This window comes from uncultured Rhodococcus sp. (assembly GCF_963525155.1).
GTDB lineage: Bacteria > Actinomycetota > Actinomycetes > Mycobacteriales > Mycobacteriaceae > Rhodococcus_F > Rhodococcus_F qingshengii.
This window is the reverse complement of record NZ_CAURKP010000008.1, coordinates 1-56,827: the sequence shown is the minus strand read 5'-3', so window position 1 is coordinate 56,827 and position 56,827 is coordinate 1. Positions and strand designations below refer to the sequence as shown.

Below are 56,827 nucleotides of genomic sequence, written 5' to 3'. Positions count from 1 at the left end.
ATGTCCTACTGGATCACCGGCGTCGGACCGCTCGGCGGCCTCACCGTTCTGGACGACCTCGATCGCATTCTCGGAGCGTCGAATTAGCAGTGCGCGAAGGAGCGGTGCGGGAGAGAGTCGCTAAGTTGGAGCCTATGACAACTCCAGTACAGAACATCGCGATCAACACCCTCGGTGGCGTGCCCACTTCTTTGGGTGAATACGACGGCCGCGCCGTCCTCGTGGTCAACGTCGCGTCCAAGTGTGGACTGACCCCGCAGTACTCGGCGCTCGAGAAGCTGGCCAGCGAGTACGCCGATCGCGGTCTGACCGTGATCGGTATCCCGTGCAACCAGTTCATGGGGCAGGAACCGGGTACCGCCGAAGAGATCGAGACGTTCTGCTCCACTACCTACGGCGTCACGTTCCCGCTTCTCGAGAAGATCGAGGTGAACGGCGAAAACCAGCATCCGCTGTACGCCGAGCTCACCAAGGCGGCCGACGCCGAAGGCGCTGCGGGAGACATTCAGTGGAACTTCGAGAAGTTCCTGATCGGACCGGACGGCACCGTCGTCAACCGCTTCCGTCCGCGGACCGAGCCTGACGCACCCGAGGTTGTCGCCGCGATCGAAGCTGCGCTTCCCAAGAACTAGAGGTTTCCAAGAACCAGTAGGTGCGCTGAAAACTGCCGCCGGATGATCATCCGGCGGCAGTGTGCTGTTCACCCACAGCTGCCACTATCGGAGTATGTCCGCAGAACTGATCGTGTCGGTATCCGGAATCAGAGACGAGACATGTTATCTCGCTGCCGGATTCGCAGACGAGATGGACACTCGAGGTGTCCGCTTGTCGCTCCTGGTGGCGCCGCGACTGAAGGACAAATACCGACTGGCCGACGACGCGGTGACGACGGCTTGGCTGCGTGAGCGTCGCGAGCACGGCGATGCCATCGTTCTGCACGGCTACGACCAGGCCGCGACCAAGCGTCGCCGAGCCGAGTTCGCCACTCTGTCGAAGCACGAAGCGAAACTGCGACTACTCGCTGCGGACCGCGTTCTCGAGCATGCAGGCCTTCGGACCCGGGTGTTCGCACCGCCGCGCTGGGTGGCATCGCCCGGTGCCATGTCGGTGTTGCCGGAGACGGGCTTTCGCACGATGGCAGGCCTCGGGGCAGTACATGATCTGACCCGCGGAACCTTGCAACGGGGAAGGGTTTTCGGGATCGGCGAAGGCTTCAAGGCCGAGCCGTGGTGGTGTCGCGCATTGGTTCTCGGAGCCGGGCGTGCCGCCAAACGTGGGGGACTGGTCAGATTGTCGATCACGGCCAAGCAGTTGGGAAACGAGGGCCCACGTCAGGCCGTCCTCGACGCCGTCGACCTTGCCCTCTTCCACGAAGCCGACTCGCAGGTGTATCGGTGGAACTCCCCGTCTCAGGAGCTCGGCGCTGCCTGAATTCGGCAGTTGGCAACTATTTGATAGCTACGAGACTATGTCATCTGTCCGGGTTGTCCGAGCGGGCAGACTCTTCGCGTTTCTCCACTTCCTTGCTGGTAGTAGTGCAGAGTGGGTCAAAATCGCATAAAACGGACGTTCAATTAGAGCGCTGGGTCAGCCAACTCTCCCACTGCTAGAGTGCGTGCAGTTAATCTGCCGCTAGTAGATGGGATCGGAATCTCGCCATGCGCACGAGAGTGTTCTCCAAGTCGGCCGAGGGTCTTTTCGCCGTGGCTGTGGGCGCAGTAGTCTGTGCTGCGTTCGTTCCGGCGCTCGCGTCTGCCGCTCCGACCGGCGCGGTTCACACGCTGCCGACGGGCAGTGTCGACGGCGGGTCGAGCGGATCGAGCGATGGCGTCCGCACCGCAACCGTCGACGATGAAGGTGAGCAACTCACACTGCGCCTTCACAAGATGAACCTGCGGGGATCCGAGTTCTCGATGGCTGTGCAAGACAGCGACGGAGAGCTGACCGACGCGGTGATCCCGGCGCCCCGTTCGTACATCGGCAGCGTGGAAGGGCGTCCGGACGCAATAGTCTCGGCCATCGTCGACTCCGCCGGAACACTGCGAGGGCAGGTGATTTTCGATCGTGGTGCTTCGCTCGAGTTCGTCGGATCCGACGTGGTCGGTCGCAGCACGGCGCCGATCGACGCAAAACCCAAGTGGCCCACCGCCGCCATTGCGCCGGCCTCGGCCGCAAGGGTCGGCAAGACGGTCAAGCAGTTCGTGGTGGGACTGGACCTCAGTGGCGAGTGGTACTCCGCGCACGGCGCAGGCAGTCCCGCCGTCGCTCTGGATCGGGCCGAGGAATCAATGGCCCGCACCGCTGCCATCTGGATCAGAGACGTCGGGATTCGGCCGGCCCTCGGTCGAGTTGTCCTACGGGCAGATTCCGCCGGTGATCCGTACTCGAGCAGTTGTGAAAATCTCGAGCAGTTGGAAGATCTGTGGTCCGATCAGGTCGGGTCGAGCGTCGATCAGGCGACCGTCGTGTGCGCATCCGGTGGCGGAAATGCCTACTACTCGAAGTTCGAACTCGACCACAGCTACGCGCATGTCGGTGCCGAGTCCGACGGCAACTTCAGCCGCGTTCTCCGCCACGAGTTGGGCCACAACTTCTATGCCGACGACTACCACGGCGGCGGAGCCGAGGGATCGACCATCATGAACGGTAACGACCTCTCGCGCTTCGACGGCACCGAATTCGCTGCCATCGTCGATGCGGCGGAGGTTGCCTCGGCTCGACTCGACGACGTCGGTCGGTACACGGCAAGCCCGATCCCGCCGTACGCCGCACTCGACACCGCGCGGGTCCGCTCAGGCGGCACAGTCACCGTCGACGCCGTCGCGAATGATCATGACAGCAACGGAGATTCGATCAAAGTGACCGGCGTCGGGGCGACGTCACTTCTCGGTGGCACCGTGAAGCTCGAAAACGGCGAAGTGGTGTTCGAAGCCGGAACGAAGGCAGGCACCGACAGGATTCTCTACACACTCACCGACGCAGCCGGTGGCACGAGCACCGGCTGGATCATCGTCGATGTGAGTGCGTGAGAACCGAATCAGGCGACTTCGACGCTCGACTCCTCGCCGAGAACTCGGAACTCGGTGCCGTCGGCAGCCATTTCCGAGTAGCGACCGTAGAAGATGCCTGCGGCCTCGTCGCGGATGATCGCTTGATGAATGGGAACCGCAACGCGCGGCGCCACCGCGCGGAGGTAGTCGATGGCCTCCGAGATCTTGAGCCACGGTGCGGCGGCGGGGAGGGCGAGAACGTCGATCTTTTGTTCGGGGACGTAGAGGGAATCGCCGGGATGCATGAACCGTGCCGGGTTGGTGGCGTCACCGAGGAGGAACGCGGTGTTGTCGATCATCGGTAGGTCCGGATGGATGATTGCGTGCTCTCCGCCCGTTCCGGTCACCTCGACGTCGCCGATGCTGAACCGGTCGCCCGGCCGGACGCCGGTCCAGCGCCCACCGAGCTTTTCAGCCGTCTGCGGATCGCTGTAGAGCACGGCGTCGGGATTCGCTTCGGCCAGTTCGGGCAGCCGCGCAGGGTCGGCGTGATCGGGGTGTTGATGTGTCACGAGGATGGCGTCGAGGCCGGTGATGCCTTCGAATCCGTGCGAGAAGTTGCCGGGATCGAAGAGGATCTTCGAGCCGTTCAACTCCACGAGCACACAGGAATGGCCAAAATGTGTCAGTCGCATGATTTCGAGTATGCGCCGCCCCGAAGGGACTCGCAGGCGGGTTTCACAGGTGGTGGCCGTCACGCCCCGATCACTCGATGCGAACCATCTCGGGTCCGCCCGGTAAACTGGCCATCACCCGAGCGTTTCACTCCGGGTTCGCGCACTAGTACCGAGGAGCAGCACGTGGCCCGTGTCGTCGTCGAAGTCATGCCCAAGGCCGAGATTCTCGACCCCCAGGGACAGGCAATTGTCGGGGCACTGTCTCGCCTGGGCTTTGCAGGAGTATCCGATGTCCGTCAGGGCAAGCGGTTCGAGTTGGAGATCGACGGCAGTGTCGAAGACGCCGAACTCGAGAAGATCGCCGAAGGCCTGCTGGCCAACACGGTGATCGAGGATTGGACCGTCAGGCGAGTCGAGGCATGAGCGCACGTATCGGAGTAATCACTTTCCCCGGCACGCTCGACGACATCGACGCGGCGCGGGCAGTGAACCTGGCCGGCGGTGAAGCTGTCGAACTCTGGCACGGCGATGCAGACCTCAAGGGTGTCGACGCGGTCATCGTTCCCGGCGGATTCTCGTACGGCGATTACCTTCGTTGCGGCGCGATCGCACGTTTTGCTCCCGCGATGGGCAAGGTTGTGGAAGCAGCCAAGGGCGGCATGCCGGTCCTGGGCATCTGCAACGGTTTCCAGATCCTCTGCGAAGCAGGTTTGCTGCCCGGTGCCCTGACCCGTAACCAGGGTCTGCACTTCATCTGCCGCGACGAGTGGTTGACGGTCGAAGCCAACAACACGGCGTGGTCCTCGCGATACGAGGCCGGCGCGCAGATCCTCATCCCCCTCAAGTCGGGTGAAGGTCGCTTCCAGGCGTCCGAGAAGGTTCTCGACGAACTCGAGGGCGAAGGCCGCGTCGTCTTCCGTTACTCGGAGGAGAACCCCAACGGCTCGCAGCGTCGTATCGCCGGCATCTCCTCGGCCAACGGCCGGGTCGTCGGTTTGATGCCGCACCCCGAGCACGCCACCGAGGCTCTCACCGGTCCCAGTGACGACGGATTGGGCTTGTTCTACTCGGCCCTCGACGCGATCGTCACTGCCTGATCGCCTGCTGATTTTCACCACTGAACGCCGACCGGAAATCCGGTCGGCGTTCAGTCGTATGTGGGCCCGGTACCCAGAGCTACTGGTTGTAGGAACTGAGGAAGTTGCCGAGTCGCTCGAGTGCCGTCGAGAGATCGTCGGTGTTGGGGAGAGTCACCAACCGGAAGTGATCGGGTTCGATCCAATTGAACGCGCGACCGTGGCTGACAAGAATCTTCTCCGATTCCAGTAGATCGAGAACGAACCTCTCGTCGTCGACGATGCCGAACTTGTCGACGTCGAGCTTGGGGAACAGGTACAGCGCCCCGTCGGCCTGTTGGCAACTGATCCCGTCGATGCTGTTGAGCGTGGTGTGTGCGAGATCGCGCTGGGCCGTCAGCCGACCTTGTGGAAGCAACAGGTCCTCGATGGACTGGCGTCCGCCGAGTGCAGTCTGGATAGCGTGCTGCGCCGGCACGTTGGCACACATTCGCATGTTGGCCAGCAATTTGATGCCTTCGATGAAGCTCGACGCCCGCTCGAGTGGTCCGGTGATGGCCAGCCATCCGGCTCGGAATCCGCACACGCGGTAGGCCTTGGACAGTCCCGAATACGTCAGACACAGAACGTCTCGCCCGGTCATCGTCGCAAGGTTTGTCATGGATCGGCCGTCGTAGACGATCTTTTCGTAGATCTCGTCGGCGAAGAGCATCAGATCGTGTTTGCGCGCTAGATCCACGAAGCGTTGCAGCACCTCCGTCGAGTAGACGGCGCCCGTCGGATTGTTGGGATTGATGACGACAATCCCTCGGGTGCGCGGCGTGATCCGAGCTTCCAGATCGTCGAAGTCCGGTGCCCAGCCTTGGCTTTCATCGGTGAGGTAGTGGACGGGCGTGCCGCCGGCAAGTGAAACCGAAGCCGTCCACAAGGGATAGTCGGGAGCGGGAATCAGGATCTCGTCCTCTGGATTGCAGAGGGCCTGCATCGTCAGGGTGATCAGTTCGGACACACCGTTTCCGAGATAGATCTCGTCGACGGTGACGTCGGTGATACCCCGCGTCTGGTAGTACTGGACCACCGCAGTGCGCGCCGAATACAGTCCGCGAGAATCGCAATATCCCTGCGCGGTAGGGAGATTGCGGATCATGGCCATCATGATTTCGTCCGGAGCTTCGAACCCGAAGGGGGCCGGATTGCCGACGTTGAGTCGCAGGATCGTGTGTCCCTGATCCTCGAGTTCTTCGGTCTTGTCGAGAATTCGCCCTCTGATGTCGTACCTGACATTCTCGAGCTTGCGGGCCTGATCGATGGGTGTGTTCACGCGGTTACGTACCTCTCCGGTTCGGGTGGGCGAGTTGTGTTTCAAATGAGAAGGGCGCCTCAGGGTTCGGTCTGGAAACGGACATTGATTCGCGATAGCGCTAGCGGCGAAAGAAGAGTAGCGCTACTATGATTCGACATGTCCAATGATAGCAGTTCGAGGATTGTCGCAGCCTTGCGCGAGTGGATCGCGACGGCTCCTCCAGGCGCGAAGCTTCCGTCCACTCGGTCGCTCGTCAGCCTGCACGGGGCGAGTCCGGTCACCGTGCAGAAGGCGCTGCGAACACTGGTATCTCAGGGGGTTGTGGAGGCTCGTCCCGGTGTGGGGACCTTCGTGCGCGCGGCGCGCGTCGTGCGACCCAACGACTACGGGTGGCAGACAGCGGCGCTCGGATCGCCGAACTATCGTCTGCAGTTGCCCATGGCGCTGCAGTCCTCCTCCAACGACGTGATCGCGCTGCATTCCGGCTATCCGGCCCGAGAGCTGTTGCCGGAAGGTCTGGTTCGTGCAGCCTTCACCAGGGCGACGCGAACCGACGCCGTGTTCAATCGGCCCCTCGCTGCCGGGCTTCCGGAACTGCAGTCCTGGTTTGCCTCCGAATTGGGTTCCGCCACTCCTGCCGGGATCACGCCGCCGGGGCCGAACGACGTGGTTGTACTTCCGGGCAGTCAGGGCGGGCTTGCGACGTCCTTCCGCGCATTGGTGGGGGAGGGGCGTCCGTTGCTCATGGAATCGCCGACCTACTGGGGTGCGATCCTGGCCGCCGCGCAGGCAGGAGTCACGGTCATTCCGATCTCCAGCGGCGCCAACGGGCCTGATCCTGAAGAGCTTTCGCGTGCATTCGAACAGACCGGTGCCCGTGCGTTCTACGCACAACCGAGCTTCGCGAGTCCGACGGGAGCGCTGTGGTCGCCGTCGTTGGCTGACAAGGTTCTCGACACCGTCCGTCGGCACGGCGCATTCCTCATCGAGGACAGTTCGGCGCTCGACTTCGGAATCACCGCAGATCCCAGCCCCATCGCTGCACGAGACGACAGCGGTCACGTCGTCTACCTTCGTGCGCTGACCAAGAGCGTGTCCCCATCGGTGCGAGTTGCCGGATTGATCGCTCGGGGTCCGGCGTACGAGCGGATTCTGGCTGATACACAGGCAGATTCGATGTACGTCAGCGGGATGCTGCAAGCGGTAGCGCTCGACGTCGTGACCCAACCGGCCTGGCGAACGCACTTGCGCAGGCTTCGTCACCAACTCGAGGCCAGACGCGACCTCCTCGTCTCGAGTCTGCGCGAGCATGCGCCGGACGCTCACCTCGACGCCGTACCGAAAGGCGGACTCAACCTCTGGCTTCGGCTCCCGGACACCACGAACGTCGAACGCGTGGTGCAGGACTGCCGGTCGGCCGGCGTCATCGTCGGGGCCGGTGACGATTGGTTCCCGGCAGAACCGACTGGAAAGTTCTTGCGGCTCAACTACGCCGGACCGAACCCGGGTGAGTTCCCCGACGCCGCCCGCATTATCGGCAGAGCAATCACGCAACATATGTAGAACTTCACCTCGCTGGTGGTTGACCTCAACTTCCGTTGAGGTTTTATCGTCGTATGCATGAACAAACAAGCGATGCAGCCACCGGCCAACCAGCCGATCGGATTCTGGACCGCGCGAGCCGGTGAAGCGATTCGCACGCGCACGCGCGGAGCACTCGAAGCGATCGGCGTCACCCAGCCGGGGTGGTGGGTCCTGCACCAACTTTCGCTGCACCCTGAAGGGGTGGAGCGCGCTGTCCTCTTGCGGACGATCGGTCCGAACGAATCCACCGACGTGATCGATGACGCCGTCGACTCTGCCCTCGAACTGGGGTGGGCGCGCGAAGACGGGTCTGTCCTTCGCCCGACTGATGCGGGCTCCGAGCAGTTCGATCGCGCCGCGCGGGTACAGCAGATGCTGCAGGAAGAGCGGATGCAGGGAATCACCGAAGAGGAGTTTGTCACCACCATCACTGTGCTGCAGCGAACCATCAAGAACGTGGGTGGCGACGCCTGGCACTGGTAGCAGACATTATCTGGGCCCGCTGCCGGGTAGAGCGGCTTCGATCAATTCGACGGCACGGGACACACCGCCCGCCGCTGCGAGTTCTTCTGCCAACTCCGCGCTGCGTCGGCGGAACTCGTCGGCGCTCACCAGAGTCAGCGCCTCACGAAGCTCTACTGCCGTGACGGTAGCGCTGTCGACGCGTACTGCGACACCGGCGTCGACGAGCGAGTCGGCGTTGCCGAACTGATCGACGGCTTGCGGCACTGCGATCATGGGTGTCCCGGTCACGAGTCCCTCGCTGGATCCGCCCATACCGGCGTGGGTCACGAACGCGTCGGCCTGCTGCAGAATCGCGAACTGCGGTACCCAACGGTGTATTTCGACGTTGTCGGGCAATGGTCCGAGATCTGAGATCTGCACCTGCTTTCCGATCTGGAGGACGACGTGCCAGCCGTCCATCTGGCCGAAAGCCTCGACGCAGGTGCGGTAGAAATCCGGATGATCGGTGAATGCTGAACCCAGCGAGATCAACAAGAGCTTGCGTTCGGGATCCGGGTTCACCCAAGGTTGACTGCTCGGTTCGAGTGCGGGGCCGACGAACGTGTAGACGTCGCGGTTCACGCGATCGGCGTTGGGCTGCATCGATTCTGCGATCAGCACGATTGCACGGGGTGGGCGTCCGGTGAACTCACGTGGATCGACCTCGACGCCTTCGGCGCGGAAGAACCGGGTCTCCCGATCGAGCAGGTCGACGCCTCTCGGATCGGAACGAATTTCGTCGTACATCGGTGCGGCGTCGGCTTCGTAACCGTCCCAGGCAACGTACGTCGGCGACAACTGGATGATGGGAACGCCCCACTGCTGAGCCAGTATTCGTGCCGGAATGCCGGCGATGTCGTAGAGAAAGAGGTCAGGGCGATCGTCTTCGTAGATTCGGCGTAGCTGCGGCAGCATCGACTCGTAATCGTCCTGGAAAATCGTCAACTGATCGATCAGATCCCCGTCCCAACTCTTCTCCGGTTCGGCGCCGTCGGGAGAAGGGACGAGGCTGGGCAGCGTGGAGACGTACGGTGCGAATTCGGCCCCGGTCGCCTCGATGATCTCACGCATCGACTCGTCGTTGGCATAGGTGACGCGGTGACCGGCGGCGACGAGACGCGCGATGATCGCCAGGCTCGGATTGACGTGGCCCGGTGCCGGAATGCTCACCATGGCGATATGTCTGCGGGTCATCGATCACTCCTGCCGTCTGACTGTTCTGGAACAACTCCGGATACCGGACCGAGACTATCCACCAGGATGGGTGACGGCATCTGATTTTTGCCGGGGAAGTACCGTGCGCACTCGAGTAGGACTACGCATCCGAGTGCCGGGATGGGCGAGCAGACTTCGAAGCATGAGCACACCGACAACACCCTCGAAGACCACTGCAGCCTTCTATCTTCAGGCCGGAATAGCCTTTGCCGTCAGTTTTGTCGGCACCCTCCTCGGAATTGCGTATCTTCCGATCGATGCGTGGCAACGCGGATTTCTCGGAATGTCCTTGCTGTTCTTGGTCACCAGTACGTTCACGTTGGCCAAGGTGATTCGTGATCAGCAGGAGGCATCCACTGTCAGGGTTCGAGTGGACGAGGCTCGACTCGAGAAGCTGATCGCCGAGCACGATCCGTTCAAAGCGGCAGCCTGAAACCTGTCGGCAAGGTGAGGATCAGCGTGCTGCCGAGAGGTTGCTCGTTTCGGAGCGCCGACAGATCGCCGCCGTGTGCGAGCGCGAGGCTGCGCGCAATCGTGAGCCCCAAACCGGAACCGTCGGATCGATCACCGCGATGGAAACGGTCGAAGACTGATTCGAGTTGGTCTGCGGGAATTCCGTCACCGGTGTCGGTGACGGACACCGAGAGGTGGTCACCTTCCCGTGCGAGTGTCACCGTCACCGAACCTCCGCTCGGAGTGTGCCGCAACGCGTTTTCGAGCAGATTGGCGAGGATCTGTTCGATTCGTTGGCGATCGACCTCGGCCGTGATCGGTTGCGGAGACAGAGCGGTCGTCAATTCGACTCCACGCTCGGCGAAACGTGGCGCCGCTGCTGCCGTTGCGCTGCAAACGATGTCGTCGATCTTCTCATCTCGGCGATCGAGTTCGAGAGCGTGTTCGTCGGCCGCGGAGACGTCCGCCAGATCGCAAGAGAGCCGACGCAGTCTTTCGAGTTGATCGCGCATGACCGACCATGAAGTGTTGTCCGTGGGGAGGACGCCATCCTCGATGCCGTCCACGTACGCAGCCAAAGTCGATACCGGAGTGCGTAATTCGTGGGCAAGATCGGCAAGCAGGCGTTTGCGGACCCGATCCGAATGATCAAGGCGTGCCGCCATGTCGGCAAAGGCAGTTTCGAGACGCGTGAAATCGGCATCTACGTCGGACCTGCCGATAGTCACGTCGAAGTTCCCGTCTGCGACGCTTTGCGCCGCCTCCGCCAGCGTTGAGATCGGGGCCGTGATGCGTCGGACGATGTAGACCGCGGCGATGCCTGCGCCTACCAGTGCGACAGCGATCCCGCACAACAGTGCAATGGTCATGGTCTGAGCGAATGCCTCTTCGGTGTGGGTACGGACATTCGAGTCTTCGATGCCGGCCATCATGAGGTGGTTGTGAAAGAGCGGGGCAGCGACGGCAATGGCAACGGCGGCGATGGCGAGGCAGGAGACGAACAGGACGACAAGCTGCGCCAGCAGCAGTTTTCCGCGTAGCCCGAGTTTCTTCATGACGACCCCGTTCATGACGACCGCGTTCATGACGACCTCAGGGAGTATCCGACGCCCCTGACGGTTCTGATGAACCGAGGATCGGTCGCGTCGTCGCCGAGTTTGCGGCGTAATGCACGCACATGGACGTCGACGATGTGCTGGTCCCCGTACCAGGACGAGCCCCACACCGAGGCGATGATCTCGGCCCGACTCCAGGCCGCGTCAGGTCGGGTAGCGAGGGCGGAGAGCAACGCGAACTCGGTGGGAGTGAGATCGACAGAGTGGTTGTCGACATGCACGGTGCGGGCGAGGACGTCGATGTCGAGACCGGGAGGCGTCGGCAGCGCTTCCGGCAGCAAACTCGACGCACGTGGCCGTCTGAGCAGTGCTTTCACTCGCGCAACCAACTCGCGGGGGCCGAAGGGTTTGACCACGTAGTCATCTGCGCCAGCTGCCAGTCCGGTCACCTTGTCCGACTCGTCACCGCGGGCGGAGAGCATCAGGACGTACGCGTCGGAAAACGTACGGATCCGCCGGCAGACTTCCAGACCGTCGAAGCCCGGGAGCATCAGGTCGAGCACGATCAGCGCGGGCTCGAATTCGCGCACCGAACGTACTGCGCTCGGCCCGTCGTGGGCGAGGCGCACGGTGAATCCTTCGCGTGTCAGATAGTTGGCGACAACCTTGGCGAGGGCAGTCTCGTCGTCGACGACAAGAACGCGCCCCGGTTCCTCGCCAGGTCGTAGTTCGGCGCTCATCAGACCGAGGTTAGTCGACTGCGTGTCTGCATTGCTGGCGCGTGGTGGTTTCCACTCGACTGTGAAGATTCGATGAAGGAAGCCTGTTCGAGCCGGTTATCGGGCTTCGCGGTGGATTTTCGCCGGTAACGTGGCAACTGTGCATTTGCAGCATTCTTGTCAAATCAATTGTGGTGCAGTGCATATCGAACAGAATCTATTCTCGGGAGTGAAAACATGTCTTTGACGGTCAGGAAGAGCGCCGCGCGGTTCGTTCCGGTTGTGGCAGCGGCAGCACTGTTGATTGCCGGATGCTCGGACAACTCCGGGGAGAGCATCAACCATTCTTCCGAAACAACCAGTGTTGCAGCGCAGTCGGAGATTCCTGCGGGTGTCAATGCCGCCGACATCGAGTTTCTCGAAGGGATGTACCCGCATCACGCGCAGGCATTGGACATGGCCAGGATGGTCGACGGTCGAACCGACAATGCCGAACTTCTCTCTCTTGCAGCGCAGATAGAGGCAGCGCAAGGCCCGGAGATGGCTCAGATGACCGAATTGTTGACGGAGTGGGGACGCCCCGAGCCTTCGTCGAGTTCGATGGAGGGCATGGATGAGTCGGCGCACGCGGGACACGGCGTCGGGATGGCCGAGATGCCGGGAATGATGTCGGCCGACGACATGACCGCCCTCACCGATGCCAGTGGCGCGGAGTTCGACAAGTTGTGGCTGACGATGATGATCGAGCACCACAAGGGTGCCATCACCATGTCCCAGACCGAACTCGACAACGGGCTCGACCCGTCGGCGGAGAAGATGGCAGAAGCGATCATTGCCGGTCAGCAGGCGGAAATCACTCAGATGGAAGCGATGTTGAAGGGGAGTTGAACAGGAGGCCTTGGCCGCGTGACCTTGCTCGGGTGGCTACCTGGGCATACGTTCGAGGCTGATGGCTTGACCGGTGCTGTGCTGCAATCACACGCGAGGGGATGACCGCCACATGGATCACAGTCAGATGGACCATGGCCAGATGGAGCATAGCGAGATGAGCCATGGCCAGATGGAGCATGGGGCACACGGTGGTCACGGGGATCACGTCGCACAGTTCCGGACGTTGTTTGCAGTCATGCTGGTCATCGCGGTTCCGGTCGTTGCGGCAGACGCGATGTTCGCTGATCTGGTCGGGTACACACTGCCGGAAAACTCTCTGGTGGAATGGATCTCACCGGTACTCGGCACGGTGATGTACTTCTGGGGTGGCAAGCCGTTCCTCACCGGCGCTGTTGCCGAAATCCGTTCTCGGCAGCCGGGAATGATGCTGTTGATCGCGCTCGCGATCACCGTGGCCTTCTTCGCGTCATGGGCTGCGAGTCTGCACTGGGTGGATCACACTCTCGATTTCTGGTGGGAGCTCGCGCTTCTGATCGTGATCATGTTGTTGGGCCACTGGATCGAGATGCGTTCGCTCAGTCAGACATCGAGCGCCTTGGATTCACTTGCCGCTTTGCTGCCCGACGAGGCAGAACGGGTGGTGGGGGAATCGGTGGAAACCGTGCCCACCGCAGCTCTGGCGACCGGCGACCTGGTGATAGTTCGTCCCGGCGCCCGTGTTCCCTCGGACGGAACGGTGGTCGAGGGAAGCGCCGACATGGACGAATCCATGATTACGGGCGAGTCGAAGACCGTCCGCCGGACTGTCGGAGATCAGGTGGTGGCCGGCACGGTAGCCACCGACTCGGCACTTCGGCTTCGAGTCACCGCCGTGGGAGAAGACACCGCGCTCGCCGGTATCCGGCGCCTGGTCGAGCAAGCCCAGAACTCGTCGAGTCGCGCGCAGGTGTTGGCGGACAAGGCCGCTGCTCTGCTGTTCTGGTACGCACTCGGCGCGGCAGTGCTGACCGCGATCGCCTGGAGTATCTGGGGCACCCCGGAGAGCGCAGTCACCCGGACGATCACCGTTCTGGTGATCGCCTGCCCGCACGCGCTCGGGTTGGCGATTCCACTGGTCGTCTCGATCGCGACGGAACGGGCGGCTCGGGCTGGGATCTTGATCACCGACCGCATGGCCCTCGAGGCGATGCGTAACGTAGACACCGTTCTCTTCGACAAGACCGGCACTCTCACCAAGGGGGAGCCCGCAGTGGTCGGTGTACGCGGTGTCGACGGGTATTCCGATGACGACGTTCTCAGCGCAGCGGCTGCCGTCGAGTTCGACAGCGAACATCCACTCGGGCGCGCCGTCGTCGCGGCGGCGCGGGAGTTGTCGCTCGAATTCACTTCGGGTTCCGACTTTCAGGCGCACAACGGGATCGGGGTTGCTGCGGACGTCGCCGGTGCACGCGTCGGTGTCGGCGGACCGGGGATGCTGCGATCGGTCGGGGCCACCGCGATCCCGGGGACCGAAGAGTGGCTCAGTGACGGGTCGACCGTCCTGCATGTAGTGCGTGACGAGAAGGTAATCGGCGCATTGGCATTGGCCGACGAGATTCGCCCGGAATCAGCATTGGCCGTCGACGCCCTCCATGCTCGCGGTGTGCGGGTGGCCATGGTCACCGGAGACGCGGAGGCCGTGGCCCATTCGGTGGCTCGCAGGCTCGGGATCGACGAAGTTTTCGCCGAAGTGCTTCCGCAGGACAAGGGAACGCAGGTATCTCGGCTTCAGGCTGCGGGCCACCGCGTGGCGATGGTCGGTGACGGGGTCAACGATGCGCCGGCACTCGCCCAGGCGGATGTGGGCATCGCGATCGGTGCCGGAACCGACGTGGCGATCGCGTCGGCGGGAGTTGTTCTGGCCAGCGATGATCCGCGTTCGGTGAGCTCGGTCATCGAGCTCTCCCGCGCCACCTACCGGAAGATGGTTCAGAACCTTTGGTGGGCAGCGGGATACAACGCGATCTCGGTTCCCCTCGCTGCGGGAGTGCTGGCGCCCGTCGGGTTCGTGCTGCCGATGGAGGTCGGAGCAATCCTGATGTCGGTATCCACTGTGGTCGTTGCCGCGAATGCCCAGTTGTTGAGGCGCTTGGACTTGCGGCAACCACCGGTGACCGCGTTGGAGTCGAGAGTGCTCACATCGCAGTAGCGAGAGGTTGAAGGCGGACTACTGTCGGCTCAGGAACGGAATGAGCGCACGCAGTACAGCATCGGAGTCTGCGACTGCGCTTGCGTGGTCAGCCCCTTCGATCACAGTCAAGGCACTGTCCGGGATCAGCGACGCGAGATGCTCGGTATCCGGCAGGCGCTCGCGATCTCTCGATCCGACGAACAACAACGCCGGTGTGGTGATCCGTTGCAGCACGGCGTCGTCGATGCCGTGCTCCTTCTCTGCGCGGCGCATGTAGGCAGCGAGCGCGAGGGCATCATTGATTCGGAAGGCAGTCGCAGTCTGAGGATCCACCGGTTTGCCGCGCCTCACGCCCCAACCGGTCAGAAATCCCTCGATACCGCCGCTTTCGAGTACGTCGATGCAACCCGGGAAGAACAATGCGTCGAACGCGCCCGTCATCGGTCGGCTGCTACCGCCCCCGACGGTCAGCGATCGCACCCGTTCGGAGTGCTCGACTGTCAGCGACATCACCGAGCGTCCGCCGAACGAGTATCCGAGGACGTGTGCCGGTTCGAACGGAGACTCCGTGTCGAGGATCTCCAGGAGATCGCCGACCACCAGATCCATTGCATACGAATCGGAGTCGTGTGGTTTGTCACTGCGTCCGTGACCCCGCATGTCGACGAGGATCAGACGATATTGCTCCTGAAGTGCCTTGACGTACCCGAAGCCACGCCAGATGGAGCGCGACAACGCTGTGCCGTGCACCATCAACAGGGGTGGGCCATCGCCCACGATCTGATAGGTGATCCGCGCACCGTCCACCGGATTTCTCACGTCGTGCAACACCCGTCCAGTATGGGTGCCAGTTGCTACGCACGTGAACTCGAGTAGTCGTCCGGACCCATTCGACGGATGGCGTGGACTCTCACGAACAGTCGGGCCGTCAACTCGGCCTCCCTCAGAGCTACCGGTCACTGCCCGGCGGGGCAGTACCCACTGTTCCAAGCAATGCATCGGTGGAGGGGTCTGCAGTGCTGACGCCTGCGGCTATGCCCCGAATCAGAGCCTCGAAATCAGCGGCGACGATGGTGACCTCCTCGAACTCCGGCTCTCCTCCACGGACAACCTGACCGTCGGGTGCGAGCGCCAAGTACTCGTACCCATTGCGCACCGACATCAGGACCGGGAGGTGAGTGGACCAGAAGGCGTTGATCGCCGCGCGCTCCGCCGGCCCGGAAGCGACCGCCAGGCTCTCGTGCCGGAACGCATTCCAGGGAAACGCCTCATCGCTGACGCCAACGCCACCGGCATAGTTCTCCGCCGAGAGAAACCACACCTGGTCGTCGGAACTGGCAAGTACGGAGAACGAACTCGCCCACACTACGAGTTGGTCACAACCGCCGACCAGTGGTTGCGGAACTGGGGCAGAGGCCGATCGAGTAGGTTCTTCGCGAACCCAACCTGCGAGCGACAGCGCGGCGGTTGCGTCGAGGTGAAGGCACATCGCCCCACGGTAGGCCAGACCGTCGAGCACCGATAGCGTCAACCGTCGGCCTACTCGGGATCGATGTCTCGAATACCAGTCTCGTCCATGCTGATCCATCGCGTTATGCCGATGCCGCGAAGGAACGGCAGATCGTGACTCACCACCACCATGGCGCCGCGAAAATCGGAAAGTGCCTGCGTGAGGTGGGCGAGACTCGGTAGGTCCAGGTTGTTGGTCGGCTCGTCGAGAAGAAGCAGCTGGGGCGCGGGCTCGGCCAGCAGGATCGTGGCTAACGCCGCACGCAATCGTTCACCGCCGGAGAGCGCGGATGCCGATACGTCGGAATCCGTTCCCCGGAAAAGGAACCGTGCCAACTGCCCGCGAATTTCCTCGGCTGTCGCGTGTGGCGCGGCCAACGCGACGTTGTCCGCCACCGAGAGATCCTCGTCGAACACGTCGAGACGTTGGGGGAGCGCACGAGAGGCTACGAACGGAGTCGACGCGGCGAGTGCATCGAGCAACGTCGTCTTGCCGATTCCGTTGCGTCCCACTATCGCAATCCGCTCCGGCCCGGTGATCTGGAGCGATACCACTTGGCCGCTCTGCAACGTCACCTCGTCGAGCCGCGCAACCTGCTGCCCCGGATGAACCTCTGTAGCAGGCAGATCCAGACGAATCTCGCGATCGTCTCGAAGGAGTTCCTCTGCCTCCGACAGGACAGACTTGGCCTCGTCCACCTTCCCGATATGGTTGAGGGCCAGCTTTCCCGCCGAAACTTGGGCCTGACGTTTTCGTGTCTGCGCGATGATCGGCGGCATCCGCTTGTTCTCGAACATCTTCTGCCCATAGCGCTTACGCCGGTCCAGTTTCGTTCGAGCGTCGATCAGCTCGCGGCTCTGCTTTGCCAGATCGGCCTTGGCGTCGCGAACGGTGGCGAGTGCGTTTTCCTGCTCAGCGGTCACGACCTCCTGGTAGTGCGAGTAGTTGCCGCCGAACACGCGTAGATCCCCCCGACGTAGTTCGATCGTGTACTCCGCGGTGTCGAGCAGTTCCCGGTCGTGGCTGACGATCAGTACGGTTCCCGGAAACTGTTGGACTGCAGCATGAACTCGTGATCGAGCGTCGCGGTCCAGGTTGTTGGTCGGCTCGTCCAGGAGCAGTACCTGTGGATTCTTCAGCAGCGTTGCGGTCAGGCCGAGTAAGACGGTCTCTCCGCCGGAGAGGGTGCCGACAGTTCGGCTCAATGCTGCGGTATCCGGAGCCACCTTCTCGAGGCCGAGTCGATGCAAGGTGGAGAGAGCGCTCTCCTCGATATCCCAGTTGTTGTCCACGAGCGCAAAGTCGGATTCGGAGCCGTCGCCGGTTTCGATGCGGTGCAATGCGTTTCGGAGTTCGTGGATACCGAGGATGTCATCCACCCGAACGCTCGGATCGAGTGTGATGTCCTGACGGAGGTAGCCGACCTCGCCGGAAGCGGTCACGGATCCGGATTCCGGTGAGAGCTCTCCTGCGATCAATCGCAGCAGAGTCGACTTTCCCGATCCGTTGAGTCCCACGAGACCGACACGGCCACTGGGGAATACAAAATTGGTGTGGGAAAAGACTGATTCGCCGTCCGGCCAGATGAAGGTGAGATCCGAGAGCGACAGAGAAAGATGGGATTGGGTCATGAGTACTCCAGAGGGTGCTTGGACTGTGCGCCCCGCTCAGCAAGTGCTGATGGGTGCGAGTGCCTTCGCGTGATGAACCTCTAGAGGAGCAACGGCCCGTTTCCTGTTCTGTCGGGAATGATTCGTGTTCCAGGTTAGAACACTCGAACGGTCCCGTGCAATCGAATTATTCTGTGCTGTCGGTCTCGTCAGTGTTCGGTGCTCAGATTTTCGGGCCTTCAGATTTTCGGGCCGTCAGATTTTCGGGCCTTCGGACCGAAGATCGTCGACCTTCGACATCGCTTCGCGGAGTTCGGTGAGCCATTGTTCGCTGTGCTTGCCCGCCAACCGGACTGTCCACATGAGAGCGTCCGCTCGGGAGCGAGCAACACCCGCGTCCACCAGAGTGTCGAGAACCTTGCGTTCGGGCTGACGTAGTCGTGTCATCACCGGAACTGCGAGATGTGTGAACAGGACGGTCTTTTCGTCCAGACGTACACCCCAGGCGACCTTGCGCCCGTAGCGAGCCTCGGCCTCGTCGGCGATGCGCATCCGGTCGGCGCGCGTGGTTTCGCGAAAGCGTGAGATCCTTCCGTCCGCGGCGGCCTCGCCACCGTCGACTGCCGGGAGTTCACCGATCACGACGATTTCTTCGCGGTCGACCTGGACGTCGGCCGTTCCGGTGAACCAGTCATCTGGAAGTCGACCGGCAAACCAGTCGGACGCATCACTCGCGTCGGGAACCGACGCCTGTTGCCAACCTCCGGGACGGCCGAACCTGCGGTCGCCGGAGTTTTGTGAGTTCTTCATGGCGTTCTCCTCGGAGAGCTGGTGGAGTGTGGCGTGCGTTTATTGCACTGATTACATGATTACACCGATAGTCGAACTGGCGCCACAAATTCGGGCATGATCGGAGTCGTGCGCCTTTCACACGCTCGTCAGAGCTTCCGAACTTTCCGTCGTCCCGTGGCTGCCGTGGCTCTGGGGGTATTGGCCGCAGGATCGGTAGTTGCCTGCAGTTCTGGCCCTGACCAGCCGAAATCAGTGGCAGAGGAGTTCGCGTCCGCGCTCACGTCCGATGACGTGCAAGCGGCGGCAGCCCTGACCACCGATCCGGCGGCGGCGTCGACTGCGATTTCGGCCCTGATCGACGGACTGGGCAAGGACGAGGGAACATTCACCGTCTCCGACGCCACCGAGTCCGGTGATTCTGCGGGGACGTTCACACTCGACGCGGCGTGGAAGTTCGGCGAAGGTCAGGACTGGAACTACTCGACGCAGGGAAACGCGTCGAAAAGCGGGGACAACTGGCTGATTCAGTGGGACCCGGCGCTGTTGGCTCCGGACCTGACCTCCTCGACGACCCTGCGCTACACACCCACCACCGGTGCTCCGCCGTCGGTGCTGGACGCGGCGGGCCAGCCGATCATGGAGCAGCAGGTGGTGACGTTGGTCAATCTCGATTCTGCCGCGGTGCCCCCGGTGGACACGGCAGCCGTGGCGGCCCTTCTCTCGCCCGTCGCGTCGACGATCACGGCGGCATCGCTGAGCGGCGATCTTGCGTCGGCAAGTGGGAAGCCGGTCACCGCAATCACTTTGCGGGCCGAGGATCTTGCACCGATCGAGGAGAGGTTGGCGGCGATTCCCGGAGTGAGCTTGGCGCCGCAGGCTCGGTTGCTCTCGGTGGACAAAACTCTGGCGTCGCCGACTTTCAGTGGGTTGTCCGATCTGTGGCAGGAGGGGCAGGACAAGTCCGCGGGCTGGGCGGTACAGCAGGTGAAGCAGAACGGAACCGTCACCACCGTCGCCGGCCAAGACGGGCCGGTTGCTCCGAACATCGCGACAACGATCGACCGACCGATGCAACTCGCGGCCGAGAATGCGCTCGCCGGGGTGACACAACAGGCGGCGATCGTTGCGCTGCAGCCGTCGACCGGAGCGGTGTTGGCGGTGGCCCAGAACGCCCCCGCTGACGCACAGGGCCCGATCGCTCTGACCGGCCTGTACCCACCGGGTTCGACGTTCAAGACCGTGACGACGTCCGCGGCCCTGCAAGCCGGCGTCGCTACACCGGACACCGTTCTGCCGTGCCCGGGTACCGAGAACATCGAGGGCCGTCAGATTCCCAACGACGACGAGTTCGACCTCGGATCGGTTCCGCTGCACACCGCGTTCGCGAAGTCGTGCAACACCACAATGGCGAGGATGGCCGTCGGTCTGCCCGCCGATGCTCTGCACAAAGCGGCGCTGCAGTTCGGGCTCGGCGTCGACTACGTCACCCCCGGGCTCACGACGGTGACGGGCAACGTCCCTGACGCGAACACCCCCGCCGAACGCGTCGAGTCCGCGATCGGACAGGGCACGGTGACCGCCACGCCCTTCGGGATGGCTCTCGTGGCGGCCTCGATCGCCAACGGAACGACACCCGCGCCGATGTTGGTCAAGGGACAGCCCGGCGTGGCAGATCAGACCGTTGCACCGGCTCCCGCGGAGGTGACCGAACAGTTGCGGGTGATGATGCGCGAGACCGTCACGAGCGGTACGGCGACGTCGTTGCAGGACATTCCGGGGCTTCTCGGCAAGACCGGCACGGCCGAAACCGAGGGTGGCCCGGCACATGGGTGGTTTGTCGGAATCAAGGGAGACCTCGCATTTGCGGTATTCATCGCGGGTGCGGACAGCTCTTCGCCTGCAGTGCAGGTAGCAGGCACTTTTCTGCGCTGAAACCTGTTTTCCGTTGCAGTTGGATCACACCGTCGTAGCTCAACCGTGACACGTTCGTAGGCATCCCGTGCTTGTTACTCGTGTGACAGAAGTAAAGAGTTACATGCATGGGGCCCGGAGGACAGCACAACCGTCGTGGAAAATATGTCGTTGCGTCGATAACTGCTGTCGTTCTGACAGTGGCGCTCGCGTCGTGTGTCATCGGTGGGGAGAAGAAATCCGACGCCGCCTCGGTGGTGGAGGACTTCGTCACCGCCCTCAACAACCACGACGCCGAAGCTGCTGCGGCGCTCACGTCGTACCCCAACGCGGCGCGGCCGTCGATCCAGCAGATGTTCGACGGACTGGCCGCCAAGTCCACCGACTTCGACGTCGCTCAGGTCATGGATCTGGGTAGCGACTCCGGACTCTTCACACTCGACGCGTCCTGGAACTTCGGCGAAGGCAAGGACTGGAGCTACCAGTCGCAGGGTGAGGTTCGTGATCTGTCGGTCGGCTGGCGTGTGTCCTGGGACCCGTCGGTCCTCGTCCCCGACCTCGGCAACGGTCGCACCGTTTCGTACACCCGCACGGACGCAGCGCCGCCGAAGGTAGTCGACAGCACCGGCACCCTGCTCATGAACGAGCAGACCATCAACGCGATCACTCTCGACCCGGCCACCATGCCGGACCCCGTCGACACCACTCGTCGCCTCGCCACGGTGCTCGAACCTGTCGCCCCGTTGGTCACTTCGGAGTCGATGTTGGCCGACCTCGCCGCAAACCCCGGCAAGCCCGTCACCGCCGTACTGCTCCGCGATCCCGACTACGCCTACCTGGAAAGCGATTTTGCGATCCCCGGTGTCGTCGTGGTCAAGACACCCAAGCTGATCGCCTCCGACCGTCGAATCAACTCGCCGTTGCTGGACCCACTGCGGACCGTGTGGCAGGCCAATCGCGACGCCACCGCCGGCTGGGCGGTCAATCTGGTCGAGCCCAACGGATTCCCGATCAAGCAAGCCGGCTTCCAGGGACCTCCCGGTCCCGACGTCGCCGCGACCCTCGACTCGCACGCTCAACTCGCCGCGATCGAAGCTGTCGTCAGTGCAGGTACTCCTGCGGCCATCGTCGCGATCCGCCCGTCGGACGGCGCCATTCTGGCTGCCGCACAGAACAATCAGGCCATCGAACAGGGCCCGATCGCCTTCACCGGGTTGCGCCCGGCCGGCGGCGCCCTCGATCTGGTCCGTCTCGCATCGTCGATGCAGAACGGCGTCGACCCCGGCGCCGTGTCAGCCGAGCAGTTGGCCGACACCGGGCAGCAACTCGGACTCGGCAACGGCTTCCACATTCAGGGACTCGAACAGCAGACAGCAGTGCTTGCCGCGAACCGCCCCGGCGTGGACCAGGCGATGAACAACGTCATGGCCAACAAGACGTCCAACGACGCGAGCGCACCGACGGTAACTCCGTTCGGAATGGCGATGCTCGCGGCATCGATCGCCCGCGGCAGTGCCCCGATGCCGATGATGGTCTTCGGACAACCGGCTACCGCCGACGTCACGCCGACGGCGTTGCCCGGCGACGTCAACAATCGTCTGCGTGACGCCATGCGAGGCGCCGGCGGACTGGCAGGGTACCCGGACATGATGGCGGCCGGTGCAGCGAGCGGTGACGATCGCTGGTTCTACGGATCACGCGGAGACTTCGCGTTCGCGGTGTTCGTCGCAGACGCCGACGGCGGTGATCGAGCAATGCAGATGACGGACAAGCTCTTCCAGGAACTCGGCAAGCCTGCCGACAAGTAGTACCGGGCACCGCGAGTAGATTCCTGGTTCGTGAACCTGCTCGATTTCCTTTTCCTCGTCGTAGCGGGATTCTTCAGCGGTCTAGTCGGTTTTGTCACCGGTCTTGCATCGATCGTTTCTTATCCGGCGCTGCTGAGTGTCGGGCTCTCACCGGTCAGCGCGAACATGACCAATACCGTCGCGTTGGTGGCCGTCGGCGTCGGAGCGTTGGCGAACTCGTCCCGTGAAGTTGCCGATACCGGTCCGAAACTTGTTCGCTGGTCTCTCTATTCGGCGGCCGGTGGCATCATCGGTGCCCTCATCCTGTGGTTGGCACCGGAAGGTTCGTTTGAATCCGTTGTGCCGGCGATGGTCGTGTTCGCCTCGCTCGCGCTGCTGCTGCAACCGAAGATTCGTGAGTTGTCCGGCGGCGGTGACCGCCCCGGAATCTACTCCGCAGCACTGTTCGCCGTCGCGGTATACGGCGGCTATTTCGGTGCCGGTGCCGGCGTCATATTCCTGGCTGCGACGCTCATCCTCACTTCCGAAACGGTGTGGCGTGCAACGATCCTGAAGAGTTTCTTTCTCGGCATTGCCAATCTTGTGGCTGCACTCATCTTCGCCTTCTCCGGACAGGTGCATTGGGTGGCCGCGTTGGCGATGGCGCTCGGCGCGTTGGCCGGAGGTTGGTGTGGCCCGCCCGTCGTCAAGAAAATCCCGCCATCGGTACTGCGTGTGGCAGTAGCGATAGCGGGATTCGTGTTGGCTCTGTGGTTGTGGGTGAAGTGAGCCCGTCTACTTCACGCCCTGCATCAGCTTCTTGATCCACGGCGAGGCAAGAGCAAGAATCACTCCGATTCCGATCGACGAGAAACCGATGATCAGGAAGAACGGGCGACTGTCGTCGATGTCGAAGTAACCGGCCAAGGTTCCCGCCATCGAAGAACCCAATGCAACGGACAAGAAGAACAACGCCACCATCTGAGTGTGGAAATGCTCGGGCGCGAGTTTGGTTGCAAGGGAAAGGCCGACGGGGGACAGGAAGAGTTCGGCGAAGGTGAAGAGCAGAAGCACACCGGCCAGGCCGAGGAGCGGTGCACTGTTCGGTCCGCCCCCGGTGATCGGGATGAACGCCAGGAACGCCAGACCCATCGTGCCGGTACCGAGCGCGAACTTGATCGGCGACGACGGCTGACGGTCACCGAGTTTGGTCCACATCGCTGCGAACACACCGGCAAAGATGATGATGAACACCGGATTGATCGACTGCACCCACGTCGGCGGGAAGTCCCAACCGAAGAGATTGCGGTCCAGGAGCTTGTCTGAGATCACCGGCACGGTGGTGAACTGCTGCTGAAACAGCGACCAGAAGGCCGCGCTCGCGATGAACATCGGGATGAATGCAAAGACTCGACTGCGTTCGACCTTGGTGACCTTCTTGCTGGTGAGCATGAGGAGGAAGTAACCGACCGACGCGACGATCGTGAGTCCGACAACGACGTCGGACATGTTGTCCGCCGTGATCAAGCCGGTGACGGAGGCGACCGCGACGACGACGATCGCGGCAATGCCGATCCCGATGTAGAGTGCGCGCTTGTCCGCGGGCAACGGGTTGCCGGGTTCGGCACCGATTCCGTGAAGATGCTTGCGGCCCAGCGTGTACTGGATCAGGCCGAGCGCCATGCCGACGGCAGCGAGAGCAAAACCGGCGTGGAATCCCCAGGCGTCCTGGACGGCTCCGGTGAGCAGCGGACCGACAAGACCGCCGATGTTGATGCCCATGTAGAAGATGGAGAATCCGGCGTCGCGGCGAACATCCTGTTCGGAATAGAGATCTCCGACCAGAGAGGTCGCATTGGCCTTCAAGCCGCCGCTGCCGAAGGCGACCATGACGAGGCCGACGCCGACACCCCACATGCCGGGAAGAACCGACAGTGCGATGTGGCCGGCCATCACCAGCGAAGCACTGTAGAAGAGCGTGCGCTCGGAGCCGAGCAGTCGGTCGGCCACCCACGCCCCGAGAATCGTCGACAGGTAGACGGTGCCGCCGTACGCGCCGACGATGCTGGTCGCTGCCGCCTGGCTGATGCCGAGGCCGCCGTCGCTGACGCTGTAGTACAGGTAATAGATGAGGATGCCTTGCATCCCGTAGAAGGAGAATCTCTCCCACATCTCGACGCCGAACAGGTTCGCCAGCGCAAAGGGTTGGCCGAAGAACCCCCGGTCTTCCTTCTCGCTACGTTCGACGGGCTCCGTAGTGTTGCTCATCCGAAAAGTGTCCTACGTGCTCGGGCATTTCGGGTGGTTCCGAGCCGTGGAGTTTGGTTACGACTTGGTGCGGATTTTCACTACCAGCGGAGCGAGTGCGCGCCAACCGAGAAGGAACGCGCCGAGGACCAGCGTCGCGACGACGATGAAGCTGAACTGGGTGCCCTGGCCACTCAACACTCGCAGGATCATCCCGATGGCGACGGCGCCGAGCCAAACGACAACGCCGGTGGGAACAAGGAGAACGGCGTTGAACTTGTCGCGGTAGAGCGCGAACGTGGCAGCCCATCCGATCACCAGGCCGGTCAGGAAGGGCCAGGATGTCTTCGCCAGACCGGCGAGCGCATTGGCTTCTTCGTGGGTACGGCGCCCTATCGCGCAGAAGATTATGACAAGAATGGCGTCGATCAGCAGGAATGGTGCGTACTTCTTCACGCTCACACCATACGACTGTGCGCCTTTATTAACCGCGGGCGGTTAATAAAGGCGCACAGTGTTGTTAGGCCTGGAGGCCGGCTTCGATCTCGAGGGTGATCGTGATCTTGTCGCCGACAACTGCTCCGCCGCCTTCGAGGGGCATCTCGATGGAGATGTCGAAGTCCTTGCGGTTGATGACGGTGGTGGCTTCGAATCCTGCGACGGGGCCCTGGCCCATGCCCGGGTTGACGCCGTTGAACTCGAGGTTCAGCTCGACCTCGCGGGTGACGCCGTGGAGCGTGAAGTCGCCGGCGAGGACGAAGTCGCTGCCCTTGGAGCGCACTGCGGTGGACTTGAAGGTGGCCTTCGGGAACTTCTCGACGTCGAAGAAGTCAGCGGACTTGATGTGGCCGTCGCGCTGCTCGTTCTTGGTGTTGATGGAGTCCACGGAAATCTCGGCCTCGACGGCGGGGGTTCCGTCTTCGGCAACGGTGATCGTTCCGGAGAACTCGTCGAACGTTCCACGAACCTTGGAAACCATGAGGTGGCGAACCGAGAATCCGACAGTGGAGTGGACGGTGTCGATGACCCAGGTTCCGGCGGTCAAAGCGGGCAAGGTTGCGGTGGTCATGGAAGCTCCTGAATAAGTAGTTGAATGTTCAAGTTCTTGTAGCTTCAACTATGGACCCCAGGAAATCCTTCCGCAAGATCATGTGAGCTGCATCACAGTGTTTGTGCTTGCGGCATAGACCGCGTGAAGCGCCGACGCTGTCACCGACTGATGCACCGCAATGCCCCAGCGTCCTTCACCGTTCACCACGCACTCTGCAATGGTGACTGCCGAATTCGCACTCCCGGAAGAATTCGGGTTGCGGGGCAGTGAATGCTGGGTGAGCGAGACAACCTCGACGGCCGAGCCCTGTTCGGTCAGGATTTTGCTCAATGCCTCGACCGGCCCGGACGCACTGGCCGCGGCGGTGACCTCGCGCCCGTCGCGATCGATGGCAACGAACAACTGATCACCGTCGGCGGTGTGTTCCAGTGAGTACCGACGCACTCCTCCGTTGTACCCGTACTCGCGCAGCAGCAGTTTCCACAGTTGGTCGGCAGTCATTTCGGTGCCCGAGTCGTCGGTTTCGAGCTGCACCCGCGAGGCGAAGTCGATCTGCAGGCGCCGGGGGAGTTCGACCCCGTACTCGGTCTGCAGCAGATATGCGATTCCGCCCTTGCCCGACTGGCTGTTCACACGAATGACCGCCTGGTAGTCGCGGCCGACGTCGGCGGGGTCGATCGGCAGGTAAGGGACCGCCCACGGCGCCGATCCCGGATCGACGCCGGCAGCCTCCGCGCTCTCGTAGTGATGCGCGAAGCCCTTCTTGATCGCGTCCTGGTGGGTTCCGGAAAATGCCGTGTACACGAGATCGCCGCCGTACGGGTGGCGTTCGTGGACGGGAATTCTGTTGCAGTACTCCACCGTTCGACGGATCTTGTCGATGTCGGAGAAGTCGATTTCCGGATCGACGCCCTGTGCATGCAGATTGAGCCCCAGCGTGACCAGGTCGACGTTGCCCGTCCGCTCGCCGTTGCCGAACAGGCATCCCTCGACGCGCTGCGCGCCGGCCAGCACTGCCAGTTCGGCGCACGCAACGCCGGTGCCGCGGTCGTTGTGCGGGTGGACCGAGAGGATCACCGAATCGCGTCGGGCCAGATTCTGGTGCATGTATTCGATCTGATCGGCATAGATGTTGGGGGTGGCGATTTCGACTGTGGCAGGGAGGTTGTGGATGACCGGGCGATCGGGGCTGGCGTCCCATAGTTCGGTGAGACTGTTGCAGACCTGCAGGATGTAGTCGGGTTCGGTGAGGTTGAAGACCTCGGGTGAGAACTCGAATCGCCAGCCGTCGTGGCCTTCGCCGCCACGAGCAACGTCTTGCGCGGCGCGGAAAATCATGTCGTGCAACTCTTCTCGCTCCTTGCCGAGAACGACGTTTCTCCACGTCGGCGCAGTCGCCGTGTACATGTGGACGACCGCGTCAGGCAGCCCCTCGATCGATTGATATGTCCGTTCGATCAAATCCGTACGCGCGGCAGTGAATACGACGATAGTGACGTCGTCGGGAACGAGATCGAAGCGCACCAGGTCGCGAACGAAATCGAAATCGGTCTGACTCGCGGAGGGGTAGCCGACCTCGATTTCCTTGTAGCCGATTGCCACCATCAGTTCGAACATTCGACGCTTGCGTTCGGGGTCCATCGGTTCTGCGAGGGCTTGGTTGCCGTCACGCAGATCGACGGGCACCCACAGGGGCGCCGCGGTGGTGCGATTGGACGGCCACGTCCGCTCGAAAGTCGGAATGTCGACGCGATCCCACGCGGCGCGATAGCGCTCGGACGGCATGGGTGACGGCTTCTGGTTGTTCCAGCGGTTGGCGCGGGTAGTACTCATCTTCGGTTTCTCCTGCGGTCGAGTCGAGAGACCGGCATGGCGAAACCCCGCGGAGGGGTGCCGGTCTTTCAGGCCCCGCCGCGGCAGTCGAGAAGGAGTGCTCCTGTAGCCATGCGGGCTACACTAGAACGAAATTACTTATCAGACAACCTGAGGAGTTCACGTGTCCCCGATCGTCGAGCGTCGGCTGCTCACCGACCAGGCCGCGGAGTTGCTACGCGCGCGGATCGTGAGCGGTGAATGGGAAGTCGGCGCCAAACTTCCAGGTGAAACCACTCTTGCTGCGCAGTTGGGTATCGGGCGGTCCACTATCAGGGAAGCAGTGCGGACTCTCGCGGGCCTCGGCATGCTCGAATCGCGGCAGGGCGCCGGGGTCTTCCTACGGAGTACGACGCCTCCGGATCAGTGGCCCCGAGTGCTCGAAGCCGAGGCGATCCTTCACGTCGTCGAGGTGCGCAACGCGGTCGAGATCGAAGCAGTTCGCCTCGCTGCGCAGCGGCGCGATGCCGTTGACGTCGCGGCTCTGCGGCAAGCGCTCGACGGTAGAACTGCCGCAGCGCACTCTGGCGACGCAGCGTTCGTCGACGCCGACATCGCCGTCCACCGAGCAGTGGTGGACGCGGCACACAATCCCGTGCTGTCGGAACTCTTCGAGACCTTTGTACCGCGTCTGCGGGCTGCGTTGATCGAGTTGATCGCGGTTCTGGACCTGCATCCCCACAGCCAGCCCGATGCGGACGAGCATCGAATGTTGGTGGACGCCATCGAAGCCGGCGACGCGGAGGCAGCCGTACGGATCAGCCGGGCACACCTCGACGACATGGCGGCAGCGTTGCGACGCTAGACGCCCGGCTGTTCGCGGCGTTCGAACTCGAGGTCCATCTCGAGGTCTTCGTGGTGGGTTGCACGGAAAGTGATCAAGAAGACGATCCAACCGGCGACAGCGACCCCGACGAAGCTGACCATCCGATATACAAACCATGCCGCAATTGCCTGCGCTCCACTGGCACCGGCGATCGTCAGCGCGGTGATCAGTGCGGTGTCCACGTAGCCCAGCCCGCCGGGCAGCAGCGGAATGCTGCCGACTGCTTTGGCGGCGGTAAAGGCAATCAGGAGCCCCGCGAAGGAGGGTTCCGCGCCCACCGCCCAGCATGCGAAACCCAAACAAGCGACATCGGCGACACGATGGATGGCCGACCACCCGAATGCGATGACCGAGTCGGTGCGGCTGAGCTCGACCGAATCCAGTTGCTTGAGGATTTCGGACCAACGGTGCATACCGCGCCCGGTCGGGTTCTTGCGAGAACGGTTGTACAGCGCCAGAACTCGGTGCCCGATGCGCTCGATGCTGCCGGGATTCTGGGCTATGTATCGCAACGCCAGAAACAGTGCTGCCATGCCGACGAGCGAAATCGTCAGCGTCACCGGGCTGACCTTGGTGCCGAACGCCGCCGCGCCGGTAGCGCCGAGTAGTGCCAGAGTCGCCGCGGCGATGACACCGCACATCGCCAACTGCCAGGATGCGACAACCGGTGTAGCGCCCCACTTTCGAGTCTGCTTGTACGTGAACGCAGTGGAGAAGACCTGGCCCGCAGGCAACGTCAGCGCCATTGCCGTACTGGCATAGATGACCGAGAGGTTCTTGAGGTGACCGGCAACCACACCAGCGGCATTGAGCAGACGTTGTTGAACGGACGCGTAACCGCTGAGTGAAATGAGTTGGGCCGCGACGCACGCGGCCACCCAACCCCAATGGATTTCGGTCAGGACCCGCCAGGCCTCACTTAGCCTGGGCCAGAGATATGCGCCTTCGACTATCAGGAGGGCGATGAGTGCTATCCCGAGCACCCACTTCAGCCACCAGAAGCGCCCTCTGGCCCGACTGGTCTCGGCCACGGGCGAGCGTGGTCGTCTCAGTCGCCGTGGGGTGTTTCCAGGCTGAGCCATCGACTCACCCTAACCAATTTGATCCGGATCGACCTCTGGATACTTTTCCGGCCACGCCAGATGCGTCAGTCGTCGGCGCCCACGCAGTTGGACTTGCTCGCCGAGTTCCCACTCGGCCTGTTCCTCTTCGTCGGCGAAGTACAACGCGCTCGTCGACGCCAGCACCCGGCTGGGCCGAAGTTTCGCGAGCTCGGTGAGCCGTGACGCCTCGTTGACCGGATCACCGATCACGGTGTACTCGAAACGTTCGGCAGCACCGATGTTGCCGGCGACCGCGAGCCCCGCGCTCACACCGATTCCGACGTCGAGGCCGGTGATGTCGTTGAGCTTGAACCGCAGCTCGCGAGCCGCCGCCAAGGCCGCAGTCGGAGCGTCGGGCCGATCTAGTGGTGCACCGAAGATGGCGAGTGCCGCATCACCCATGAACTTGTTGACAAAACCATGGTGACGATCGATGACGTCGACGACCACACGGAAGAACTCGTTGAGCAGTTCGACCACTTCACCCGGCGGGCGCTCGGCCGCGGCACCGGTGGATCCGACCATGTCGACGAACAGAACTGCCACGAATCGAGTTTCGCCGCCCAGCTCGGTACCGAACTTCAACGCGCGCCGGGCCACGTCCTCGCCGACGTGCTGACCGAACAGCTCACGCAGCAGACGACGCTCGTCGGACTCTTTCATCATGCGGTTGAAGCCGACCTGCAGCCGGCCGATCTCACTGCCGTCGAACACCTCGACGCGTACGTCGGTGGCGCCGCGCTGCACCCGCTCGATGGCGCGTCGCAGTTGGCGGATCGGATCGGAGATCTGGGTAGCCGTCAGCATCGACAGCGCAAAGGCCTGCACGATCGCCATGATCGAGATGAGCAGGATCGCCCACGCGAGCGAGTCGGGGGAGAACTCGAGATCGGTCGTGAGCTGCGTCGAGCACAGCAAGATGATGCCTGCGACGGGCATCAGCGTGCCGAGACCCCAGGTCATCGCCAGCCGGGTTCCGACGCCAGGCGCCATGGTCCGATCGAATTCGCCCTCGCTCAAGGCCTGGGCGGCGACCGGACGCAAAATGCGCTCACCGAGCATGTAGGTGAACCCGAAGGTCGTGGTCGCGGCCATGCAGACCGTCACGATCACGGCGATCGCGAGTCCGGGCATCTCGGTGATGGTCAGGAACACGAAGATGATGCCGCCCAGAATCCACAGCACCAGGTGGACGATGGCCTGGCGAAGCGGCGCGTGCAGTGCCGCCATCTGCTCGGACCTCGTCGGTGGACCCCCGCGCAGCCGCCAGCGAATGACCGACTTCAACATCATCGCCGCCGCCGTGAGGCTGACGGCGCCGGCGAATGCCAGGTACACGCCGAAGATCGCGAAGTTGCGGACCCGGTCGGCAACTATCGCGTCGGACTCCTGGATCGGCACGCCGTACCGGACGAAGGCAAAGACCAGTACCGCGCCGATCAGATTGGCTGCGAGCATGGAGAGCATATAGAGGGGCCACCGGCTGCGGATGGTCACCGCTATTGCTCTGTATGAGGCCCGCACAGGGTTCAATTTAGCTGGCAGAGGTCGAAGTGTTGGTACGCGCGTCCGATTATTCGTCCGCTCACCTGTGTCGGCCGGGCCGGTTAGGCTCGCGATGTGAACGCAAACAGGGGGCGTGCGGAGCGAGCATCGAGGATGAACAAACCCATCTCCGCCGACGCTCGGGCGGTGCATCCCGGCGTGCGCATCGCTGCGGAATGGTCGTGGCGCCTCATTGTGATCTTCGCCGGACTGTTGGTTCTCGGGTACGTCGTACTCCGCCTCGAAACCGTGCTCATCCCGGTAGGGCTGGCTCTGCTGGCATCAGCTCTGCTGATCCCGATTGTCGATCGGCTACAGGTGTGGGGTGTTCCCCGCTCGGCAGCCGTCATCGTCGTTCTGCTTGCCTCGATCGGACTGGTCGCGGGAATCATGACGTTTGTCGTCGAGCAGTTCATCGACGGGTTGCCCCAGCTCACCGACCAGTTCACGGCCAGCGTCACGCAAATTCAGAACTGGCTCACCAGCGGTCCGCTGCACTTCAGCGAGGATCAGATCCGCCAGGCAGGTGATTCGGTCGTCAAGTCGGTGCAATCCAATCGTGAGTCCCTGACCAGCGGCGCCTTGACCACGGCGACAGTCATCGGCGAGATCTTCACCGGGGCATTGCTGACGCTGTTCACTCTCATCTTCTTCCTCTACGGCGGCGATCAGATCTGGCAGTTCGTCACCCGGATCGTTCCCACCGACGCGCGTCGTCGCGTACGGATCGCCGGTTCTGCAGGTTTCGGGTCGCTGATCGGCTACGTGCGCGCCACGGTCGCGGTTGCCGCCGCCGACGCGATCGGTATCGGTGCCGGCCTGGCGATCCTCGGGGTGCCGCTCGCCCTGCCGCTGGCGTCGTTGGTGTTCATCGGCGCGTTCATTCCGATCGTCGGTGCATTTCTGACCGGTTTTCTCGCGGTGCTTGTCGCTCTGGTCACGAAGGGTTTCCTGACGGCGCTGATTGTCCTCGGCATCATCATCGGCGTCATGCAGCTCGAAGCGCACGTGATGCAACCGCTGTTGTTGGGTCGCGCTGTTCGCCTGCATCCGCTGGCAGTCGTTCTCGCAATTACAACGGGCATCGTTCTCGCTGGAATCGTCGGCGGGCTCTTGGCTGTCCCGATCGTCGCGGTCCTGAATACCGCTATTCGTTCCCTCCTCGCCGACGACCCGGACATCGCGTACGCCGAACTGCACGTCGAAGATCCGGAAACCCCACTGTTCCCCGCCGAACCCGACGAGCCGCGCGCCGAGCCTCGCATCGTGAACCCCACTCCTCCCGATGACTGAGCCCACCCGCCGTCGTCGGCTGCACTATCAGCCGACCGTTCGCGAGGCGTCGGGTGTCGACACCGACCCTGATGCCCCGCTGTGGCGGGCGGCGCAGGCATTTCGGCTCGTCACGCTGGTGTACGCGATCAGCTACCAGTTCGCCTCGGCCTCCGACTACACCAACTCTCGGCTCAGCTGGTTCTTCGTCGCTCTGATGGCCGTGTGGACCGGGGTGTCGGCACTGTTGCTCGGGACATCCGGTGCTTTGTTCGGGAAGAAGCTGCCGCGGTATCAGGTGGTGATCGCCGATCAGGTGGTCGTCATCTTGCTGATGGCGTCGACGAGGCTGGTCTCCGACCACGAGTGGTATCAGAATCACCAGACGCTGCCCACCACGCTGTGGGCCACCAACGCGGTCATCTCCGCGGCAATTCTCGGCGGGCCGTGGCTCGGTATGGCGTCCGGAGTTGTCATCTCGGCGGCCAGCGCGATCATCCGCGACCAGGTCAACCTGGACCTCTGGCGCGATGCGACGGCTCCCGTGCTCGTATCGGTCGGCCTGGCGTTGGGCTTGGCCACCACTACCGCTCGGCGCTCGCATCGACAACTCGAGCAAGCCGTCCGTCTGGCGGCGGCCACCGAAGAGCGCGAGCGTTTGGCACGCGAAGTACACGACGGCGTTCTGCAGGTGCTGGCGATGGTGCGCAGGCGAGGTGCGGCACTCGGCGGCGAGGCAGCTGAACTGGCTGCTCTGGCCGGTGAGCAGGAGGTCGCCTTGAGAATGCTGATCTCCGAGCAGGTTTCGGGCGCCGCGGCAGACGTCGGCGGACAGACAGTGGATCTGTGTCCGCTGCTGACCACGCAGGCAAGCACGTCGGTGTCGGTGTCGACGCCCGCGCACCCCGTCGTGATCGAGCGTGATCGAGCCATCGAACTGGCAGCCATCGTCGACAATGCTCTGTCCAATGTCGGGCTTCACGCCGGGCCCGCGGCGAAGGCATACGTATTGCTCGAAGATCTGCCGGACGAGGTGATCGTCAGCGTCCGCGACGACGGCGTCGGAATCCCCGAGGGTCGCTTGGCGCAGGCCGAAGCCGAAGGCCGCATGGGAGTATCGAAGTCCATCCTCGGTCGAGTGCAGGTGCTCGGCGGCACTGCAGTCCTGCAAACCGGGCCGGGGGAGGGCACCGAATGGGAGATCAACGTTCCGAAGGGGAAAAGTGAGCGTGGCTGACGAACATGGCGAGAATCCGGTGACGGTGATGGTCGTCGACGATCACCCGATGTGGCGCGACGGTGTCTCCCGGGACCTCGAAGCTGCCGGCTTCACCGTGAGCGCCACGGCGGAGGGTGTCGAGAGTGCGCGCCGCCGGGCCGCCGCCGTGCAACCGGCGGTGGTTCTGATGGACATGAACCTTCCGGACGGAAACGGTGCCGACGCCACCACCGCAGTTCTCGAGGTTTCGCCGAAGAGCAAGGTACTGGTGCTTTCGGCCTCTGCCGAACGTGACGACGTCCTCGACGCGGTCAAAGCCGGAGCGTCGGGTTACCTGGTCAAGAGTGCTTCGGTGGCGGAACTGCTCGAGGCCGTGCGAGCGACTTTCGACGGACAAGCCGTCTTCACCCCCGGCCTCGCCGGATTGGTGCTCGGTGAGTACCGCCGGATGTCGACGGCACCGGCCGACGATCGCGCACCCGAGCTGCCTCGGCTCACCGACCGTGAGACCGAAGTGCTCCGTCTTGTCGCCAAGGGGCTGAGCGCAAAACAGATCGCCACGAGGCTCTCGCTCAGCCACCGGACCGTCGAAAACCATGTGCAGGCAACGCTTCGGAAGCTTCAGTTGGCCAATCGCGTCGAGCTCACGCGATACGCGATAGAACAAGGTCTCGAATAACGTTTATCCTGGAAATCATGGAGGCCAGGAATCTACGCGTATCCGATGCCGAACGAGAGCATGTCGGCGAGCTGCTGCAGAAAGCTGTCGGTCAAGGGATGCTCTCGCTCGGTGAGTTCACCGAGCGCATGGACACTGCCTTGGCCGCAAAGACACGAGGTGAGCTCAACTCGGTTCTCGCCGATCTTCCGGGCATCACACTGATCTCCGACTACGACCCACCCGCGTTTCCCAACGCGGGTCAGCCGATGTACCAAGGCCAGCCCTACCCGGCGCCGACGTACCAACCCCAACCGCCGCCGGTTCACCCGAGCCCGCCTTACCGCGCTCCCGTCGGGGCTCCGGTTGTAGGTACTTACGGAGCGGCAAATGCTGCCGTGATCCGTGGACGAATGGCGACGGTGACGCGGAACGGTGCCTGGATCGTTCCACCAGCTGTCGTGGTCGACACCAGAATGTCCAGTGTGACTATCGATTTCACGCGCGCGGTGATGCAGACGCAGGTCGTGAACATCTCGATCGACGACTACGCCAGCTCGATTTCACTGATCGTTCCCGAAGAGGCGACGGTGGACATGAACGGTGTCGAGGCAGTCGGGGGAAGCGCGTCGAACAAGGTTCGGTCCGGCCCACAGATGGGCCCGCTGCATCTGGTGGTGCACGGCAAGGTGCGATTCGGCAGTGTCACCGCGAAGCATCCCTTCGGTACCACGATTCGAAAGATGTTCGGCTCCTGACCTTTCAGTGATACGCGCGGGTCAACATTTCGGCGACGCACACGGGCTTGTCACCGTGTTCTCGTTCGAACGTCTGCGTCACCGTGATCTGGACACCGCCGTTGATCGGTTCGACTTTGCTCAACGTCGCGCGCATGCGGACACGAGAGCCGACCGGAAGCGGAGCAGGCAACCTGACCTTGTCGAATCCGCAGTTGAGAGCAAACGCAAAACCTTCGAGCGAGAACATTGCGTACGAGAACTTGGGGCCGAGTGAGAGCGTGTAGTTGCCGTGCGCGATGGTTCCGCCGAACGGTGACTCCTTCGCGCGATCCACATCGACGTGAATCCACTGATCGTCGCCGGTGACCCGGGCGAACTCGTCGATGGACTCCTGGGTGACATCGTGCCAGTCGCTGACGCCCAGCTCTTGGTTCAGGTTGGCGCTGAGGTCTTCTGCTCCGGTGAGTACAAGCATGAATTTTCCTTCGATCGGTAGGTGCTGACAGTCGGTCAGTGACTTTCGATGCCGAATCCCACACCGTGTGTCTGTGCGATCTCGGCGGTGGCAACGAGATCGAATTCGATCCCGAAGTCTGCTTCTACCCGCGCTGCAACCGATTCCGCGGCGGAACCTGCTTCGGCCAGTAGTTTCGGCATCAGTTCGAACAGGTCTTCCATTCCTCCGGGCGTGATGATTTCGAGAATCCGCGCTGGAGCGTCGTCGGGATTCCACACGGCGTGCCACTGGCCACGCGGTTTGAAGATCATGGCGCCGGTCTCCGCGTAGACGACCTCGTCTCCGACCATCGCTGCGACGCGGCCACTTTGAACCACCGTGTACTCGTCTTCCCGGCTGTGGCGATGGACCGGTGAGGTCATCGAATGCGGAGCGATGCGGTGTTGTACAAGAGAGAAACCTCCCTCGGTTTGTTTGTTACGAACCATCATCCGGACGCCGGTGGCCGCGAGGGTCCCGGCGAGGTCTTCGTCCGGTCCGAGGACGGTCGTGGTGGTGTTGTTCGGGGAATTCGGTGACATCGATTCAGTCCTTCGTCGTCGTGAGCGTCGTTGGCCGCGCTCCGGTTTGTTGATTCCCGAATCATGTACCAATCGGTCTAGTGATGCAAGGTTTTGACAATTTATGCACTTCAAGTGTTGTCGATATGTGTACTGATCGGTATATTGAACGTATGTCTACGAGGGATTTGTTGGTCGATGCCGCTGCCGATCTGTTGCAGCGGAAGGGCTACGCCGGAACGGGGGTGTCGGAAGTTCTCTCGGCTAGTGCGACTACCAAAGGTTCCTTGTACTTTCACTTTCCCGGAGGCAAGGAAGAACTCGCAGGCGAGGCTCTGAGACGACGTGGCGAGGCAATGGCCGATTTCATCCGGCACCTGCTGGAGAGCTCACCCGATGCAGCCACCGCGATCTCGGCATTCGCCGCCGCATTGGCTGCGCGTTTGTCGGATTCGGACTACGAACGTGGATGCGCCCTGGCTACGGCAACACTGGATGCCGCAACCGAATCCGAGGTCATCCGCGGTGCTTGTGCGGACGGGTACAACTCGTGGCTCGCACTGCTGTCTCAGCGCCTCGAGGCAGACGGTTGGTCCCGCGAAGACGCCGAGTCCGAGGCAATTCTCGCTCTGTCCGCACTCGAGGGCGCGCTGGTCCTTGCTCGGGCGCGTCAGGATCCCGCTCCGCTTCACACTTCGGGTCGGCTTCTGTCCGAACGATTGCGGAACGCGGCACCTCGGCGTTAGTGCCCTGTCAGTCGAGGGTGCTGACAGTCGAGGGTGCTGTCAGTCGAAGGCGTCCTCAGTTGAGTACGAGAAGTCCCCAGGCTGATCGAGTAGTACTACTCATCTGATCGGTTCGGCCACGCAGCAAGCTCGAAGCCATGACCACACCGAGCTCTTCCGCCGTCGATCCGCGACTGGTGACCGCCCTCTCGGCCGAGTGCGACAGCATCGGCCGGCAGTTGCGTCACATGGGCCAGAACCTGTCGATCCTGCAGACTCAGCTGGCCTCGGCTACTGCGACCCCGCGTATGCCGGTAGTTCCGGCACCCGCAGCTCCGGTGCCACAGGTGCCGCAGATGCCGCCAATGCGTTCTCAGCAGAGCGTGCCCGCGTGGCAGCCGCCGACGTATCCGGTTGCCGCACCTCGCCAGCCCTGGTGGCAACGCGACGGTGTCATCAGTCGACTCCTGGCCGCGGCCGGTGTTGCCGTCACACTGATCGGCGTCGTGATGCTGCTGGTACTTGCAGCGCAGGCCGGATTCTTCGGACCTCCGCTGCGGGTGCTCGGCGGTGCGCTCCTTTCCGGCGCCTTGGTGTTTGCCGGGGTGCGGGTCCACGGACGACCAGGGGGCAAAGTGGGGGCAATTGCCCTGGCTGCCACCGGTTTTGCAGGGATGTATCTCGATGTCGTCGCAGCCTCCGTTCTCTACGGTTGGGTGACGACACCGCTCGCGGTGGTGATTGCCTTCGGAATCGCCGCCGCCGGCGTTGCCCTCGCCGTGAAGTGGGATTCCGAATCGCTGGCGCTCATGATCGTTCTGGGAGCAGCGCTGCTGGCTCCCGTGTTGACGTCGGGAATATCTTTGACCCTCATCGGTTTCCTCTTCGCGATCCAGTCGGCGACATTCTCCGCCCAGCTCGGTCGTGACTGGAAGTACCTGGGCATGGCGCGCACCGTACCGGTGGTTCTCGCACTGCTCGCAGCGATAGCGTCGGAGTCCATCTTCGGCGAATCCGGTAACAGTGCAGTGCAATTGGTGATCAGTGCCGGCGTGGTTGCAATCGTGGGGGCCGGCTGCGCGATGGTTATGCAGTGGACGGGTTCGCCCTCGCGTGACGGCATTGCAGGGGCGTGGTCCACCGCTACCTTTGTCGTCTCGTCCCTTCCGCTGATGAGCGTCGGAGCCGTGCTCGGGCGCACCGAATCCGCAGTGCTGTACGGAATTGCTGCGGCACTACTTCTTTCGGCTGCAGCGGCGGCCAAGCCTTTGCCGACGCAACTGCGATTCGGACTGGGCGCAACCGGCGCCCTCGCATTGTTGCTCTGCTGCTTCTCCGGGGCGACTGAATCTCTGGTCGTACCGCTGATCCTCACGGTCGGAATGATCTTCCTCGGAGTCTCGCTGTATGCGGGTTCGCGCTTCGTCTTCGCACTCGGAACCGCCTTTGCGGCAATCGGATCGATCGGATACCTCACGACGGTTCCGCCGGAGGCGTTGACGACCGCTCGCGCCGCATCCATGCAACTCGGTGCGATCACGGCACTCTCGAGCCTGACGGCGATAGGTGCACTGGTGATGCTGGTCTGGGCGATTCACCGACTGAAGTTGATTGCCGATTCGAATGCAGCGGTTCTATGGGCGGCCGCAGGGTTCGGTGTCCTCTACGCGGTGACATGCGCGCTCGTCTCATCCGGCGTCGAAATTTTCGACAGTGCAACCGGTTTCGTTGCCGGGCACAGCGTTGCAACCATCGTCTGGATGCTTGCCGCCACGTCAGCGCTGGTGCTCGGATTGAACAACCGCCAGCACGCTCGCGTCTTGCTCGGAGCCGGGCTTGCTCTCACCAGTGCGGCCGTGGCAAAGCTGTTCCTCTTCGACCTGGCCACACTCAGTGGGCTGGTGCGTAGCGTTGCCTTCCTGGTGGTCGGCTTGCTGCTCCTGCTGGTCGGGACACGTTATGCACGAGCCTTCGCCAAGCAGGAGCAGGAGCAGGTCAGCTTCGCTTCTGGATCATGAGTCAGCTTCGCTTCTGGCGAGCGATGAGCTCGCTCACGCTGATGGCGCCTGCGTCGTCAGGCCGGTGCCTGCCGGTGGCGTTGTCGTCGCCGTCAGGGGCGGCGTCCGAGACTCGGGGCTCGTTGGTAGGCGAAGGCGCATCCGTGAAAACTCCGTTACGACGCTCCGGAGCGGTCGGTGGAGGCGGCGACTGGGGGGTCGCCTCCACCGAGGTCGGGGCGGAGCCGTTGGTAACAGAGCCGTTGGTTGCAGAACTGTTGGTAGCACCGTTTGCGGAGCCGTTCCGGCTCGCGCCGTTGGAGCCTGAACTGCTGCTGGCAGCACCGTTGGTCGCCGAACCGTTTGTCCGCGAAGGCGTCCGGACCACCGGCAGTGGACGTGAGGCCGGGGGAGTCTGTTCCCGGGCCCGCAGGTCCGACAACCAACTCTCGATGGGACGCTCGGCCGGCGCAGCGGGCGTGGGGTTTCTGCGCTTGTCGCTGGCATTCGGTTGCGGCCGGTACGAGGGATTGGGGACCGGTGCCTCGATCAGGTTCTGGGGGGCGCTGGCTGCACTCCCGATATCGAGACGACGTCGCGGTGCCGGCTTCTCCGCGGCGGGAGCCTCCGTGTTGGGTGCCTTGATCGCCATTTCGCTGAGCGGAATGGGCTCGGTGAGAGGATCGGGAACGCGAGGTCCGCTTTCCGGCTGTGCAGCCGGGGCAGGCGGTGGCATGACCCGCGAGGCCGCTTCGATCTTGCGCGGCTGACCCGGTCCGGCGATCGCACCGACAGGCGCGATCTGCGGGACGTTCGCGAGTACCAGCTCGTTGTCGAGGATCGGCTCGCCCAGCCCGATCTTCTGCTGGATCCGCTTCATCCAGGCCGGAGCCCACCAGCAGTCGTCGCCGAGCAGTTTCATGGTCGCGGGGACCAGGAACATTCGGATGAGAGTCGCGTCGATGATCAGCGCGGAGATCATGCCGTAGGAGATGTATTTCATCATCACCAGATCGGACAAGCCGAATGCGCCGGTGACCACGATCAGAATCAGTGCGGCAGCGGTGATGATCCGGCCGGTATGTGCCGTGCCGATACGGATGGATTCGGTAGTACTCGCGCCCTGCGCTCGCGCTTCGACCATGCGGGAGAGCAGGAACACTTCGTAGTCGGTCGACAGGCCGTAGACGATCGCGATGATCAACACCAGGACGGGAGACATGATCGGCCCCGGTGTGAAGTTCAACAGACCGGAACCGTGCCCGTCGATGAAGATCCAGGTCAAGATTCCGAGCGTCGAACCCAGTCCGAGCGCGCTCATCAATGCGGCCTTGATGGGCAGGACGAGCGAGCCGAACGTCAAGAACATCAGCAAGGTCGTCAGCAGGATGACGGATACGACCATCAGCGGCAGACGATCGAGCAATGCGTCGACGCTGTCCTGCTCGATGGCCGGAGTGCCGCCGACCAGCACAGTTGTGCCCTCGGGCCAGTCCGCGGACCGCAGATAGTCGATGGTGGGACGTGCTTCGTTCCGCTCCGTCAGACCGGCCTTGAGGACGTTGACACCGTCCTTCGTCGCAACCTCCGGGGTGAACTTCTCGACCAGACCTGGCGCAGCATTTGCGGTCTTGGAAATCTGACCGAGAGTGGTGTTGTCGGCTCCCTCGATGACGAGTCGAACGGGCTCGGTGCGATTGCCGGGGAAGAGTTCGTCGAACTGCGCCTGCGCGACACGCGTGGGGCTGTCCGGGGGCAGGTACGTCTCGTTGATACCGCCGAACTTGATGCCCGTCAGCGGAATGATCATCAGCAGTAGAGCCGCGACGATCGGGACCGCGACCTTGAGCGGATGCTGCATGACCCAGCGGGTGAGCTTGCCCCAGAAACCGTTCTCGATTTCCTCGTTGGTCTTGGTCTGGCGCAGCTTCTTGAAGGTCAGCGCGTCGATCCGCTTGCCGAGAATGCCGAGAATCGCGGGAAGAATCGTGATGGACGAGATCGCGGCAAGCATGACGGCAGCAATGGCGCCGTAAGCCACCGATTTGAGGAAGCCCTGCGGGAACAACAGCAGACCGCCGAGGCTGACGGCAACCATGGTCGCCGAGAACATGACCGTTCTACCTGCCGTCATGACCGTTCGGCGTACAGCGGTCGGGGTGTCGTACCCCTCGGCTATCTCTTCTCGGAAACGGCTGACGATGAACAGTCCGTAGTCGATCGCCAGACCCAGGCCGACCAGAGAGACCACGGGCGCAACAAACGCGTTGACCTCGGTGAAGTTGGTGATCAGTCGAATGATGCCGTTGGCGCCGATGACGGTCAGACCGCCGACGATCAACGGGAGGGCAGCAGCGACGACGCCACCGAAGACGAAGAACAGTAGGACACCGACAGCAGGAATCGCGAGCATTTCCATGCGCTTGATGTCGTTGGCCATCGTGTCGTTGAGCGAATTCGCGACAGGTTGCAGGCCGGCGAGTTGCACGTCGACGCCGTCGATGTAGAACTGCGACTCGACGTCGCGGAAGTTGTTGGACACCGCGGTGTCGTTGTCTCCGGCGATCGCGATGCTGGTGACCGCGTGTTGCTTGGTCTTGTCCGCCAGGGCCGCCACCGAGAGACCGTTGTCGACCTTGAAGTACGAGCCGTTGATCTTCATGATCTGGTCGGGGTTGTCGGCGACGAGTCGCTGCAGATTGTCGATGACCTTCGCTTGGAACTCGGGGTCGTCGACGGTCTTGCCCTCCGGCGCCGTGTACAGCGCCAGAACGTCACCCGTCGTGCTGCGTCCGAACGTGCCGTCAGCGAGTTTGGCAGCCTCTACCGATTCCGACCCCGGATCGTCCCAGCCGCTCTGGCTGAGATGATCCTGCAGGCTCAGGCCGTACGCAGCGAGCCCGAGGAGCCCCGCCACCATGACAGCGATGACGGTGAAGCGGGCTCGATAGACGATGCTTCCCCAGCTGGCGAACACTGATCAACTCCTACTCGGCAACACTTTTTCGCCCGATGAGCAGGGCAGAAAGCGGTCGGAACGGCTGCAACCAGGCGCCCTCGTCGGGCAGGGTGTCCAGGCTTACCCGTGGCAGAGGCTCACGGAAGACACCTGGGATGTCCTCGAGATCGACGAAGTCCAAGATATCGGACGACACAGCCCAGCTGGCGTGTTCACGGAACCCGAGAACCTGGACCGGGATACCGGTTGCTGCGATGTCCTCGAGAGGTTCGCGGAACGCTTGGCCGTCGGCGGACGCGACCATGATTCCGGCGAGGCCCTCGCCGTACCGGAGCGCGATGTGCTCGAGCATGTCCGAATCGACATCGCTGTCTTCATCGACCTTCGGCTTGGCGAACACCGCGAAACCCACGTTACGCAAGGCTTCGACCCAAGGACGAACGACGTCGGCGCTGCCGGACGCGATGTTGGTGAAGACGGTCGCTTCAGGCTCGAGCGTGCCGCTGTTCTGTGCGGACAGTTCGGCGGTGCGAGAGAGCAGCCAACGACCCAAAGCGTCGAATCGTGGCCGGTAGGCGGCGGTAGGCCGGCCACCGAGGATAGCGCCGAGGCCCATGTCGAGGTTAGGGGCGTCCCAGACCAGAAGCACCCGCTTGGGGTGGCGGGAGTCACGACCGAAGTCGAGAGGAGATTCCGACGACGTCACGTCGTCGGATAGCTGTTCGCTGACGCTCATGCTCTGATCTTCCCCCATATAAGCTCGGTGATTGCACTTCCGACCTTATGGGCTTTGTCCTCGAACTTGGTGACCGGACGCTCGTGGGTCATCGGAGACTCCCAGTCGAGTGCGGTCAGCAGCGGCTCGGCATTGCCGGCTTCTTCGATCCATTCGGCGTACTCGGCGTGATCGGTTGCCACGTGCAGCACTCCGCCAGGCTTGAGACGGTTGGCGATCAGCGCGAACGTCGGCCCCTGCAGGAGGCGACGCTTGTGATGGCGGGCCTTGGGCCACGGATCCGGGAAGAACACCCGGACGCCCGTCAGGGACTCGGGGGCGACCATGTTCTCGAGTACGTCCATCGCGTCACCGCGCAGTACGCGGACGTTGGGAATCTCTTCACGTTCGACCTGCTGGAGAAGCTGCGCCAGCCCTGGGCGGTACACCTCGATCGCGATCAGGTTCACGTGCGGTTCCGCCTTGGCCATTGCGGCCGTCGCGGTGCCGGTACCCGAACCGATCTCGATGATCAGGGGTGCTTCACGTCCGAACCAGGCGTTCGCGTCGAGCGGTGTGTCCGAGACGTCGGCGCCGATGAGCGGCCACTGACGGTCCCAAGCCTGCTGCTGTGCGTCGGTCAGCGCACCCCGGCGAGAGCGAAAGCTGGTCACTCTCGGATGGAGACGGGACCCCTTGGTGTGGTCCGTCTGCCCCGTGTCAGGGGTCTGCGGTGCATGCTGATCGGCTTCGTTCACGAACCCATTGTCACGCATGACCCCCGTTTAGCGCAGACGGGTCTGAAGTTTGAGTTGAGACTTTCCACGGAAAGTCCTGAAACCGTCGACTTCGGACTGTCGGCGAAAGGGCGGTGTCACCTGCCGTCCTTGCCGAGAACCTGACAGAATCTCACCGACACGATGGGGACGTGGGGTGGGGATGAACACAGGATTTGCATGCAGTAATTGGTCACGAATGTTGCCCGCAGAATCGATCGACGACGCCTGCGTGGAGCCGATCGATCAGTTGCGCGCTCTGGCATATCGGCTGACATCGATCGATTCGGGAGCCGCCGAGGCGGTTCACTCGGTGCTCGGATCGCTGACAGCGCCGCTCGAATTGGTGGTCGCCGGGCGAGCCGGGGTGGGGCGGTCGTCGTTGGCGCGGATCCTGGGGCGCGACGACCGGTTCTCGCGCAGAGTTGTCGGCGCACCGGTTGTGGTGACCGAGTCGAGGGCATTCGATGTCCCTGGAACTTCGAACCCCGATCTGGGTCGTCGTTGCGTTGTCTACGTGGTGGTCGACGCGGTCCGCGACGTCGACGGCCGAGCCATTGCTCGAGTTTCCGATCGTGTGGTCGTCGCTGCGAACAAGGCTGACTTGTTCGGTCCGCGCTGGGACGAGGCGCTGGGACGGGCCGCGGAAATCTCCGAGAACGTCGGCGTGCCCACGGTTCCGGTGGAGACACTGACCGGGCGCGGCGTCGAAGAGTTGTTCGCGGCTCTCGGACCTGTTCTGGAGGCGCAGTGGTGGGGCCGGGTCGAGCAGATCGGCCCGGCGCTGAGGCGATCTGCCTCGCGCAGCATTGCGGGCAGGGACGAGATCGAGTTGTATCTGAGTTCGGACTCCGCGGTGTTGTTCGGCGCCGCGGCGGCGATGATGAGCCCCGAAATTCGAGCCCTGCGTCAAGGCGAACCTCCCGATCCTCGGACTGCTGACGACGCGGGCACGTGCAGCCGGTGGTGGAGCGAGCTCGTAAACGAGTCGGAACAGTGTCCGCAACAACGGGTCTCACTGATTCGACGCGGGTATGTGCGTCGGTGGGCGCAGCTCGGAGGCGATCGCTCTGCCCCGGCGGTGACCGATGAATAGCGTTTCGGTACTTCCGGATTCGGTGCTGCGCGTGGTGCAGCGATGGAATCCGGCATCCGATCCGGGTCGCCGGGTCGCCGCCGAAACATCCAGTGGCACTAGAATTTACGTTGTCGGCCCACCAAGGTGTGGAGGGGAAGACGTCGCGCAGATGTTCGATGCTTCGGAAGATTGTTCGACAGTGACACGCGAGGTGGACGCCGACGTCGTACTTCTGGTCGTCGACGCCGCCAGTGTGATCGGACGCGAGGATCTCCTTCTCCTCGGCGACGCTGCGGCGAGCGGAACCCCGGTGGTGGTGGCGCTGACCCGCGTCGACGTCTATCGAGACTGGCAGGCGGTGCGCCGGCGTGATGCCGAGATTCTCGCTTCGCACTGCACCGCTTTTGCTCAGGCTCCGGTGGTCCCGATTGCGCCTGGTCAGGAGCAGTCACTCGTTGCGGTCGTGAGCCGGGCGGCACGGGAGAGTGAAGCAGGTGGTTCGGATTCCGGAGTCATCGCACAGACGCGCCGGATGATCGAGATGGAGATCCGGAATCTACGTGACAGTGTTCCTGGTGCCGAATTGCGGGCCGAGCGATCGCAGCTGCTCACAGATCGTGACGGCCGACGAGGCGAACGCCTGGTGCAGGTGCGAAGCCGACTGCAACGAGCGCGCGGAGATCTGTCACAACAAATCGCCGAGGCAACCCGGGCGACGGTCGCCGGGGCACGTGCCTGGGTCGATGCGGCCTCGCGAGCCGAATTGGGCAGCGTGCCGACGCGACTGCAGCACGAGGTCGACCATCACACCCGGGTGTTCGACGCCGCGATGGCGGCAGCGGTGGAAGTGGCGGGGACGAACGGATACATGCCTTCCCCGCAGATTCCGGAGGGCCTGCCGGGCCGTCAGCGCGGAAACGAGGACCGGGTGACAATTCTTGTCGGCGCGTCCGCGGGTCTCGGCCTCGGCCGTATCGCAGTGACTCCGCTGGAAATGATTCCGGCCTTGGAGTTCGCAAGTATCCCCGTGACGTTGATTCTGGGTGGCGCCGCGGCGTGGTGGTTGGCGCGAACTCGCGGGCTGACGGCCGATCGTGCCCACTCCAGGTCGTGGATCGTCGAATCGATGTCGGCGGTTCGCGCTCAGTGGGAGCAGCGAGTGCAGAGCGTGCTGCTCGAGGCCGAGGCGGATCTGGGAGCGGCGATCATGGCGGAGAGCCGCGAGCAGGTGGCGTCGGCGCAGGCCCGAATCGTGGAGATCGACGGTGAACTTCGTGAGCTCGCCGCGGCCAGATCGGGTCAGCTCGCGTCGTGCGAGCGCGACCTCGCCGTTTTGGACGCCGCCTACTGATCATTCCGCGAGTGCAGAGTTCTCCACAGTGCCGCAATTTCGGCCACGGCTGATCGTCGGGGTCTGGTAATACTGAGCGGACGGTTTCGGTAGGGGTTGCCGAAGCGGTAGGTCACCATCCAGTAGGGGGAGTAATGGACGCATTTCTGATCACGGCCGGACACATCGACGGGCACGAAGCCGAAGCGCTCGATCCTGGGCGTATCGAGCCCGAGACCTTCGGGTCCGCGTCGGGACCGGTCGATGCCGGCGACCTGAACTTCGACGCCTTCGACTTGGACGGTGACGGAACGGTCGACAGCCGTGTCGTCCACTCCGACGACGCCGTCGTGATCGTGTCCGATTTCGATCGCGACGGTAGCGCCGATCGCCTCACGATGATCGAGTCGGACGGCGACTACTCGGCCTGGGAATGCAGTCGAGACGACGAAGGCGCCCTCGTGTGGCAGAAAATCGATGCCGGAGCGCTCTGAAAAGCTTCCGTTTATGTGCTCTGAGCGCCGGGTAGGCACCTGAACACACCAACTGAATCGTTTCTGTGACATTTCTGACCGCACCCGATTACCTGCAGGTGAACAGCCAGCGTTAACCTCAATACATAGGACACCCGGCGTCCGTGAAATCCACGTGAGTGGATGACGCGGCTGGACCCCGTCGAGAGGGGGACACCGGGATCGACTGGTATCGGGGCGCTGCAGTTCGCATCCGGTGTCACGAGAACCCGGTTCCGGCTCACCCCAGGAGAGTTTGATGACCTCAGCGACCATTCCCGGTCTCAATGGAACTGACGGCACGCCCCCCACGCAGCACAAGGAACTGCTTGCATGGGTGCAAGAGGTTGCCGAACTCACCCAGCCTGATCGCGTCGTCTTCGCAGACGGCTCGGACGAAGAATGGGACCGACTGACAACGAAGTTGGTCGAGGCAGGAACCTTCACCCGCCTCAACGACGAGAAGAAGCCGAACTCTTTCCTCGGCAACTCCGATCCGTCCGATGTCGCGCGAGTCGAATCGCGTACGTACATCTGCTCGAAGGAAGAAATCGACGCAGGTCCCACCAACAACTGGATGGACCCGGCGGAGATGCGCACCCTCATGGGTGACCTGTACCGCGGTTGCATGCGTGGACGCACCATGTACGTCGTGCCGTTCTGCATGGGCCCCCTCGACGCCGAGGACCCGAAGCTGGGCGTCGAGCTCACCGATTCCGAGTACGTCGTCGTCTCCATGCGCGTCATGACCCGCATGGGCAGCAAGGTTCTCGACAAGCTCGGCACCGACGGATTCTTCGTCAAGGCGCTGCACTCGCTGGGCGCTCCGCTGGCCGAAGGCCAGGAAGATGTCGCGTGGCCGTGCAACGACACCAAGTACATCACCCACTTCCCCGAGGATCGTGAGATCTGGAGCTTCGGTTCCGGCTACGGCGGAAACGCCCTCCTGGGCAAGAAGTGCTACTCGCTGCGTATCGCCTCGGCAATGGCGCACGACGAGGGCTGGCTGGCCGAGCACATGCTCATCCTCAAGCTCATCTCGCCCGAGGACAAGGCCTACTACATCGCGGCGGCATTCCCCTCCGCTTGTGGCAAGACCAACCTCGCGATGATCCAGCCGACCATCCCCGGGTGGCGCGCCGAGACCCTCGGTGACGATATCGCCTGGATGCGTTTCGGTGAGGACGGACAGCTGTACGCCGTCAACCCGGAATTCGGTTTCTTCGGCGTGGCTCCCGGCACCAACTGGTCCTCGAACCCCAACGCCATGCGCACCATCGACCAGGGCAACACGGTCTTCACCAACGTCGCTCTGACTGACGACGGTGACGTCTGGTGGGAAGGCCTCGAAGGCGACCCGCAGCACCTGATCGACTGGAAGGGCAACGAGTGGACGCCCGAGTCGGGCACCCATGCGGCTCATCCCAACTCGCGTTACTGCACCCCGATGTCGCAGTGCCCGATCATGGCTCCCGAGTGGGACGACCCGAAGGGCGTGCCGATCTCGGCAATCCTGTTCGGCGGACGCCGCAAGACGACGGTTCCGCTGGTCACCGAGGCTCGCGACTGGCAGCACGGCGTCTTCATGGGTGCAACGGTCGGCTCCGAGCAGACCGCAGCAGCCGAAGGCCAGGTCGGTACGGTTCGCCGCGATCCGATGGCAATGCTGCCGTTCCTCGGCTACAACGTCGGTGACTACTTCCAGCACTGGATCGACCTCGGCAAGTCCGCGGACGCGTCCAAGCTCCCCAAGGTCTTCTACGTCAACTGGTTCCGCCGCGGCGACGACGGACGCTTCCTGTGGCCAGGCTTCGGCGAGAACTCTCGCGTCCTGAAGTGGATCGTCGAGCGCATCGAGCACAAGGCTGCCGGCATCGACACCCCGATCGGCGTCGTTCCCACCGGATCGGCACTCGACATCGAAGGCCTGGACGTGTCGGACGCAGACATCACCGAGGCCCTCGCGGTCAACATCGACGAGTGGAAGGCCGAGATCCCGCTCATCGAAGAGTGGTTCGACTTCGTCGGCGAGAAGCTGCCGACCGGCATTCGCGACGAGTTCGAAGCTCTGAAGCAGCGGTTGGCCTGATAAACCGCCCCCGTATGTAGTGGCCTGATGCCGCATTGGTTCAATTTGATGAACCGATGCGGCATCGGTCGTCTGTATGCCCTTGCCTGTAGCCGTTATGCAGTTCAGCCGTAAAGCAGTGATCAGCGAATCGAGCGGGTCGACACACTCGATCCTCAGGAGGACCAGATATGAGCGGGATCTACAACAACGTGACCGAATTGGTCGGGCGCACCCCGATCGTGCGGCTCAACCGTCTGACCGAGGGCCTGGACGCACAGGTCGCCGTCAAGCTCGAGTTCTACAACCCGGCCAACAGCGTCAAGGACCGGATCGGCGTGGCGATCATCGACGCCGCCGAGAAGTCCGGAGCACTCAAGCCCGGTGGCACGATCGTCGAGGGAACCAGCGGTAACACGGGTATCGCACTCGCCATGGTCGGTGCTGCTCGTGGCTACAAGGTCATCCTGACCATGCCGGAGACCATGTCCACCGAGCGTCGCGTGATGCTGCGCGCTTACGGCGCCGAGATCGTGCTGACCCCGGGATCCGAGGGCATGGCCGGTGCGGTCGCCAAGGCCAAGGAAATCGTCGAGCAGACCGAGAACGCCGTCTCGGCCAGCCAGTTCGCGAACCCGGCCAACCCGGCCATCCACGAGGCCACGACGGGCGAAGAGGTCTGGGCCGACACCGACGGCGCCGTCGACATCTTCGTGTCCGGCATCGGCACCGGCGGCACCATCACCGGCGTCGGACGCACCCTTCGCAAGTACAAGCCCGAGGTCAAGATCGTGGGCGTCGAGCCCATCGACTCGCCGATCCTCAACGGTGGCCAGCCCGGCCCCCACAAGATCCAGGGAATCGGCGCGAACTTCGTGCCCGACGTCCTCGATCGCGAGATCTACGACGAGATCATCGACGTCTCGTTCCCCGATTCCATCGAGGTCGCTCGCGCACTCGGCACCAAGGAAGGCATCCTGGGCGGCATCTCGTCCGGCGCCATCGTCTGGGCAGCACTCGAGTTGGCGAAGCGTCCGGAAAACGCCGGCAAGCTGATCGTGGCTGTCGTGTGCGACTTCGGCGAGCGTTACATCTCCACCCCGCTGTTCGAACACATCCGGGACTGAGACTTGTGAGTATCCTCGGGACAATTCGCGAGGACCTGCAGGCTGCGCGCGGTCAGGATCCTGCCGCGCGCAGCAATGTGGAGAACGCGCTCGTTTATTCAGGGCTGCATGCCATTTGGGCGCATCGGGTTGCGCATCGCATGTGGGCCGTCCCCGCGCTACGCGGCCCGGCGCGAGTGCTCTCGCAGCTGACACGCTTCGTCACCGGCATCGAGATTCATCCCGGTGCCACCATCGGTCGACGGTTCTTCATCGACCACGGCATGGGCGTCGTGATCGGGGAGACGGCCGAGGTCGGTAACGACGTGATGCTCTATCACGGCGTCACTCTCGGTGGTCGCTCACTCGAGCAGGTCAAGCGTCACCCGACGCTGGGAGACCGGGTCACCGTCGGCGCTGGTGCCAAGATCCTCGGACCTGTCGTCATCGGTGAAGGTAGCGCTATCGGCGCCAATGCCGTTGTCACCAGAGATGTTCCGGCCGAATCCATCGCGACGGGTATCCCGGCGGTGGCGCGGCCACGGACCACCAAGGAAAAACTGGTGGACCCGAACAGTTACATCGACCCTGCGATGTACATCTGAACGTATTCCTCGGATGGCCACCCCTCGTGTAGACGACGGGTGGCCATCGGCGTCGGCTCAGGCGCGTGTCAGGTGCCACCCGCGACGTCCCAGTACGACGGCCGTCGCAGCGCCCAGTGCCGCTCCGATCAGGGGATAGCAGGCCAGGACGAGCCAGCGCGGTCCGTCCGATCGGGCGTCGAAAGCGATGTTCATCGACGACTCGTAGTCCCGAGCCATCTGGACGCCGCGCAGTGGTACGTAGGAACCCTGATAGACGATGGTCTTGTCTTGACTGGTCATCACGTCGATCAGACTGCCCACCAGGGGAATTCCCCCGACGACAAATCCCAGAACCGCCAGAATCACGATCAGTGCGCGCATCGAACGAGCCTATCGCCCGGCCGGAAGTTCAGACTGCGATCGACGGTTCTTCGGGCGTCGAGAGGGTCAGGATCGCCCGCACGACGCGTGGACTCTGCTCGAGTGAGCGCTCGAGTTCGCGCAACGTGTGGGCCACTCGGGATTCCGCGTAGTCACCGACCAGGTCGACGCTGGCCACCAGGTAGACCTGTCGCGGCCCGAGGTATTCCATACGCAGGAACGTGATTCGGTTGATCTCGGGCAGTTGGGTGAGAGCTTCGACGGCTGCTGCCCGCAGCGTCGGCGAGGCCTCTTCGCCGACCAGGAAGCGGCGGTTCCGATCTATCAGGATGATTGCGATGACCCCGAGGAGAATGCCGACGAAGATGGAGCCGAGGGCGTCGGGGATGGGTGAACCGGTGACCTGGTGCAACAGAACACCGACGAACGCGATGACCAAACCGATAAGTGCCGCAGCATCTTCGGCGAACACGGCCCGAGTCGTCGGGTCGGATGTGTTGAGTGCCTGGGTCATGACGTCGCGGTTCACGGCGGACGCTTCGTTTCGGAGTTGTTTGTACGCCTGCCGGAACGAGATGCCTTCGAGGATGAACGAGACGCCGAGGACGGCGTAGGCGACACCGAAGTCGGAGGCCGGTTCGGAATGGAACAGTTCCTGGATGCCGTGGGTGATCGAGACACCCGCGCCGAGTGCAAACAGTCCGAGGGCGGCGAACATCGACCAGATGTATGCCTCCCGGCCGTACCCGAGTGGCTGGTCTCGGTCGGGAACCCTTTTCGAGCGGCGGTTCGCGATCAGCAACAGCACTTCGTTGCCGGTATCGGCCCAGGAGTGGGTGGCCTCTGCGACCATCGATGCAGATCCGGTGACGATGGCGGCCGCCGTCTTGGCACCGGCGATCAGCGCGTTCGCCGCAAACGCCAGTACGACCGTCGTGGTGCTCTCGTCGGCCGATGCTTCCGTTTCGGTGCTCACGATTCTCAGGCTAGGCGGGTGGCGACGGTTTCGTGCGGTGACGCTCGGCGACGGAGCGCAGCAGTGTGTCGACGGCGTCGTGGAACTGCGTCAGGCCCGGCTCTTCGACGGGAAAGTGCCCGCACCCGTCCAGCATCACGAATTCGGTGGGTGCGTTGATGCGGCGGAGGAACTGCAGGCTCAGTTCGGGTGGCGTCCATCGGTCGTCGGCCGGGTGGGTGAGCAGAACGGGCGTCGTCCGAAATGCTTCGGGTGCGGTGTGCTCGAACGAGAAGTAGCTGCTGAGGAATCCGAGTGGCACCCGAACACCGCCACCGCGCGGATCGGTTGCGCACAGCGTCGCGAGTTCACGGTTGCTGCTCATGTTCGCGACGTCGGCGACCCAACGGATGGGCACGCGGATACGGCCCACCAGTCGTTCGGTGCGGCGCATCAGGGGAGCGCCGTAGACACCCATCGGGCCGAACCGCGCCGCGGCAGCTCTGGCCGACGGATTCGAGGGATCGAGCAGACAGGTGGCGACGACGGCGTCGGCCAGACCGGTCCGCGCGGCCACCTCGTAGGCCAGCAGACCGCCGATGCTGGCTCCCAACAACACCAGCGGCCGATCGTCGGCTGCCTTCTCGGCCCGGACGAGATCGCAGAGGAGATCGACCCACTGCTCGTACCGGACGCCGGCGGGATCGGCTACGACGGTGTCGCCGTACAGCGGAAGGTCAGGGAAGAGGACTTCGGCTCCGAGTTTCACGCCGATCCCGGCGAACGGCCACAACGCGCCCGAGTAGCCGCCGGCGCCGTGGATGCCGAGAACACGAACCGGCGCGTCTGGAACCACGGCCCGTGCGACGTGGACGGTGTTGCCGTTCCACTCCCACCACGTCGTGGTCGGCGCCGGCATGTGGTCGGTGTACCGGTCGGGCATAAACTTCGAGTAATCGGCGCTGGTCACCTACACAATTCTCGGTATCGGCGTCGCGGCTGACAACTCGCATCGGAGGACCGTGTCGACTCGACGGAAAAGGCCCTCCCAGCAGCGCTCGAGGGCTACCTACGACGCGATCCTGGAGGCAGCTACTCGCGTTTTCGCTTCGGAAGCCATGGCAGCGACCACCAACCGGATCGCTGACGAAGCAGGGGTGTCGGTGGGCTCGCTCTACCAGTATTTCGGCGACAAGTACGAGATCCTCTCGGAGTTGGCGAACCGTCACGTGAGTGCTGCGCGGGAGAGTTTTGCGCTCTGCCTTGCCGACATCGTCGAGCGCGAACTCTCCCTGGACGAGGCCGTCCGGATGTTGGTGGAGTGCGCGGTCGAAGTGAACAGTAAGCCGCGGGAGTTCTTTCACCTGCTCTACGATCAGGTTCCGCGTACGCGTGAGCTCATCGAGCAGGTCGAAGGAATGAATCGGCAACTGGTACTGGGTTTTTCGGAGTACTTGCAGAGCCGCGGTTTCAGTGCGGAGGATGCGTTGCTGACGTCGCGGCTGACTGTGACTGCCGTGGACAGCCAGGTGCATCGGGTTGTGCTGGAATCGGATTCACCCGAAGAACTTCGAGTGCGAACGGAAGCCGTCGTGCGGCAGGCGAGATCGATGATCGCGTCGGAATCCTGATCCGGTGTGCGGAATGGTGACCACAGTCCGTTATGGTTCTGACGTCATCATCGAGGTAATGGGAAGTCGGTGCAATTCCGGCGCGGTCCCGCCACTGTGAGGTCGTCCCTGCGTCGACCGTAGCCAGATACCACCCTCGTTGACGTTGTGTCATGCCACGAGGATGGATCGGTCACACCATGAATGCTGTTGGCGGAGCTCTGTCTCCACCTACCCACCTGCCTTCGCCGAAGGCTGGTGCGCCTCGAGGACGGCTCAGTCCGGGTATCGTGCTGCCCGCTCTGCTGGTCGTCACCGTGCTCTCTGCTGTGTGCGCGTTGGCATTCGGATCCGAGATGCTCCCCGTGTCCACTGTGGTGGACGTGGTGCACTCGCGCTTCGGAGGCCCACCCGTCACGCGTTCCGAACTTGCGATCGTGTGGGGGATCAGAGCACCTCGGGTACTGCTCGGTCTGGCCGTCGGCGCTGGTCTTGCCGTCGCCGGCGCGGTGGTGCAAACCCTCGTCCGTAACGCTCTCGCCGATCCCCACCTGCTGGGAGTGTCGTCCGGCGCGAGTGTCGGTGCCACCGCCGTCATCACCACCGGACTGTTCGCCGGCGCGGGAGTGTGGGCGCTCAGTTTCGGCGCGATGATCGGGGCGTTGGGAGCTGCGATTCTCGTCTTCACCATCGCGACGCTGCAAGGCGGTATCACTCCACTGCGATTGGTTCTGACCGGTACCGTTACCGCATCCGCCCTGTCGGCGATCGCGAGTTTTCTGGTGCTGCGTACCAATGATTCCCAGGCCGCGCAGTCCGTATTGTTCTGGCTCCTGGGAAGTTTGGCCGGGGCATCCTGGGACAAGTTGTGGGCGCCGGTCATCGTTGTGTTCCTGCTGACGGCAGCGGTGTTCGCGCTGCACGGTTGGCTGGACGCGCTGGCGGCCGGACCGGACGTCGCGGCTTCGCTCGGTATTCCCATCCGAACCCTGCGAAACGTGCTGTTCGGCGTGCTGGCAGCGTTGGTCGGCACGATGGTTGCGGTGTCCGGCGCGATTGCCTTCGTAGGCTTGGTCATACCGCACGTCACACGCATGCTTGTCGGAGCCAGACATCGAGTGGTGTTGCCGGCGGCAGCGCTGATCGGCGCGTCGTTCCTGGTGTGGGTCGACGTCGTGGCGCGGACCTCGTTGCGGCCGACCGAGATCCCGCTGAGCGTGGTGACCGGGGTGATCGGTGCACCGCTGTTTCTCCTGCTTCTCGGCCGTCGGCGCTACCGATTCGGTGGCAGTTCGTGAGCGCCCGAGCCCTGGCGCTGACCGCGTCCGGAGTAGTTGTCCGCATCGACCGTCGAACCATCGTCAAAGGCGTCGACATCGCGGCCGACGCCGGCGCAGTGGTCGGCGTGGTTGGTCCGAACGGCTCGGGCAAGTCGACGTTCTTGCGTGCTCTCGCCGGTCTCGGGCCGATCGCCGGCGGTGACATTCGTGTCGGCGGCGACTCCGTGCACGCGATGTCCGCGCGGTCGAGGGCCAAAGCCATTTCCTTTGTGGCGCAGGAAGAGCAGAGTCCTGCCGATTTGTTGGTTCACGAGTACGTGAGTCTGGGCCGCACACCACATGCAAAGCCCTGGAGCGTCGGTGGAAAGCACGAGAATGCCGTCGTCGATCGTGCTCTGGGCGAGGTCGGAATGATCGAGCACCGGTTCTCTTCGATGGACACGCTTTCCGGCGGTGAGCGTCGGCGGGTGTTTCTCGCCCGAGGTCTCGCGCAGGACGCCGGTGTGCTCATCCTCGACGAGCCGACCAATCATCTCGACATCCGGCATCAACTCGAACTGCTCGATCTGGTCCGGTCGTTGGACCGGACGGTGATCATGGCACTGCACGACCTCGATTTGGCTGCGGCAGTGTGCGATCGGGTGCTCGTGCTCGCGGATGGAGTGGCCAGGGCGTTCGGACATCCATCCGACGTACTCACCACCTCGGTGGTGGCAACTGTCTTCGGCGTCGAGACTTTCGAGCTCGTGAACCCCGCGACAGGCCGTTCACACCTCGTATTCGAATCACGAAATTCTCAACTACAACAATCATTTTCGGAGAGTGCACTTTGATACATGTCAAGACCCGCGGGTCGTTCGGTGCGGTTGTAGCCGCGACAGCGTTGTTGACAGTTGCCGGCTGCTCGGCAACTGCACCGGTGGACGAAGCCGCGGACAAGACTTCGGTGACATTGGAGAACTGCGGAACGGAAAGCACTTTCCAGCTTCCGATCGAGAACGTCGTTGCGACAAGCAATGCGGCCAATATCGGCACCATTCTCCGAGTCGGCGGTTTGGAGCGTCTCGCTGCCGTCGTGTTGAACACGAACAACGACGCGGTCATGGAGTCGATGTTCGGCCCTGGAATTGCGGATGTCCCACACCTGGACGGAACGATCACGATGGAGACGATTCTGGGTAAGCAGGCTGACCTGGTGGTCGGCTCCTACAGTGGCTTGTTCAAGGGAGCCTCCGGTGTGACGCCGGAATCGCTGCAGAGCAACAACATCGACTCATACGTGATCTCCGATAGTTGTCGGCAGAGCGCGGCAGCGGATTCCGCGCTCGGAACGATGGGGCCGTGGGATGCCCTCCGTGCGGACGTGACCAATTATGGAAAGCTGTTCGGTACCGAGGACACCGCCGCCGAGGCGCAGACCGAATTGGATTCGCGTTTGGCGCGTCTGGAGTCGGCGCCGGATGCCGCCGACAAGCCGAAGGTGCTGATCTATGACAGCGGTGAGGAAGATCTGTACACCAGTGGAGGCAACGGAGCCCCCAACGGAATCATCGACGCGGCCGGGGGAACCAATGTGTTCGCCGACGTCGACAACACCTGGTTCAAGGCGAGCTGGGAGACCGTCGCGAAGTCCGAACCCGACGTCATCGTGATCATGGACTACAAGAAGAGTGCCGACGAAGTACAGGGCAAGATCGACGCGATCAAGAGCCGAGAAGGCCTGCGTGACCTCGACGCAGTCAAGCAGAACCGTTTCGTCGTACTCCCGCTCGCCATGTTCACCAGTGGGTTCCCCAATATCTACGGCGCGGAACAGTTGCGCGCGAAGATCGAAGAGTTCGGGCTGGCTCCGTCGAGCAGCATCGACTGGACAACCGCGCCGTCGGCATGAGCAACAACCGGTGCTCGCGTCGGGTGATTGTCGTCTTACGGCCGACTGTCAGCGGCCTGGACGAGTCGGCTGCACGACGGATGCTCGACGCTGTTCGGGCCGGCACCGACGCCGACGTTCGCGTTGCGTACCTCGATGTCTCCTCGCCGAGCCTTCACGAGGAACTCGATCGAGCCCATGTCGATGACGTCGACAAGGTCGTGTTGATTCCAGTTGCGGTGCCGAGGGATCGGTACCTGCTCACGTGGACAAGCAAGGCGGTTGCGAACTGGCGCGAAACCCGAATCGACGCCGAACTGGAAGTGACGCTCCACGAATCGGAAACGCTCGAAGGTGCGGTGGCCGCGCAGTTGATCGACGAACTCGACTCGGCGGGAAAGCCGATCACCGCGAGTCCGGCGTCGTATCGCAGTCCGGCGTGGTCCGTGATCGAGCAGCACGATAGGCATCTGTTGGTGTGCAAGGGCCCTCGCTGTATGGCGTACGGAGCAGGACCGCTTCACCGGGCCATGAGTGCGGCGGCCAAAGGCACTTCGGCAAAGGTGACCGGAACCGGTTGTCTGAGCCCGTGCAACCTGGGGCCGTTGGTGATCGCGAACCCCGGCGGCACCTGGTTCGGGCACGTGGACGCCGGTGACGCTGAAGCATTGGTCGCAGGTCAGGAGAATCAATTGGCGGATCACGTTCTGGACCGGTAGATATAGGTCGGCGAAACAGAGAACCCGCTGAGCGCGAAGTGCGCTCAGCGGGTTCTGTTGTCCTGTCTCAGGAACCGAAGGGAAGGGTTCCCGGCGGGATCTGGTATCCACTGCTGCCGACGGAGGCGCTGCCCCAGAGTGCGAGGAAAGCGTTGATGGCGTTGGTGAGCATATGAATGTCCTTTGTGAGATGACTGATTCGTTTTCGACGGTACCGGGTGGATCTGTGGATTCGCTGGGAGTTGGCACCCATTTCACGGGGTTGGCACCCCGGGGGGCCGGGGGGGACGGGGGCCCACTGTCCGGCAAGGGGGGCCACACCCCGGGGGGGGCGCCCACCGGGCCCGGCGGCCGGGGGTCGG

The 56,827-nt window shown here is 63.1% G+C and carries 55 protein-coding genes and 1 riboswitch (1 of these 56 cut by a window edge); of the genes, 32 read left to right on the top strand and 23 right to left on the bottom strand.

Going from position 1 to position 56,827, the window contains the following annotated elements; translation table 11 throughout:
- From RWT78_RS03620 to RWT78_RS03605, 4 genes are all read left to right on the top strand, one after another.
- Window positions 1-87: the end of an ABC transporter substrate-binding protein gene (locus tag RWT78_RS03620; RefSeq protein ID WP_003945813.1), read on the top strand. It extends 852 nt beyond the left edge of the window; only the last 87 of its 939 coding nucleotides appear in the window; its start codon lies beyond the left edge, outside the window; its stop codon occupies window positions 85-87.
- 47 nt (window positions 88-134) lie between these two features.
- Window positions 135-632 (top strand): glutathione peroxidase, encoded by a 498-nt coding sequence (locus tag RWT78_RS03615; protein ID WP_003945816.1) that lies wholly within the window; start codon window positions 135-137, stop codon window positions 630-632.
- Between the two features lie 94 nt (window positions 633-726).
- Window positions 727-1,431 (top strand): DUF2334 domain-containing protein, encoded by a 705-nt coding sequence (locus RWT78_RS03610; protein ID WP_007734443.1) that lies wholly within the window; start codon window positions 727-729, stop codon window positions 1,429-1,431.
- Between the two features lie 227 nt (window positions 1,432-1,658).
- A complete protein-coding gene (locus RWT78_RS03605; protein ID WP_054188012.1) occupies window positions 1,659-3,029 on the top strand; it encodes an Ig-like domain-containing protein in 1,371 nt (456 codons plus the stop codon).
- A gap of 8 nt (window positions 3,030-3,037) precedes the next feature.
- Here RWT78_RS03605 and RWT78_RS03600 read toward each other — a convergent pair whose 3' ends face one another.
- A complete protein-coding gene (locus tag RWT78_RS03600) occupies window positions 3,038-3,685 on the bottom strand; it encodes an MBL fold metallo-hydrolase (protein WP_054825454.1) in 648 nt (215 codons plus the stop codon).
- A gap of 165 nt (window positions 3,686-3,850) precedes the next feature.
- Between RWT78_RS03600 and purS the strand changes: the two genes are divergently transcribed.
- Both purS and purQ read left to right on the top strand, forming a co-directional pair.
- Window positions 3,851-4,090 carry a phosphoribosylformylglycinamidine synthase subunit PurS gene (gene purS, locus RWT78_RS03595; RefSeq protein WP_003945817.1) on the top strand — a complete coding sequence of 80 codons (240 nt, stop codon included), beginning with the start codon at window positions 3,851-3,853 and terminating at the stop codon, window positions 4,088-4,090.
- Window positions 4,087-4,764, top strand: coding sequence for a phosphoribosylformylglycinamidine synthase subunit PurQ (gene purQ, locus RWT78_RS03590; RefSeq protein WP_003945887.1), 678 nt, complete (start codon window positions 4,087-4,089; stop codon window positions 4,762-4,764). Before purS ends, purQ begins: the two co-directional genes overlap by 4 nt.
- Before the next feature lie 79 nt (window positions 4,765-4,843).
- Here the strand turns inward: purQ and RWT78_RS03585 are convergent, their stop codons facing one another.
- Window positions 4,844-6,064, bottom strand: coding sequence for a pyridoxal phosphate-dependent aminotransferase (locus RWT78_RS03585; RefSeq protein ID WP_314673989.1), 1,221 nt, complete (start codon window positions 6,062-6,064; stop codon window positions 4,844-4,846).
- A 138-nt stretch (window positions 6,065-6,202) separates the two neighbouring features.
- Between RWT78_RS03585 and RWT78_RS03580 the strand changes: the two genes are divergently transcribed.
- Together RWT78_RS03580 and RWT78_RS03575 are read left to right on the top strand one after the other, a co-directional pair.
- A complete protein-coding gene (locus RWT78_RS03580; RefSeq protein WP_314673987.1) occupies window positions 6,203-7,609 on the top strand; it encodes a PLP-dependent aminotransferase family protein in 1,407 nt (468 codons plus the stop codon).
- A 57-nt stretch (window positions 7,610-7,666) separates the two neighbouring features.
- Window positions 7,667-8,113, top strand: coding sequence for a MarR family winged helix-turn-helix transcriptional regulator (locus tag RWT78_RS03575; protein ID WP_007734451.1), 447 nt, complete (start codon window positions 7,667-7,669; stop codon window positions 8,111-8,113).
- 6 nt (window positions 8,114-8,119) lie between these two features.
- Here RWT78_RS03575 and RWT78_RS03570 read toward each other — a convergent pair whose 3' ends face one another.
- Window positions 8,120-9,328, bottom strand: coding sequence for a macrolide family glycosyltransferase (locus RWT78_RS03570; RefSeq protein ID WP_218749186.1), 1,209 nt, complete (start codon window positions 9,326-9,328; stop codon window positions 8,120-8,122).
- Between the two features lie 163 nt (window positions 9,329-9,491).
- Between RWT78_RS03570 and RWT78_RS03565 the strand changes: the two genes are divergently transcribed.
- A complete protein-coding gene (locus RWT78_RS03565) occupies window positions 9,492-9,782 on the top strand; it encodes a YiaA/YiaB family inner membrane protein (protein WP_003945505.1) in 291 nt (96 codons plus the stop codon).
- On the opposite strand, the gene RWT78_RS03560 is transcribed toward RWT78_RS03565, so the two are convergent.
- On the bottom strand, window positions 9,766-10,887 hold the full coding sequence (locus RWT78_RS03560) for an ATP-binding protein (RefSeq protein ID WP_314673981.1): 1,122 nt from the start codon (window positions 10,885-10,887) through the stop codon (window positions 9,766-9,768). The genes RWT78_RS03565 and RWT78_RS03560 overlap by 17 nt on opposite strands.
- Window positions 10,884-11,597, bottom strand: coding sequence for a response regulator transcription factor (locus tag RWT78_RS03555; RefSeq protein ID WP_314673978.1), 714 nt, complete (start codon window positions 11,595-11,597; stop codon window positions 10,884-10,886). The genes RWT78_RS03560 and RWT78_RS03555 overlap by 4 nt, the downstream gene beginning before the upstream one ends.
- 216 nt (window positions 11,598-11,813) lie before the next feature.
- On the opposite strand from RWT78_RS03555, the gene RWT78_RS03550 reads away from it, so the two are divergent.
- Both RWT78_RS03550 and RWT78_RS03545 read left to right on the top strand, forming a co-directional pair.
- Window positions 11,814-12,464: a DUF305 domain-containing protein gene (locus RWT78_RS03550; protein WP_054188009.1), complete on the top strand. Its 651-nt coding sequence runs from the start codon at window positions 11,814-11,816 to the stop codon at window positions 12,462-12,464.
- 142 nt (window positions 12,465-12,606) lie between these two features.
- Entirely contained in the window at window positions 12,607-14,655 is a 2,049-nt protein-coding gene (locus RWT78_RS03545; RefSeq protein WP_314673975.1) for a heavy metal translocating P-type ATPase, read from the top strand.
- Window positions 14,656-14,673: 18 nt separating this feature from the next.
- Here the strand turns inward: RWT78_RS03545 and RWT78_RS03540 are convergent, their stop codons facing one another.
- The 4 genes from RWT78_RS03540 to RWT78_RS03525 form a co-directional block, all read right to left on the bottom strand.
- Window positions 14,674-15,444 (bottom strand): alpha/beta fold hydrolase, encoded by a 771-nt coding sequence (locus RWT78_RS03540; RefSeq protein WP_003945805.1) that lies wholly within the window; start codon window positions 15,442-15,444, stop codon window positions 14,674-14,676.
- A gap of 142 nt (window positions 15,445-15,586) precedes the next feature.
- Window positions 15,587-16,168 (bottom strand): hypothetical protein, encoded by a 582-nt coding sequence (locus RWT78_RS03535; RefSeq protein WP_232329987.1) that lies wholly within the window; start codon window positions 16,166-16,168, stop codon window positions 15,587-15,589.
- A gap of 8 nt (window positions 16,169-16,176) precedes the next feature.
- Entirely contained in the window at window positions 16,177-17,778 is a 1,602-nt protein-coding gene (locus RWT78_RS03530) for an ABC-F family ATP-binding cassette domain-containing protein (protein WP_003945668.1), read from the bottom strand.
- 234 nt (window positions 17,779-18,012) lie between these two features.
- Window positions 18,013-18,567 carry a hypothetical protein gene (locus tag RWT78_RS03525; protein ID WP_003945732.1) on the bottom strand — a complete coding sequence of 185 codons (555 nt, stop codon included), beginning with the start codon at window positions 18,565-18,567 and terminating at the stop codon, window positions 18,013-18,015.
- A 96-nt stretch (window positions 18,568-18,663) separates the two neighbouring features.
- Here RWT78_RS03525 and RWT78_RS03520 point away from each other — a divergent pair, with 96 nt between their 5' ends.
- The 3 genes from RWT78_RS03520 (at window position 18,664) to RWT78_RS03510 (ending at window position 23,036) form a co-directional block, all read left to right on the top strand.
- Complete coding sequence (locus tag RWT78_RS03520) at window positions 18,664-20,481, top strand: penicillin-binding transpeptidase domain-containing protein (RefSeq protein WP_314673967.1); 1,818 nt, start codon at window positions 18,664-18,666, stop codon at window positions 20,479-20,481.
- Between the two features lie 107 nt (window positions 20,482-20,588).
- Entirely contained in the window at window positions 20,589-22,268 is a 1,680-nt protein-coding gene (locus tag RWT78_RS03515; protein WP_003945897.1) for an NTF2-like N-terminal transpeptidase domain-containing protein, read from the top strand.
- A gap of 30 nt (window positions 22,269-22,298) precedes the next feature.
- On the top strand, window positions 22,299-23,036 hold the full coding sequence (locus tag RWT78_RS03510) for a sulfite exporter TauE/SafE family protein (RefSeq protein WP_003945554.1): 738 nt from the start codon (window positions 22,299-22,301) through the stop codon (window positions 23,034-23,036).
- Window positions 23,037-23,042: 6 nt separating this feature from the next.
- Here the strand turns inward: RWT78_RS03510 and RWT78_RS03505 are convergent, their stop codons facing one another.
- From RWT78_RS03505 to RWT78_RS03490, 4 genes are all read right to left on the bottom strand, one after another.
- Window positions 23,043-24,515 carry a peptide MFS transporter gene (locus RWT78_RS03505; RefSeq protein WP_003945468.1) on the bottom strand — a complete coding sequence of 491 codons (1,473 nt, stop codon included), beginning with the start codon at window positions 24,513-24,515 and terminating at the stop codon, window positions 23,043-23,045.
- Between the two features lie 57 nt (window positions 24,516-24,572).
- On the bottom strand, window positions 24,573-24,950 hold the full coding sequence (locus tag RWT78_RS03500) for a DUF3054 domain-containing protein (RefSeq protein WP_314673962.1): 378 nt from the start codon (window positions 24,948-24,950) through the stop codon (window positions 24,573-24,575).
- Between the two features lie 64 nt (window positions 24,951-25,014).
- Window positions 25,015-25,563: a YceI family protein gene (locus tag RWT78_RS03495; protein WP_003945643.1), complete on the bottom strand. Its 549-nt coding sequence runs from the start codon at window positions 25,561-25,563 to the stop codon at window positions 25,015-25,017.
- Window positions 25,564-25,641: 78 nt separating this feature from the next.
- Window positions 25,642-27,378, bottom strand: a complete 1,737-nt coding sequence (locus tag RWT78_RS03490; protein ID WP_058039160.1) for a 2-isopropylmalate synthase — start codon at window positions 27,376-27,378, stop codon at window positions 25,642-25,644.
- Window positions 27,379-27,541: 163 nt separating this feature from the next.
- Between RWT78_RS03490 and RWT78_RS03485 the strand changes: the two genes are divergently transcribed.
- Entirely contained in the window at window positions 27,542-28,222 is a 681-nt protein-coding gene (locus tag RWT78_RS03485) for a FadR/GntR family transcriptional regulator (protein ID WP_314673957.1), read from the top strand.
- On the opposite strand, the gene RWT78_RS03480 is transcribed toward RWT78_RS03485, so the two are convergent.
- On the bottom strand, window positions 28,219-29,325 hold the full coding sequence (locus RWT78_RS03480; RefSeq protein ID WP_058039159.1) for a TIGR00374 family protein: 1,107 nt from the start codon (window positions 29,323-29,325) through the stop codon (window positions 28,219-28,221). The genes RWT78_RS03485 and RWT78_RS03480 overlap by 4 nt on opposite strands.
- Before the next feature lie 9 nt (window positions 29,326-29,334).
- A complete protein-coding gene (locus RWT78_RS03475; RefSeq protein WP_003945952.1) occupies window positions 29,335-30,813 on the bottom strand; it encodes an adenylate/guanylate cyclase domain-containing protein in 1,479 nt (492 codons plus the stop codon).
- Between the two features lie 192 nt (window positions 30,814-31,005).
- Here RWT78_RS03475 and RWT78_RS03470 point away from each other — a divergent pair, with 192 nt between their 5' ends.
- From RWT78_RS03470 to RWT78_RS03455, 4 genes are read left to right on the top strand one after another with little or no spacing between them, the layout of a single operon-like run.
- A complete protein-coding gene (locus RWT78_RS03470) occupies window positions 31,006-32,184 on the top strand; it encodes an AI-2E family transporter (RefSeq protein ID WP_007734480.1) in 1,179 nt (392 codons plus the stop codon).
- Complete coding sequence (macS, locus tag RWT78_RS03465; RefSeq protein ID WP_003945490.1) at window positions 32,177-33,400, top strand: MacS family sensor histidine kinase; 1,224 nt, start codon at window positions 32,177-32,179, stop codon at window positions 33,398-33,400. The genes RWT78_RS03470 and macS overlap by 8 nt, the downstream gene beginning before the upstream one ends.
- A 28-nt stretch (window positions 33,401-33,428) precedes the next feature.
- Entirely contained in the window at window positions 33,429-34,061 is a 633-nt protein-coding gene (locus RWT78_RS03460; protein ID WP_047269712.1) for a response regulator transcription factor, read from the top strand.
- A 17-nt stretch (window positions 34,062-34,078) separates the two neighbouring features.
- Entirely contained in the window at window positions 34,079-34,798 is a 720-nt protein-coding gene (locus RWT78_RS03455; RefSeq protein WP_314673953.1) for a DUF1707 domain-containing protein, read from the top strand.
- Between the two features lie 4 nt (window positions 34,799-34,802).
- On the opposite strand, the gene RWT78_RS03450 is transcribed toward RWT78_RS03455, so the two are convergent.
- Window positions 34,803-35,255 (bottom strand): MaoC family dehydratase, encoded by a 453-nt coding sequence (locus tag RWT78_RS03450; RefSeq protein WP_003945664.1) that lies wholly within the window; start codon window positions 35,253-35,255, stop codon window positions 34,803-34,805.
- A gap of 35 nt (window positions 35,256-35,290) precedes the next feature.
- Window positions 35,291-35,818, bottom strand: coding sequence for a cupin domain-containing protein (locus RWT78_RS03445; protein ID WP_007734488.1), 528 nt, complete (start codon window positions 35,816-35,818; stop codon window positions 35,291-35,293).
- A 152-nt stretch (window positions 35,819-35,970) separates the two neighbouring features.
- Here RWT78_RS03445 and RWT78_RS03440 point away from each other — a divergent pair, with 152 nt between their 5' ends.
- Complete coding sequence (locus RWT78_RS03440) at window positions 35,971-36,543, top strand: TetR family transcriptional regulator (RefSeq protein WP_314673948.1); 573 nt, start codon at window positions 35,971-35,973, stop codon at window positions 36,541-36,543.
- A 137-nt stretch (window positions 36,544-36,680) separates the two neighbouring features.
- The gene (locus RWT78_RS03435; protein WP_314673947.1) at window positions 36,681-38,540 is read left to right on the top strand and encodes a DUF2339 domain-containing protein; all 1,860 of its coding nucleotides are present in this window, start codon (window positions 36,681-36,683) and stop codon (window positions 38,538-38,540) included.
- Between the two features lies 1 nt (window position 38,541).
- Here RWT78_RS03435 and RWT78_RS03430 read toward each other — a convergent pair whose 3' ends face one another.
- From RWT78_RS03430 to trmB, 3 genes are read right to left on the bottom strand one after another with little or no spacing between them, the layout of a single operon-like run.
- Window positions 38,542-41,496 (bottom strand): MMPL family transporter, encoded by a 2,955-nt coding sequence (locus tag RWT78_RS03430; RefSeq protein WP_314673945.1) that lies wholly within the window; start codon window positions 41,494-41,496, stop codon window positions 38,542-38,544.
- Between the two features lie 10 nt (window positions 41,497-41,506).
- A complete protein-coding gene (locus RWT78_RS03425) occupies window positions 41,507-42,214 on the bottom strand; it encodes an NYN domain-containing protein (protein ID WP_003945733.1) in 708 nt (235 codons plus the stop codon).
- Window positions 42,211-42,969 (bottom strand): tRNA (guanosine(46)-N7)-methyltransferase TrmB, encoded by a 759-nt coding sequence (gene trmB, locus RWT78_RS03420; protein ID WP_037132323.1) that lies wholly within the window; start codon window positions 42,967-42,969, stop codon window positions 42,211-42,213. The genes RWT78_RS03425 and trmB overlap by 4 nt, the downstream gene beginning before the upstream one ends.
- Window positions 42,970-43,168: 199 nt before the next feature.
- Between trmB and RWT78_RS03415 the strand changes: the two genes are divergently transcribed.
- The 6 genes from RWT78_RS03415 (at window position 43,169) to epsC (ending at window position 49,668) form a co-directional block, all read left to right on the top strand.
- Window positions 43,169-44,065, top strand: a complete 897-nt coding sequence (locus RWT78_RS03415) for a GTPase domain-containing protein (RefSeq protein WP_162114330.1) — start codon at window positions 43,169-43,171, stop codon at window positions 44,063-44,065.
- 181 nt (window positions 44,066-44,246) lie between these two features.
- The gene (locus tag RWT78_RS03410; RefSeq protein ID WP_314673936.1) at window positions 44,247-45,398 is read left to right on the top strand and encodes a hypothetical protein; all 1,152 of its coding nucleotides are present in this window, start codon (window positions 44,247-44,249) and stop codon (window positions 45,396-45,398) included.
- Window positions 45,399-45,532: 134 nt separating this feature from the next.
- Entirely contained in the window at window positions 45,533-45,871 is a 339-nt protein-coding gene (locus RWT78_RS03405; protein WP_314673934.1) for a DUF6802 family protein, read from the top strand.
- 277 nt (window positions 45,872-46,148) lie between these two features.
- Window positions 46,149-47,978 (top strand): phosphoenolpyruvate carboxykinase (GTP), encoded by a 1,830-nt coding sequence (locus tag RWT78_RS03400; RefSeq protein ID WP_003945806.1) that lies wholly within the window; start codon window positions 46,149-46,151, stop codon window positions 47,976-47,978.
- Window positions 47,979-48,148: 170 nt separating this feature from the next.
- Window positions 48,149-49,084, top strand: a complete 936-nt coding sequence (gene cysK, locus RWT78_RS03395) for a cysteine synthase A (RefSeq protein ID WP_003945916.1) — start codon at window positions 48,149-48,151, stop codon at window positions 49,082-49,084.
- A gap of 5 nt (window positions 49,085-49,089) precedes the next feature.
- Window positions 49,090-49,668: a serine O-acetyltransferase EpsC gene (gene epsC, locus RWT78_RS03390; protein ID WP_003945907.1), complete on the top strand. Its 579-nt coding sequence runs from the start codon at window positions 49,090-49,092 to the stop codon at window positions 49,666-49,668.
- 57 nt (window positions 49,669-49,725) lie between these two features.
- Here epsC and RWT78_RS03385 read toward each other — a convergent pair whose 3' ends face one another.
- From RWT78_RS03385 to RWT78_RS03375, 3 genes are read right to left on the bottom strand one after another with little or no spacing between them, the layout of a single operon-like run.
- The gene (locus RWT78_RS03385; RefSeq protein ID WP_083058429.1) at window positions 49,726-50,031 is read right to left on the bottom strand and encodes a hypothetical protein; all 306 of its coding nucleotides are present in this window, start codon (window positions 50,029-50,031) and stop codon (window positions 49,726-49,728) included.
- A 28-nt stretch (window positions 50,032-50,059) separates the two neighbouring features.
- On the bottom strand, window positions 50,060-51,007 hold the full coding sequence (locus RWT78_RS03380) for a cation diffusion facilitator family transporter (RefSeq protein ID WP_003945700.1): 948 nt from the start codon (window positions 51,005-51,007) through the stop codon (window positions 50,060-50,062).
- Window positions 51,008-51,017: 10 nt separating this feature from the next.
- Complete coding sequence (locus RWT78_RS03375; RefSeq protein ID WP_003945632.1) at window positions 51,018-51,956, bottom strand: alpha/beta hydrolase; 939 nt, start codon at window positions 51,954-51,956, stop codon at window positions 51,018-51,020.
- A gap of 52 nt (window positions 51,957-52,008) precedes the next feature.
- On the opposite strand from RWT78_RS03375, the gene RWT78_RS03370 reads away from it, so the two are divergent.
- From RWT78_RS03370 to RWT78_RS03350, 5 genes are all read left to right on the top strand, one after another.
- Window positions 52,009-52,617 (top strand): TetR/AcrR family transcriptional regulator, encoded by a 609-nt coding sequence (locus tag RWT78_RS03370; RefSeq protein ID WP_083058424.1) that lies wholly within the window; start codon window positions 52,009-52,011, stop codon window positions 52,615-52,617.
- A 16-nt stretch (window positions 52,618-52,633) separates the two neighbouring features.
- Window positions 52,634-52,771, top strand: a riboswitch (cobalamin riboswitch).
- A 115-nt stretch (window positions 52,772-52,886) separates the two neighbouring features.
- Window positions 52,887-53,894 carry an iron ABC transporter permease gene (locus tag RWT78_RS03365; protein WP_003945625.1) on the top strand — a complete coding sequence of 336 codons (1,008 nt, stop codon included), beginning with the start codon at window positions 52,887-52,889 and terminating at the stop codon, window positions 53,892-53,894.
- Window positions 53,891-54,709, top strand: a complete 819-nt coding sequence (locus RWT78_RS03360; protein ID WP_042920263.1) for an ABC transporter ATP-binding protein — start codon at window positions 53,891-53,893, stop codon at window positions 54,707-54,709. Before RWT78_RS03365 ends, RWT78_RS03360 begins: the two co-directional genes overlap by 4 nt.
- Window positions 54,706-55,767 (top strand): ABC transporter substrate-binding protein, encoded by a 1,062-nt coding sequence (locus RWT78_RS03355; protein ID WP_314673914.1) that lies wholly within the window; start codon window positions 54,706-54,708, stop codon window positions 55,765-55,767. Before RWT78_RS03360 ends, RWT78_RS03355 begins: the two co-directional genes overlap by 4 nt.
- Window positions 55,764-56,465: a (2Fe-2S) ferredoxin domain-containing protein gene (locus tag RWT78_RS03350; RefSeq protein ID WP_314673912.1), complete on the top strand. Its 702-nt coding sequence runs from the start codon at window positions 55,764-55,766 to the stop codon at window positions 56,463-56,465. Before RWT78_RS03355 ends, RWT78_RS03350 begins: the two co-directional genes overlap by 4 nt.
- Window positions 56,466-56,827 lie beyond the last annotated feature (362 nt).

Bases quoted from the DNA above. Each gene is read 5' to 3' on its own strand.
- cysK (WP_003945916.1), top strand. From the start codon at position 48,149: ATGAGCGGGATCTACAACAACGTGACCGAATTGGTCGGGCGCACCCCG.
- RWT78_RS03480 (WP_058039159.1), bottom strand. From the start codon at position 29,325: ATGGCTCAGCCTGGAAACACCCCACGGCGACTGAGACGACCACGCTCG.
- RWT78_RS03515 (WP_003945897.1), top strand. From the start codon at position 20,589: ATGGGGCCCGGAGGACAGCACAACCGTCGTGGAAAATATGTCGTTGCG.
- RWT78_RS03460 (WP_047269712.1), top strand. From the start codon at position 33,429: ATGGTCGTCGACGATCACCCGATGTGGCGCGACGGTGTCTCCCGGGAC.
- RWT78_RS03615 (WP_003945816.1), top strand. From the start codon at position 135: ATGACAACTCCAGTACAGAACATCGCGATCAACACCCTCGGTGGCGTG.
- RWT78_RS03575 (WP_007734451.1), top strand. From the start codon at position 7,667: ATGAACAAACAAGCGATGCAGCCACCGGCCAACCAGCCGATCGGATTC.
- RWT78_RS03415 (WP_162114330.1), top strand. From the start codon at position 43,169: ATGTTGCCCGCAGAATCGATCGACGACGCCTGCGTGGAGCCGATCGAT.
- RWT78_RS03350 (WP_314673912.1), top strand. From the start codon at position 55,764: ATGAGCAACAACCGGTGCTCGCGTCGGGTGATTGTCGTCTTACGGCCG.
- RWT78_RS03505 (WP_003945468.1), bottom strand. From the start codon at position 24,515: ATGAGCAACACTACGGAGCCCGTCGAACGTAGCGAGAAGGAAGACCGG.
- RWT78_RS03385 (WP_083058429.1), bottom strand. From the start codon at position 50,031: ATGCGCGCACTGATCGTGATTCTGGCGGTTCTGGGATTTGTCGTCGGG.
- RWT78_RS03495 (WP_003945643.1), bottom strand. From the start codon at position 25,563: ATGACCACCGCAACCTTGCCCGCTTTGACCGCCGGAACCTGGGTCATC.
- RWT78_RS03445 (WP_007734488.1), bottom strand. From the start codon at position 35,818: ATGTCACCGAATTCCCCGAACAACACCACCACGACCGTCCTCGGACCG.
- RWT78_RS03565 (WP_003945505.1), top strand. From the start codon at position 9,492: ATGAGCACACCGACAACACCCTCGAAGACCACTGCAGCCTTCTATCTT.
- RWT78_RS03450 (WP_003945664.1), bottom strand. From the start codon at position 35,255: ATGCTTGTACTCACCGGAGCAGAAGACCTCAGCGCCAACCTGAACCAA.
- RWT78_RS03440 (WP_314673948.1), top strand. From the start codon at position 35,971: ATGTCTACGAGGGATTTGTTGGTCGATGCCGCTGCCGATCTGTTGCAG.
- RWT78_RS03400 (WP_003945806.1), top strand. From the start codon at position 46,149: ATGACCTCAGCGACCATTCCCGGTCTCAATGGAACTGACGGCACGCCC.
- RWT78_RS03555 (WP_314673978.1), bottom strand. From the start codon at position 11,597: ATGAGCGCCGAACTACGACCTGGCGAGGAACCGGGGCGCGTTCTTGTC.
- RWT78_RS03580 (WP_314673987.1), top strand. From the start codon at position 6,203: ATGTCCAATGATAGCAGTTCGAGGATTGTCGCAGCCTTGCGCGAGTGG.
- RWT78_RS03605 (WP_054188012.1), top strand. From the start codon at position 1,659: ATGCGCACGAGAGTGTTCTCCAAGTCGGCCGAGGGTCTTTTCGCCGTG.
- RWT78_RS03470 (WP_007734480.1), top strand. From the start codon at position 31,006: ATGAACAAACCCATCTCCGCCGACGCTCGGGCGGTGCATCCCGGCGTG.
- RWT78_RS03490 (WP_058039160.1), bottom strand. From the start codon at position 27,378: ATGAGTACTACCCGCGCCAACCGCTGGAACAACCAGAAGCCGTCACCC.
- RWT78_RS03560 (WP_314673981.1), bottom strand. From the start codon at position 10,887: ATGAACGCGGTCGTCATGAACGGGGTCGTCATGAAGAAACTCGGGCTA.
- RWT78_RS03475 (WP_003945952.1), bottom strand. From the start codon at position 30,813: ATGCTCTCCATGCTCGCAGCCAATCTGATCGGCGCGGTACTGGTCTTT.
- RWT78_RS03545 (WP_314673975.1), top strand. From the start codon at position 12,607: ATGGAGCATAGCGAGATGAGCCATGGCCAGATGGAGCATGGGGCACAC.
- RWT78_RS03520 (WP_314673967.1), top strand. From the start codon at position 18,664: ATGATCGGAGTCGTGCGCCTTTCACACGCTCGTCAGAGCTTCCGAACT.
- RWT78_RS03550 (WP_054188009.1), top strand. From the start codon at position 11,814: ATGTCTTTGACGGTCAGGAAGAGCGCCGCGCGGTTCGTTCCGGTTGTG.
- purQ (WP_003945887.1), top strand. From the start codon at position 4,087: ATGAGCGCACGTATCGGAGTAATCACTTTCCCCGGCACGCTCGACGAC.
- RWT78_RS03435 (WP_314673947.1), top strand. From the start codon at position 36,681: ATGACCACACCGAGCTCTTCCGCCGTCGATCCGCGACTGGTGACCGCC.
- RWT78_RS03600 (WP_054825454.1), bottom strand. From the start codon at position 3,685: ATGCGACTGACACATTTTGGCCATTCCTGTGTGCTCGTGGAGTTGAAC.
- RWT78_RS03425 (WP_003945733.1), bottom strand. From the start codon at position 42,214: ATGAGCGTCAGCGAACAGCTATCCGACGACGTGACGTCGTCGGAATCT.
- RWT78_RS03405 (WP_314673934.1), top strand. From the start codon at position 45,533: ATGGACGCATTTCTGATCACGGCCGGACACATCGACGGGCACGAAGCC.
- RWT78_RS03530 (WP_003945668.1), bottom strand. From the start codon at position 17,778: ATGACCCAATCCCATCTTTCTCTGTCGCTCTCGGATCTCACCTTCATC.
- RWT78_RS03455 (WP_314673953.1), top strand. From the start codon at position 34,079: ATGGAGGCCAGGAATCTACGCGTATCCGATGCCGAACGAGAGCATGTC.
- RWT78_RS03525 (WP_003945732.1), bottom strand. From the start codon at position 18,567: ATGAAGAACTCACAAAACTCCGGCGACCGCAGGTTCGGCCGTCCCGGA.
- RWT78_RS03570 (WP_218749186.1), bottom strand. From the start codon at position 9,328: ATGACCCGCAGACATATCGCCATGGTGAGCATTCCGGCACCGGGCCAC.
- macS (WP_003945490.1), top strand. From the start codon at position 32,177: ATGACTGAGCCCACCCGCCGTCGTCGGCTGCACTATCAGCCGACCGTT.
- trmB (WP_037132323.1), bottom strand. From the start codon at position 42,969: ATGCGTGACAATGGGTTCGTGAACGAAGCCGATCAGCATGCACCGCAG.
- RWT78_RS03610 (WP_007734443.1), top strand. From the start codon at position 727: ATGTCCGCAGAACTGATCGTGTCGGTATCCGGAATCAGAGACGAGACA.